Origin of the sequence: uncultured Sphingomonas sp. (genome assembly GCF_964237335.1) — a bacterium.
Lineage (GTDB): Bacteria > Pseudomonadota > Alphaproteobacteria > Sphingomonadales > Sphingomonadaceae > Sphingomonas.
Genome location: NZ_CAXSHM010000018.1, coordinates 1 through 55,837 on the forward strand (window position 1 = coordinate 1; position 55,837 = coordinate 55,837).

Consider the following 55,837-nt stretch of genomic DNA (forward strand, 5'->3'; position numbering starts at 1 on the left):
CGCCAGCACTGCGCCGGCGTTCCTGTGGCCGGGTTTGTCACCGCCCTTCACAGCTCTCAGTGGAAATCAACACTTCACTCGTCCCGGTCTCCCGCGGGCACCTTCTTTCTCGGCACACCCGGGCATGATCCCAAGCCCGAAGCTGCCCCCGCAGCTGGCGAGCCGGTCCATGTAAAAGGGGTCAACAGCGCCTTTATCGGGACCACGCTGGAACAGGATCTGCGCGACGCTGGCGCCGATACGCTGCTCGTGGTCGGCTTGACCACGAACCATTGCGTTTCGACCACGGTACGCATGGCCGGCAATCTCGGCTTTATGGTGTATCTGGTCGAGGACGCGACCGCGACGTTCGACCGGATGGGCCTGGACGGCAGGATGCGGCGCGCGGCCGAAGTGCACGCCGCCGCGCTCAGCGACCTCTCGGAGGAGTTCGCCACCATCGTCAGCACAGATGACGTGCTACGTGCCCTGGAAACACGTACGCCGCTCGTAGCGGCTTAGCGGAGTGCCGATCAGCGCTTACCTCGCCTTCGTCGCCGCGACCGTCATCCTGGTCGTGATTCCCGGCCCCAACGTGGCGCTCATCGTGGCCAACTCGCTGGCCTATGGGCGGCGTTTCGGCCTGGTGACGGTCGCTGGCACGACGGCCGCTGCGCTGCTGCCCCAAATCACGTTCATCGCGCTGGGCATGACCGGCTCGCTGATCCTGGCGGGCCGTTTCTTCGAGTGGGTGCGGTGGGCGGGTGTGGCCTACCTCGCCTTTTGGGGGTCACCGCATGGCGCGCGCCAGCGCTCGATCTGACGAGGGTCGCGCCGGAACCGCGATCGGCGCGCGTGATCTTCGCGCGAGGCGTCATCGTCTCGCTCACGAATCCCAAGTCGTTGCTTTTCTACGGCGCGTTCTTCCCGCAGTTCATCACGCCCGGCCCGCATCTCTTCGGCCAAATGCTGCTGCTCTCCGCGACGCTCCTGACCATCGCGGCCGTGCATGACTGCTGCTGGGCGCTAGCGGCCGGCTGGCTGCGCCCGCTGCTTGCTGCGCGCGGGTCGTTACGGAACCGGCTGACGGGCGGGTTTTACGTCGCCGCAGCTGTCGGGTTGGCGGGCGTACGGGCAAAGTAGCCTGCTGTGACTCTTTCGCAAAGGAACGGGCTGCTCCAGCAAACCGTTGGCAACCGGTGTGCCTACCGCCGATCTGCCGCCCCAGACGAAGGAGGGGCTGGCCGACATGATGCTGCAGGAACGACGATATTTATGCTGCAGGAACGACGATATTTGGCCAGAGCCCGCCAACGCGCCAGCTCGTACAGCCACACTTCTGCTCCCGCTCCCTACAACAACCGTCACCGCACCGATTGCAGCTGCTCCCCTCCGGACAGAGCGCCCCACCGAGGTCTCTTTGCGTGACGCCTGCAAGCTGATGCAGAAACTCCACCCACGCCCCTTTCACCTGTAACGCGCCCGGCATATACGAGATGCGACCGGACTAGATTTCGGATTTTCGACGTTTATATATAGACTTGCGGCGTCTTTGACGCTTGCCGCTTCGTTCATCAACCCTCGCGCCAAGCGTGCCGTCTGGAGCACGTGAACTCTTACGCGTGAGGCGGTCGGATGACCCCGACCAAGGTCCTTCTCGGTCAGATCGCCGTCGTGTTCGGCATCGTGACGCTTGCCCTAATGCTGGCCACCCAGTGGACCGCATCATCGCTCGGCTATCAGGCCGAACTCGGGCGTCCATGGGCCGTGCTGCACGGCGTGCCGCTTTATGAGCCCTGGCGGTTCTTCCTGTGGTGGTTCCAGTTCGACGCTTACGCGCCCGACGTTTTCCAGCGCGGTGCCTATGTCGCGGCCTCGGGCGGCGTCGCCGGCGCGCTCGCCGCAATCATCGGCTCGGTCTGGCGCGCCCGGCAGGCCAAGCTCGTCACCACCTACGGCTCGGCGCGCTGGGCGACCCCGCGTGACCTGAAGCGCTCGGGCCTGCTGAACGCGGCCGGCGTCTTCCTCGGCCGCGCCGACGAGCACTACCTGCGCCACGACGGCCCCGAGCACGTCATGGCGTTCGCGCCGACCCGCTCGGGCAAGGGCGTCGGCCTCGTCATCCCGACACTGCTGTCCTGGACCGGGTCGTCGGTCATCCATGATATCAAGGGTGAGAACTGGACGGTCACCGCCGGCTGGCGGTCGCGCTTCTCGCATTGCCTCTACCTCAATCCAACCGACCCGCACTCGGCCGCCTACAACCCGCTGCTCGAGGTCCGCCGCGGCGATCAGGAAGTGCGCGACGTCCAGAACATCGCCGACGTGCTGGTGGACCCGGAAGGCGCGCTCGAGAAGCGCAACCACTGGGAGAAGACCAGCCACTCGCTGCTGGTCGGGACCATCCTCCACGTCCTCTACGCCGGTGAGGACAAGACGCTCTGCGGCGTCGCCAACTTCCTCTCCGATCCCAAGCATCCGTTCGAGCATACGCTCAAGCTGATGATGACCACGCCGCACCTCGGTTCGCGCGGCGTGCATCCGGTGGTGGCGTCGTCGGCGCGCGAGGTGCTGAACAAATCGGAGAACGAGCGCTCGGGCGTGCTCTCGACCGCCATGTCGTTCCTCGGGCTCTACCGCGATCCGACCGTGGCGGCGGTGACGTCGCGCTGCGATTGGCGCATCGCCGACCTCGTCGCGGGCGAGCACCCGGTCTCGCTCTACCTCGTCGTTCCGCCGTCCGACATCAGCCGCACTAAGCCGCTGATCCGGCTGATCCTGAACCAGATTGGCCGGCGGCTGACCGAGAGCTTGGAGAACCAGGATGGCGCCGCGCGGAAGCATCGCGTCCTGTTCATGCTCGACGAGTTCCCGGCGCTCGGCCGGCTCGACTTTTTCGAGTCCGCGCTCGCCTTCATGGCGGGCTATGGCCTGCGCTCGTTCCTGATCGCGCAGTCGCTCAACCAGATCGAGAAGGCCTACGGGCCGAACAACTCGATCCTGGACAACTGCCACGTGCGGATTGCCTTCGCGTCCAACGACGAGCGCACCGCAAAGCGGATCTCGGACGCGCTCGGCACCGCGACCGAGCTTCGCGCGCAACGCAACTATGCCGGCCACCGGCTATCGCCGTGGCTCGGCCACCTCATGGTGTCGCGCCAGGAGACCGCGCGCCAGCTGCTCACGCCTGGCGAGGTGATGCAGCTCCCGCCCGACGACGAGGTGGTGATGGTGTCGGGCCACCCGCCGGTCCGCGCCAAGAAGCTGCGCTTCTACTCGGACGCCAACTTCAAGCCGCGGCTGCTGCCTGCGCCGGCGCTCACGGCCGGCGACTACATCGACCGGCCGGCCGCGCGAGGTGACGACTGGTCAGGCGCGTTCGACGCGGCTGCGGCCGACGCCGCCCGGCTCGCGGCCGCGGCGATGGACGAGGACGAGGGTGGCCTGCGTCGCCAGCCCGAGCTCGACATGACCATGCCGCAGGCGGCGCCGGTCGAGGACCAGCCGCAACGCGACCTCGCTTCGCTTCTCGACGACGACGATGCCGGGATGGAGGAGGAGCGCGTCCGCGCCGTGCGCGCCGGCGACCGCCAGCTCGCGCGGGCGGCGCGCAATGCGGCGCTCGATCCCGATGACGGGATCGCGCTGTGAGCCGCGCCCGCCTCAACATCTTCCTCGAGCCCGACCACGCCCGGCGCCTGGCCCAGCTGGCGGGCATGAAAGGCGTGTCCAAGTCGGCGATCATCGCCGCCGCGCTCTCGTCCTACCTGTCGCCGGACGGCGGCGACCGGCGTGAGGCGGCCATCGCCAAGCGGCTCGACAAGCTGACCCGGCAGTTCGACCGGCTCGAGCGCGACCAGACGATCCTGATCGAGACTGTCGCGCTGTTCGTCCGCTACACGCTGACCGTCAACGCACCGATCCCGGCCGCGCACCAGGACGCGGCCCGCGCGCAAGGGCGCGAGCGCTTCCAGCAGTTCGTCGACCAGCTCGCCCGTCACCTTCAGAAGGGACGCAGCCTGGTCAAGGAGGTTCACGAGGAGGTCTTCACCAGCCAGTCGAAGTTCTTCGGCTTGGACGGCGAGGAGAAAGGGGACGCGCCGCAAACCTCCCTCAACAGCGCGGGCGCGCGCGGCGATGAGGCGACGCCATGAGCGTCGTCGAGCCGATCCGTCCCGTGGCCTTGCCGGCGCCTTCCGTGGCCGCCCGGCAGATCAAGATGCTGCGCAGCGCCATGGGCGCGGCGATCGCCTCAGCGTTGGAAGACCCCGACGTCGTTGAGGTGCTGCTCAATCCCGACGGGACGCTTTGGGTTGATCGGTTGAGCAGCGGCCGTGCGCCGACCGGTCTCAAGCTCTCCCGCGAGGACGGCGACCGCATCATCCGCCTGGTCGCCGCGCACGTCCGGGTCGAGGTCAACAAGGAATGTCCGATCGTCTCGGCCGAGCTGCCCGAGAGCGGCGAACGGTTTGAGGGCCTGATCCCGCCGGTCGTGCCGGCGCCAACCTTCGCGATCCGGAAGCGCGCGAGCCTCGTCTACACGCTCGACCGCTACGTCGCCGATCGCATCCTGACGCCTGCGCAGGCCGCCTACCTCGCTCAGGCCGTCCGCGAGCGGCTCAACATCGTGATCGCGGGCGGCACCTCGACCGGTAAGACCACGCTCGCCAACGCACTGCTCGACGAGGTCGCTCGCACCGGCGACCGCGTGCTGATCCTGGAGGACACGCGCGAGCTTCAGTGCCTCGCCGACGACCAAGTCGCGCTCCGCACGAAGCCCGGCGTCGCCTCCATGTCCGAGCTCGTCCGCTCGACGCTACGGCTACGGCCCGACCGGATCGTCGTTGGCGAGGTCCGCGGCGCCGAGGCGCTCGACCTCCTCAAGGCTTGGTGCACCGGTCACCCCGGCGGGATCGCGACCGTCCACGCGGGCTCGGCTGCGGGCGCGCTCAACCGCCTCGAGCAGCTCATCCAGGAAGCGGTCGTGACCGTGCCCCGGCAGCTCATCGCCGAGGCGGTCGACGTGGTCGCGTTCATCGCCGGGCGCGGCTCGAACCGCCGCGTGCGCGAGATCGCCCGCGTCACCGGGCTCGGACCCGACGGCTACCGCCTCGACCTCCTCACCTCGACCGACCCCCACCCCCACGGAGACCCACAATGACGCCTTCACGCCTCTACGGAAACGCACGGGCCCGGCTTGCCACATCAGTGGCCATCGTCCTGTCGGGCCTGCTTTCCGCGCCCGCCTATGCGGCCGGCTCGCAGATGCCCTGGGAGGCGCCGCTTCAGAAGGTGCTCGACTCGGTCGAGGGACCGGTTGCCAAGATCATCGCGGTGATCATCATCATCACCACCGGCCTGACGCTGGCGTTCGGTGACAGCTCGGGCGGGTTCCGCAAGCTGATCCAGATCATCTTCGGCCTGTCCATCGCGTTCGCGGCCTCGTCCTTCTTCCTGTCGTTCTTCTCGTTCGGCGGCGGAGCACTGGTCTCGTGAACCGCGCCGCGCTCCCCGACGGCTACGAGGTGCCGCTGCATCGCTCGCTGACCGAGCCGATCATGATGGGCGGCGCGCCGCGCACGGTCGCGATCTCGGTGGGCACGCTCGCCGCCGCGGTCGGCATCGGCCTGCAGCTCTGGATCGCCGGGGTCGCGCTCTGGATCGTCGGCCACATGCTCGCGGTCTGGGCGGCACGGGTCGAGCCGCAGTTCCCGCAGGTGTTCGCCCGCCACATCAAGCACCGCGGCTTCCTGGACGCCTGACCCATGCTGAACCTCGCCGAGTACCGCCGCCGCTCAGCTAGCCTGTCCGACTATCTGCCCTGGGCCGGGCTCGTGGCGCCCGGCGTCGTCCTCAACAAGGATGGCTCGTTCCAGCGCACGGCCAGGTTCCGCGGCCCCGACCTCGACAGCTCGACCGAGAGCGAGCTGGTTGCGGTGACCGCCCGGCTCAACAACGCGCTGCGTCGGCTCGGCACCGGCTGGGCGCTGTTCGTCGAGGCGGACCGCCGCCAGGCCGCGCCCTATCCCGCCTCGACCTTCCCCGATGCGCTGTCGTGGCTGGTCGACCAGGAGCGCCGCGCGGCCTTCGACGAGGTCGGCGAGCTGTTCGAGAGCGCCTACCACCTCACCCTCGTCTATCTGCCGTCGCCCGAGGGCCGTGCACGCGCGGGCGCGCTCATGCTGGATGCACCCGACCGCCCAGCGGTCGACTGGCGCGAGCAGATGTCCGCCTTCGTCGAGGCGAGCGATCGCGTCAGCGCGCTGCTCGACGGGTTCCTGCCCGAGCTCGCCTGGCTCGATGACGCGGAAACGCTCACCTACCTGCACGGCACAGTCTCGACCCGCCGCCATGCGGTCGCGGTCCCGGAGACCCCTGCCTATCTCGACGCGCTGCTCGCCGACGAGCCGCTGACCGGCGGTCTGGAGCCCATGCTGGGCGCCTCGCACCTGCGCGTGCTCACCGTGCGCGGCTTCCCGGCCTCGACCTGGCCGGGGCTCCTCGACGACCTCAACCGGCTCGGCTTCCCATACCGCTGGAGCACGCGGTTCCTGTTCCTCGACAAGGCGGACGGCGAGAAGGAGCTCGGCCGCCTGCGCCGGCAATGGTTCGCCAAGCGCAAGGGCATCGTCACCCTGCTGCGCGAGACGGTGTTCCAGCAGGAGAGCCCGCTCGTCGACAGCGACGCCGCCAACAAGGCGGTAGATGCCGACGAGGCACTGCAGACGCTCGGCTCCGACCAAGTCGCGTTCGGCTACCTGACCGCCACCGTTGTCGTGTGGGACGAGGACGAGCGCGCCGCGTCGGAACGGTTGAAGGCGGTCGAGCGGGTCATCCAGGGCCGCGGCTTCACGACCAGCCCGGAGACGCTGAACGCGGTCGAGGCATGGCTCTCGTCCATTCCCGGCCACGTCTACGCCAACGTCCGCCAGCCCATCGTCTCGACGCTGAACCTCGCCCACCTCATGCCGCTCTCGGCCGTGTGGGCGGGCCCCGAGCGCAACGAGCATCTCGACGGGCCGCCGCTGCTCATCACCCGCACCGAGGGTGCGACCCCGTTCCGGCTCACCACCCATGTCGGCGACGTCGGCCACGCGCTCGTCGTCGGTCCGACCGGCGCGGGTAAGTCGGTGCTGCTCGCGACCCTGATCCTACAGTTCCGGAAATATACGGAGAGCCGGATCTACGTCTTCGACAAGGGCCGATCGATCCGCGCCGCCATGCTCGGCCTCGGCGGCCAGTTCCACGACCTCGGCCTCGAAGGTGGGCTGACGTTCCAGCCCTTGCGGACCGTCGACGACCCGGGCGCGCGCGCCTGGGCTGCCGAGTGGGTGCAGGCGCTGCTCGGGCACGAGCGCATCGAGGTCACGCCGGAAGTGAAGGATGCGGTATGGTCGGCGCTGGGCTCGCTCGGCTCCGCGCCGGTCGAAGAGCGGACGTTGTCCGGCCTCGCCACACTGCTCCAGTCCAACAAGCTGCGCCAGGCGCTCCAGCCCTACACGCTCGACGGCCCTTTCGGGCGGTTGCTCGACGCCGATCACGAGGACCTCGCGCTCGGCGACCTTCAGGCGTTCGAGATGGAGGACCTGCTCCATGCGCGCAGCGTGGTGCTGCCGGTGCTAACCTACCTGTTCCACCGGCTCGAGGCGCAGTTCGACGGCCGCCCGACGCTGCTCGTCCTCGACGAGGCTTGGGTGTTCCTCGACGATCCGGTGTTCGCGTCGCGCATCCGCGAGTGGCTGAAGACGCTGCGCAAGAAGAACGTCGGCGTGGTGTTCGCCACCCAGTCGCTCGCCGACATTCAGCGCTCGGCCATCGCGCCCGCCATCGTCGAGAGCTGCCCGACCCGCATCTTCCTACCGTCGCCCCAGGCGGTCGAGCCGCAGCTGCGGCCGATCTACGAGGGGTTCGGACTCAACGCCCGTCAGATCGAGATGGTCGCCCGCGCCACGCCCAAGCGCGACTATTACGTCCAGAGCGCGCGCGGGAACCGGCTGTTCGACCTCGGGCTCGGGCCGGTCGCGCTCGCCTTCGTCGCCGCCTCCGCCCCGCGCGACCACGCCCTGATCGACACCGCGCTCGCGGCCTGGCCGGCCGACTTCGCCGCGACCTGGCTCCGCGCACGCGGCCTCGACTGGGCGGCCGACCTTCTCACCGACTTCCACCTGCAGGGCATCAAGGAGCCATCGGCATGACCACGAAGAGGAAGGGTGCGGCGCTGGCGGTCGTGCTCGCGATCACCGCCGCGGGGGCGCTCTCGCCCGCGCCCGCCAGCGCGCAGTGGGTCGTCTACGACCCGTCCAACTTCAGCCAGAACGTGCTGACAGCAGCGCGCACGCTCCAGCAGATCAACAACCAGATCCAAAGCCTTCAGAACGAGGCCACAATGATCCTCAACCAGGGTCAGAGCCTCGTGAACCAGGGCAAGAACCTCGCGAGCCTCGCCTACTCGCCGCTCGCGATGCTGCAGCAGGACATCGCGCGCACCAACGCGCTGATCGCCCAGGCGCAGGGGCTGACCACGCAGGTCGGCCAGCTCGACCAGCAGTTCCGCCAGCAATACCCGAGCGGCGCCGGCGCCAACACTTCGCTCGACCAGACGGTCGCGGCCGCGCGCACACGTTGGAACAATTCGCTCGAGGCGCTCAGCACGACGCTCGGCATGCAGGCGCAGGTGAACGCGTCAATCACCGGCGATCAGGCGACGCTCAGCCAGGTCGTCGGCTCGAGCCAGGGCGCGGTCGGCATCCTGCAGGCGACCCAGGCGACCAATCAGCTGCTGGCGCTCATGGCCAAGCAGACCATGCAGTCGCAGCAGCTCGCGCTGGCGCAGAGCCGCGCCACCGCGACCGAGCAGGCGCGGATGCTGGAAGCCGATCAGGAGGGTCAGGCCAACCGCCAGCGCTTCCAGGGCGCGGGCGTCCGCTACACGCCCGCGCCTGTCCAGGTGTACCCGCAATGAGCGCGCTCCTCACCCGCGAGCGCATTCGCCGCTACGCCGTCCAGCTCGCGTTGGGCCTGGGCGCAGGCTTCGCGCTCGGCATGGCAGTCCACCAGGCGCACGCCGAGGACGCCCGCAGCCTCCTCGCCGACCCGAAGCGCCTCGACATAGTGCAGGCGGGCTGCAAGACGAACCAACCCTGGGCGACCGGAGCGCTGTGCCGGGAAGCGGCGCAGGCGATCCGCCTGCGGTTCCGCGGCGCAGGCGTGCGCTACACGCCGCACCGGGCCGAGCCGTATCCGAGCCGCCCGGCGGCGAAGCCGTCAACGCCTGCCGCACCGGCCTCGATGTCGCCCGGCAAGCCTAAGGCGCACCCGCGGCCGCGTCCGTCTCGCGTGCTGTGAGCCGGCGGCCGTGAACGACCTGTCGGTCATCGACCGCTTCCTCGACACCTTCTCGCGCTACATCGACAGCGGGTTCGGGCTGCTGCAGCCTGAGATCGCCTACCTATCGACGACGCTGGTCGCGATCGACATCACGCTCGCCGGCCTGTTCTGGGCGATGGGCGGCGAGGAGGTGATGCCCCGCCTCGTCAAGAAAATCCTCTACGTCGGCGCGTTCGCGTTCATCATCGGTAACTGGAACTTCCTCGCCGGCGTCATCTTCAAGTCGTTCGCTGGCCTCGGCCTGAAGGCGTCGGGCGCGTCGCTCGGCGCGGACCAGCTGCTCCAGCCCGGCCGGCTCGCCCAGGTCGGCGTCCAGGCCGCGCAACCGATGCTGACCGAGATCGGCAAGCTCGCGGGCTTCCCGTCGGTGTTCACCAACATCGACACCATCGTCGTCCTGTTCATCGCCTGGATCATCGTCATCATCAGCTTCTTCGTGCTCGCGGTGCAGCTCTTCGTCAGCGTGCTCGAGTTCAAGCTGACCACGCTCGCGGGCTTCGTGCTCGTGCCGTTCGCGCTCTGGGGCAAAACCTCGTTCCTGGCCGAGAAGGTGCTCGGCAACGTCGTCGCCTCCGGCATCAAGGTGCTGGTGCTGGCCGTCATCGTCGGCATCGGCACCGGCCTGTTCAGCCAGTTCCAGTCGGCCGGCGGCACCGATCCCGACATCTCCGAGGCGCTCGCAATCGTTCTCGGGGCGATCGCGCTCCTCGGCCTCGGCATTTTCGGCCCTGGTATCGCCAACGGCCTTGTCTCTGGCGCGCCACAGCTCGGCGCCGGCTCTGCCGTCGGCGCGGCCGCGGCCGGTGCGGGCCTGCTCGCCGCCGGCGGCATCGGTGCGGCTGCGGGTGCGCGGCTCGCTGGCGGCGCCGCGATGGGCAGCATGCGCGCCGCGACCTCGATGGCGGGCGGCGCCCGTGCCGCCTACGCCGAAGGCGCGGCCGCGTCCGGCGTCTCGGGCTTCGGTCGTGCGGGCGCCGGCATGGCGGGCATGGCCCGCGCCAGCGCTAGCGCGGCTGGTGACAGCGTCCGCTCGACCGCCCGGCGTGTCTGGACCGCGGGTTCTGCCGGGAAGGGAAGCGGAGGTGCCGGCGGCACCGATTCCGGTACGGCCGAGGCCGCGCCGCGCTGGGCTAAGGACCTTCGCCGTGGCGAGAGCGCCCGGCGCGGCGTCGACGCCGCCGCGCACGCGCTCCGCTCTGGCGACAGCGGCGGCTCGGGCACGTCACCTACTCTCCGCTCCGAAGAGGAGATCTGATCGATGCGCTTCAAGCGAGCCGGCGTCCGCTACTCCGAGACGCCCGAACCCGAGACCGCCTACCAGCGCGCCGGCCAGGTCTGGGACGAGCGCCTCGGCGCCTCGCGCGCCCAGGCCCGCAACTGGCGGCTGATGGCGTTCGGCTCGCTCGGCCTGTCGGTGCTGATGGGATCGGGCCTGCTCTGGCAGGCCGGCCACTCTTCGATCACGCCCTACGTGGTCGAGGTCGACAAGCAGGGCGACGTGCGTGCGGTCGGCGCGGCGGCGGAGAGCTACAAGCCGAGCGACGCCCACATCGCCAACCACCTCGCGCGGTTTATCAACGACGTCCGCGCGCTGCCGCTCGACCCGATCGTCGTGCGCCAGGACTGGCTCGAAGCCTACGACTACGCCACCGACCGGGGGGCGGCGGTGCTCAACGAGTACGCCCGCGTCAACGACCCGTTCGGCAAGGTCGGCAAGCAGTCAGTCGCGGTCGAGATTGTCAGCGTCGTGCGCGCCTCGCCCGGCTCGTTCCAGGTGCGCTGGATTGAGCGCCGCTACGAGAACGGGGCGCTGGCCGCGACCGACCGCTGGACCGCCATCCTGTCGATCGTGCTGCAGCCGCCCGGCAACGAGGCGCAGCTGCGCAAAAACCCGCTCGGCATTTACGTCAACGGCCTGAACTGGAGCCGGGAGCTCGGTGGGTCATGAGGAGAGCGTGCATGACCCTGATCCAGACATCCCGTGTCCTGAGCCTGACCGCATCGGTCTTAGCACTCGCCGCCTGTGCTCACGGCACGCCGCCGCCGGAGATCGGCCTCGACGAGCCAGCGGCCGCTCCGGTCGCGCTGATCGATCCGCCCAAGCCCGTCGAGATCGTTCAGGTGCCGACGCCGCTGCCGCTGCCCGGCCAGCTCAAGCCGCCGGTCGGCCGCGCCGTGAGCGCGCCCGAGCCCGCCGACCCACAGGCCCGCGTCTCCCTCGCCAACCGCGCCGCCCGCGTGCAGCCGTCGCGGTACGGCTACATCAACGCGACCCAGGTCTGGCCGTATGCGGCCGGCGCGCTCTACCAAGTCTACGCCTCGCCCGGGAAGGTGACCGACGTCGCCCTGCAGGAAGGCGAGCAGCTCGTCTCCGTCTCGGCCGGCGACACTGTGCGCTGGGTCATCGGCGACACCTCGTCGGGCACGGGGGCGTCCGCCCGGGTGCACATCCTGGTCAAACCCACCCGGCCGGACCTGCACACCAACCTCGTCGTCAACACCGACCGGCGGACCTACCTGCTCGAGCTGACCGCGACCGAGCTGACCTGGATGGCCTCGGTATCCTGGGACTACCCGCAGGATCGGCTGCTCGCTCTCCGCAATCGGAACGTCCGTGCCGAGGCGACCGCACCCGTGGCGGACGGCATCCCGCTCGAGCGGTTGCACTTCCGCTATGCCATCAGCGGCGACACTCCGCCCTGGCGGCCGGTGCGCGCGTTCGACGACGGCGAGAAGGTCTATATCCAGTTCCCGGTCGGAATTGCGCAGGGCGAGTTGCCGCCCCTGTTCGTGATCGGGCCGACAGGCGAGAGCCAGCTCGTCAACTACCGTTCTCGCGCGCCGTACTATGTGGTCGATCGGCTGTTCGGCGCGGCCGAACTGCGCCTGGGTGGCGAGAGCCAGCAGGTGGTGCGGATCGAGCGCACCGACGGCCGGCGGCGCGGGATCTTTGGATCATGAGCCCGGCTTCGCCTTCCGGCGCGCCACCGATCCCGCCGAACGTGCCGCCGCAGCCCAAGGTCGCGCCCGAGGCGCTGGCGCTCCGCGCCAAGCCGCGACCCGTAACGCGCCTGTCGCGCCGCGCACTGATCCTGCTCGGCTCCGTCTCGGCGCTAACCGTCGGCGGGCTCGCCATCTGGGCACTCGGCATCCAGCATGGCGGCGGGACGCCGCCCCAGGAACTCTACTCGACCGACCGCAAGCCGATCGCGGAAGGGCTGCGCGCTCTGCCGGGCGACTATGGCGCGTTACCCAAACCCGCGCTGCCCGCCGGCGTGCCACCGCTGGGGCCTCCGCTGCCCGGCGACCTCGGCCGGCCGTTCCTGCGCGCTCAGCAGGAGCAAGGCGCAACCGTCGCTACGCAGACCGCGCCACCTGGGCCGACGGCTGAGCAGCAGGCTGCGGCTGCCGAGCGCGAACGGTTGCGTCAGGAGGCGGAGGCGGCGCGGCACGGGGCACTGTTCGTCCAGGTGCGCCAGAAGAGTGCCGACCAGCCCTCCGCCGAGCCTACTGTCGCGGGCGCGACGACCCCGCCCAACCCATTTACGCCGCTACCCGGATCGTCTGAGAGCGCGCGACCGGACGAGGTCGCCACCCAGAACGGGCAGGACAAGAAGTCGGCGTTCCTGAACGCCGCCGTCGACACCAAGATCTACGCCTCAGGCCGGCTACAGACGCCCGCCTCGCCGTTTCAGGTCATGGCCGGGACCATCATCCCGGCCGCCATGGTGACGGGGCTGAACTCGGACCTCCCCGGCCAAGCGATCGCCACTGTCACCGAGCCTGTCTACGACACGGTGACCGGCAAGTCGCTGTTGATCCCCCAGGGCTCGCGCCTGCTCGGCACCTACGATGCCCAGGTCTCCTACGGGCAGAGCCGCGTGCTTCTGGTCTGGACGCGGCTCATCATGCCCGACGGCTCCTCGATCGTTCTCGACCGGCTGCCCGGCGCCGATACGAAGGGGTTCGCGGGGCTCGAAGACGAGACCAACAACCACTGGGGCAAGCTGCTCGCTGGCGCGGCGCTCTCGACACTTCTCGGCGTCGGGGCCGAGCTCGGCTCGCAGAATAGCGGACTCGGGGGCACGGGCCAGCAGACGGTCGTGGTGGCCACATCGCGCAGCGCCGAGGAGAGCGTCAACCAAGTCGGCCAGCAGGTCACTCGGCGCAACCTCAACGTCCAGCCGACCCTGACCGTGCGGCCCGGGTTCCCGGTCCGTGTCATCGTCAACAAGGATCTCGTGTTGCGGCCCTATGCCGGCGCGAGCGCGGTCCGTGCTGCGGGGATGAGGCCATGACGGAGAAGCTGAGATTGGGGCCGCTGCCACGATCCGAGGTAGTGCGGCTGGCGGTGGTGCTACCGGCCAGGGTTAAAGCCGACCTAGACCGCTACGCCGAGATGTTCGGTGCAGCCTATGGCGAGGCCGTCGACGCGGCCGCCCTCGTGCCGCATATGTTGGCCGCGTTCATGGACCGCGACCGAACTTTTCGGAAAGCGCGTCAGGCCGGCGGCACAAGGCTCGGCTCGACGACATCTTCGTCGGCGTCGATCAGCGCGGCAATTTCGAGCACGAGCGAGGCAGCCGGAGACAACTCCTCGGGGTGAAGCAACCACGTCACAAGTTCAGCATCGGGCTCGGCGAGCGGAACGACAGCGACAGAGGTCGCGCCGTTGACGAACGACGCGGGTACGAGCGCCAGCGCGCGGCCAGTGGAAGCGAAGCTCACGGCCGTGTTCCAGTGGCGAATGCTCACACGCTCAAGGAGGCGAACTCCGTGGCGGTCGAGCAGCACTTCAACCTGCGCAAGATAGCCGGGACATATGGTCGGGCGGGGGAGCGCGAGACTTTCAGCCGCAATCTCAGCCAATGGCACCTTGTCGCGCTCGGCAAAAGGATGGCCGAGCGAGGTTACCAGCATCAGCGGCTCCGCCCAGCCTCGCGCCTGGACCAACCCCCCACGGTTCTGGCCGTCGAGGGTCAAGGCAAGGTCCGCGCCACCATCGCGGACCAGCCTCGCCGCCTCTCCATGCAGAAGCTCGCGCACCTCGACCGCAATCGGCGGTCTGTGATGCTCCAGCTCGAACAGCAAGCGTGTGAACGGCTCGCCTGCAAGATCCTCTCCCAATGCCAGACTGACGCGTTCCGGGCAGTCTTCGCCTTCCGCGCGCAGTGAGATTGCTGCGGCATCCACTTCGCTCAATATTCGCCGGGCGTCCGCGAAGAAGCGCAGTCCCGCTCGCGTTAGCCAAGTTCGCCGCGTCGTCCTGTGAAACAGCTTGGTTCTAAGCTCAGCTTCCAGGTTGCGGATCGAATGGCTGAGAGGGGACTGCTCCATGCCAAGGCGTTCAGCGGCACGTGCGAAATGTAGTTCCTCCGCAACCGCAACGAAGTGCCTCAAGTGACGAAGCTCCATTGCCCGTTCTATTCACAAATCGACGATCGGATCGGATCGATTGGCTTGCCAACTGCGGCGCGATAAACGGGGACGTTCCAATAGAACGGCCGGAACTCGACGATGCGATCACTCCGCACGCGCACCGTTTGGCTCATCGGCAGGTCGAGCGTCTCGCCCGTCCTCCGCGAGCGGGTGACCAGGCGGCAGATGGTCACCACCGTGTCGCCGTCGACGAACGAGCGGGCATCCGCGACCTCCAGCCGGTCAACGCGACGCTCATCCGCTTGGCCCAGTCCTCATAGCCCGCATGGCCGTGGAACTCGCCGCCCCAGGGCAAGTCGGGCGATTGGTGGAGCACGACGTCAACGTCGAGCGTCGCGGCCATGTCGGCGAAGTCCGCGTGCCCGGGCGGGCTTCCTGAGTTCATGTAGGCGTGCTCGGCCGCGTAGAAGCGGTTGACGACGTCGATCGACGAAGGGCCGGTCACATCGGCCTCCCGACGGTGCGCTGCGGCTCGACCGCGGTCACCTTCTTCACGTCCGCCATGACCCGCGCGGTATCCGGCGAGGCGAGCGCGGCGTTCATCGCCGCCTCGTCGCGGAACACGGTGGGTGCGATGGCGATGAGGCCGCCGCCGCCGCCCTGGGGAAAGAACCCGGACGCGCTGACCAGTCCGTGCGGACCCCAGCACTCGCGAACCAGCGGCAGGTGGACGTTGATCCAATGGTCGCGATCGAACGGCGTGTCCGCGTCGCCTGCGTAGGTCACGTACATGGTGATCATGCCCAGCTCTCCTCGCTCGGCACGTCGAAGGCGTTGAGCGTGATCGACACCTGCGCGTACAGGCCCACCCAGAAGACGAGCTCGTTCAGCCCGCCTTGCCCGAACCGGTCGCGAGCGGCGCGGTAGGTTGCGCCGGAGAGCACACCGCCGGCGACCAACGCGCTCGCCACATCGTAGGCGGCCGCCTCATCCCGGCTGAGGTCGGTCGGGCGCTCGCCCGCCGCGATGGTCGCGACCTTGGCCGCATCCATCCCCTCGCTCGCCGCCGTCGCGGCGTGGGCGTACAGCTCATAGGCGGCCCGGTAGCGCGCGCCGACGACCAGGATCGCGACCTGCTTGGCGGGCTCGGGCAGGCATTGGAGCGCCGTCACCGCCGCGATCTGGTCGTAGTGCGCCTGACCCACCGCGGGTTCGTGCAGGAAAACGCCCCAAGGGCCGAGCAGCGCGCCGTCATCCCGAGCGGTTGTGAACGCAGTGAAGCCGTGAGCGATCTGCTCGCGGTTGCGATCATAGAGCGCCCTCTGCTCGGGCGTGAGCTGGTCGGGCGGGATGGACGGCAGGCGCACGGGCATGGCGATCTCCTTTGAAGTCAAGGATCAGGCATTGAAGTCGGTGGCGAGCGCGTCGGCCTTCCATGCGCCCATGTCCTTGCGGAACGCCTCGTACTTGCGGTCGATGGTTTCGTGGACGAGCTTGCCGAGCGGAAGGTGCAGCGGCGGGTCGGCGGCTTCGACCGCCTTCAGGATGACGGCGACGCCCTTGTCGGGATCGCCCGCCTGCTGGCCGTCGTTGGTCTCGCGATAGTGACGGCGCTTGCCGGCCGTCTCGCGGTAGGCCGCGATCTCGTTGGCTGCGGTCGCGATCGAGCGGCCAAGAAAATCGGTGCGGAACGGACCGGGTTCGACGATGACGACCCTGAGCCCAAGCGGCGCGACCTCCTGCGCCAACGCCTCCGACACGCCCTCGACCGCGAACTTGGTCGCGCAATAGAGGCCGCTGCCGGCGCCGCCCGCGATGCCCGCGCCCGACGAGAAGTTGACGGTGCGGCCCGCGCCGCTCTGTGCCGCCCGCTCGCGCAAGGCGGGCAGCGCGGCCCGCGTGGTCTCGATCAGCCCGAATACGTTGGTCTCGAACATCGGGCGGTACTCGTCGGGCGTGCCCTCCTCGACCGCGCCGACGAACCCGAACCCGGCGTTGTTGACCAGCACGTCGAGGCCGCCGAACGTGGTGCGCGCGATCTCGACCGCCGCCGCGACGTCGCCCGGCTGAGTTACGTCGAGCTTCGCGGCGCAAACGGTGTCGGGAAAGCGCGAGGCGAGCTCCGCGAGCGCGGCGGGATCGCGCGCGGTCGCGACCAGCCGGTCGCCGCGTACCGCGACCGCTTCGGCCAGCACCTTGCCGAAGCCGGTCGAGCAGCCGGTGATGAGCCAGGTTTTCATGGGGGCTTGCTCCTTCATGCCGTCAGCAGGCGGTCGGGGGTGATCGGGAGCTCGCGCACGCGCTTGGCGGTGGCGTGCCACACCGCATTGGCGATCGCGGGCGCGACGCCGCACAGCCCGAGCTCGGCCGCCCCCTTGGTCCCGAGCGGGTTCAGCAGATCGTCGCGCCCTTCCACGAACAGCGCGTCGAGTTCGTGGATGTCGGCGTTCACCGGCACGATGTATTCCGCGATGGTGCCGTTCGCGACGCGGCCGAGCGCCTCGTCCCACTCCGTCTCTTCCAGCAGCGCCATGCCGATGCCGCCGACCATGCCGCCGATCGCCTGGCTATGCGCGAGACGAGGATTAACGACGCGGCCGATGTCGTAGGCACCAATGATGCGGCGGACGTGAATGGTGCAGAGGTCGGGGTCGACGCGCACTTCCGCGAACACCGCGCCGAAGCCGTTGCTGGCGTATTTCTTCTTGTCGGCCGGATCGGGTGCGGCATCCGCCTCGGCCGAGAGGCGGTCGAGCCCCGCTCGTCGCAGCAACGCCGCGCCGTCCGACGCGCGTCCGCCGAGCTCGGCCAGCTTTGCGCCGAGCGCCGCGCACGCGGCCTGCACCGCGGGACCGACGCTCGACATGGTGGTCGAGCCGCCATGCTCCTTCGCCTTGGGGTAGGTGGAGTCGCCGAGCTGGAACCTCACCCGCCCGACCGGCAGGCCCAGCGCGTCGGCCGCGACCTGCGTCGCCGAGGTGTAGGTGCCCGGTCCCATGTCGGTCGTAGCACAGCGTACCTCGGCGTGACCGTCCGCGAACAGGGTTGCCGAGGCGGAGGTCGGGTAGCGTTCCGCTGGGTAGATCGCGGTCGCCATGCCGTAGCCGACCAGCTGGCGACCGTCGCGCATCGACCGCGGCGCGGCCGCACGCTCGCGCCAGCCAAACCGCTCCGCCCCTTGCGCGTAGCATTCGCGCAGGCGCTTGCTGGTCCAGGGCAGGTTCTTGCCGGGATCGCGATCGGCGTAGTTGCGCAGGCGCAGCTCGACGGGATCGATTCCGATCCGCTCGGCCAGCTCGTCCATCGCCATCTCCTGCCCAATCAGCCCGGTCGCCCAGCCGGGCCCGCGCATCGGACAGGGCGTGCCGATGTTCATCGGCACGAGCTTGTAGCGGGTGAGGAGGTTGGGGCAGGCGTAGGTGGTCTGCGCCGGGGTCAGCGCGGGCTCGGCGAACTCTTCGTACGTCGAGGTCTGGCCGACAATCTCATGCGTCAGCGACACGAGCTTGCCGTCGCGCTCCGCCCCGAGCGCGACATACTGCCGGCTCTCGCCCCGCGCGCCGACCTGCGTCGCCATCTGCCGCCGGGTCACCTCCAGCCGCACCGGCCGGCCACAAGCCCGCGCGGCCATTACCGCCAGCGTAACGTGCGGCCAGGTTCGCAACGCGGAGCCGAACGCGCCGCCGACGAACGGGTTGATGACGCGGATGTCGTCCGCCGGGATGCCGAACCGACGCCCGACCTCATCGCGCTCGTTGCCGACCCATTGCGTCTTGCTCCATAGGGTCAGCTTGCCGCCCCGCCATTGCGCGACCGTCGCGTGCGGCTCCATCGGATGGTGCTGCTCGCGAGCCTGCACATAGGTCGCCTCGACCTGCACCGGCGCGCGGGCGAGCGCCGCCTCCGCATCGCCGCGCCGGACCTCCGGCCCGCGACTCTTCTTCGCCGCGGCTTCAGACGTTGGCTGTGCGAGGCTGGGGTCGAAGCGCGTCCGCGCCACCAGGTCTGCCGCGTAACGCACCGCAACCAGCGACGCGCCCCACTCGGCCTGCGCCTGCGTGCGCGCGACCACCACCGCCACCGGCTGGCCGCTGAACGTGACTTCCGGCCCGTCGAGCACCCGCAGCTGTTCGCCTGATACCGGATCGACCGCCGGGCGCTCCTCCGCGGGATGGTAGGGAAGCTTCTCGGCATTGAGATGCGTGATGACCCGGATCACCCCCGGCGCGCGCTCGGCGGCGCTAGTGTCGATCGCCGCGATGTGGCCCGCGGCGATCGTACTGTCGGCGGTCGCGGCATAAAGCAGTCCGTCCGGATGGAACTCGGCCGCGTAGCGCGCTTGCCCTCGCACCTTGTCCGGCCCGTCGACACGGGTGAGCGGTTGGCCGATGACGGTCATGCCGCGCACTCCTCGATCGCGCGCGCGACGGTACGGCGGATCAGCTCGACCTTGTAGACGTTGCGCCCGTGCGTGACCGCGCCTTCGCCCGCGAGCGCGCCCGCCTCCCGCGCCACCGCCGGGCTGATAGTCCGCCCCCGCAACGCCGTCTCGACCCCCGGCAGCCGCCACGGCGTTGTCGCCACACCCGCGACCGCGACACGCGCATCGCGGACGACCCCATCCACCAAGTCGAGCGCGACCGCCGCGGAGGCCAGCGCCCATTCGAAGCTCGCCCGGTCGCGCACCTTGAGGTAATGCGAGCGCCAGCTGTCGGGCCGGGCGGGCAACAGGATCGCCGTGATCAGCTCGCCCGGCTCCAGCTGCGTCTCGATCCAGGGCGTATCGCCCGGCGGCCGGTGCAGCGCTGCGACGGGGATGCGCCGCTCGCCGCCCTCACCAGCGATCAGCAGCTCGGCGTCGAGCGCGACCAGCGCGTTGGCGAAGTCGCCCGCATAGGTCGCGATGCACTGGTCGCTGACGCCCAGCACGGCGTGGAGCCGGTTCTGCCCCGCGATCGCCGGACAGCCGCTGCCGGGCACGCGCTTGTTGCAGGGCGCGCCGGGGTCGCGGAAATAGCCGCAGCGGGTGCGCTGGAGCAGGTTGCCGCCGACCGTGGCGAGGTTGCGCACCTGCGCCGACGCGCTGGCGAGCAGCGCCTCGGACGCGGCCGCATACCGCTCGCGCACGATAGGATGCGCGGCGGCGTCGCTCATCCGGACCAGCGCGCCGATCCGCAGCCCCGCCTCGCCCGCCTCGATGCGGTCGAGCCCGGGCAGCGCGGTGATGTCCAGCACCTCGCCCGGCGTGCGCAAATGCTCGCGCATCAGCTGCACCATGTCGGTGCCGCCGGCGAAGAAGTCCGCGCCGGGCTCGCGCTGGCCGTCCGACCGGTGCCGCGCGCCGCTGGCGACCGCGGCGGCGAGCGTCGACGGGCGGGCATAGGCGAATGGACTCATGCCTTCGCTCCCGCTGCCTCGCGCACAGCCGCGACGATGTTGGAATAGGCACCGCAGCGGCACAGGTTGCCGCTCATCCACTCACGGATTTCATCGTCCGACCCGGTGTGCCCCTCACGGATGCAGGCGACGCCGCTCATGATCTGGCCGGGTGTGCAATAACCGCATTGGAACCCGTCATGCTCGACGAACGCGGCCTGTATGGGGTGCAGCTCGCCATCGGGAGCGAGCCCCTCAATGGTGGCGATCTCAGCGCCCTGCGCCATCACCGCCAAGACAAGGCAGGAGTTGACCCGCCGCCCGTCGAGATGAACCGTGCATGCCCCGCACTGCCCCAGGCCGCAGCCCTTCTTGGTGCCCGTGAGCTGGAGATGGTCGCGGAGCGCGTCCAGCAGGCTGGTGTGCGCGTCGAGGTCGGCAAGCCGGTGCTCCCGCCCGTTGATCTTCAGCATCACGTCGAAGCTGCGCCGTGCGACGGGCGCAGCCATCGCCGCCGCGGCCCCGAGCATCGCGTCACCCGCCATCACGCTTCCTCCCGCCACAGCCGACAAGGCGATCACCTCGCGTCGGGTCCAATCCGGCCCCGTCAAGCGCCGTTCCTCTCACCCGCGAGCCGATCGAGCCACGCCAGCACGGGAGCGAGCGCCGCGTCCGAGTTCTTCTCATAGATCAGCCCGTGGCCGTTTCCCTTGATGCCGAGTGCGGGCAGGTCAATCTGCTCGGCCACCGCACCGCCTGCCTGCAATAATGCGACGATCGGCGGGCTCGCCGGCGCAAAGGCGGAGGTCTCGCCGGTTACCACCGCGATCGGCAGGCCCGCGAGGTTGGGCAACCTAAGGGTAGTCGGGTCGGCCCTCTTGACCTCCTCGGGCGTGCCGCGTGGCGGATCGAAGGTGAGCGGCGTCGCGGTAAGCCCCCAGGCAAGTTCGCCAACGTTGGGAATGGTCGCGAACGGCGGCCCCATCGGCTCGACCGCGACGATCGCCTTGACGAGCCCAGGCCGCCGGTCTGCGACCAGCCACCCGACCGGACCGGACGCCGAGTGCGTCAGGAGGATCGCGGGGCCAATCAGGTCGAGCAGCCGGGCGAGCCGGTCCGCCTCCATATCCTCGGAGAAGGCGAGGTCGGCGGGCAGCGGCCCGTAGCCGGCGATGAAGGCGTCCATCGCGGCCTCATCGTCATCGGCGAAGGGCCATTGCGTGTGGCGGGGCTGCTGGTCCGGCGGGAAGTAAATCTTACGCCCGTTCTCGTATGAGAATGGGGGTCCCATCGCGCCGGTCGTCTCCGGGTGGAAGGGCGAGCGGCCTTGGCCCGGCCGGTCGACGACGACGGCGGCATAGCCGGCCTCGACCAGTCGCTGCGCCCAGCCGGGACGACCGTCGGGCGTGGTCAGCCACTCGGTCCCCTGGTAACCGCCGCCGTGGACCAGCACGATCGGCCACAGCTGGGTCACCGACTCCGGCGCTTCCCATTGCGCGAACAGCGGACCGCGCTGGTAGGTCTCGTCATCTACCCTCACGCGCTCGCCGGGAACCCAGAACTGCCCCTGACGAATGGTGCGTACGGCGGCGGCAGCCCAGAACTGGCTTGAGGCTTGATCTGACATGCTCCGGCAACACATCCAGTCCGAGGTTGTTGCGTCGCCGCAAGAATGCCGAATCCTAACGCAAGATATCCCTCAAGCGCGTGCCGCCTCGCGCCACCCCTTTGGCGTCGTGCCGAACCTGCGTGAGAAGGCGGAGGTCAGCTCGGCGCTCCGCGAGTAACCGCTCAGGGCCGCGATCGTGCCGATGTCGAGGTCGGTGGCGGCGAGCATCGACTGCGCGGCCTTGAGCCTCAACTGGAGCAGGAAGGCGTGCGGCGTCCGTCCTACCTTCTCTCGGAATAATCGGACGAAGTGGAACTTGCTGACTCCGGCTTCGGCCGCAAGCTCGTCCAAGGTTGGCGGGTTCGACAGCCTCGAGCTCATCATCTCGAGCACCCGGGCGATGCGGCGATCGCTGATCACGCCGGCGTCGAGCGTCAGCCGCTCCGCGTCCGCGCGGCCCGAATGGAAGCAGACGAGATGCGCTGCCAGCCAGCGCGCGGTCGCCGCCGCGTAAAGGTCGGCGGCACCGCTCGCCATCGCCTCCACCAGCCTTTTCGCCGTGTGGCAGATCAGCGGATCGTGAAAGGCCAGGGCGTTGAGGTTGACGTCGCCCGAACGTTGGCCAGCCCGTCGATACTCGTCGACGGCCTCATCAAGCAACAAGTGCGGAAGGTAGAGGTTGGCCTTGTCGAAGCGGCCGGAGTTTCTGTTTACGCAGCGGCGCAGGCGATCCGTCCTGTCGCCTGGCGTCGTGCCGACGGTCCCAGGCTCGTAGACCGTCCTACGCCAGAGGCCGTCGGCGAACGCCTCGATGTGCTGCTCGCCCTTCAGCATGACCACGATCGTCTGGTCGGGCGTGGAAGCGGTCTCGAACTCTCCCTCCGACGGTTGCACGCGGTGATGGTCGACCAAGATCGAGGTCCACCCGACCGACCGACTGCTGCCGACGAGCGTACCGCTCAAGGCCGAGCTGCACTGAAGGCTCTGGGAAGCGATCATCCTCCCACGATGGCGGCTTGAAAGGCGGGCACGATACAGAGGGGGCGGAAGGCGGCGATCCGCTCGTCGCGCACGTGCACGAGGTGCGCAATGGACAGGTCCAGTGTCTCGCCGTCCGCGCCTAAGTACGCGCCCTCCGCCGCGTCGAAGGGGGCGAACACCGCCTTTAGGTTATTCACAGGACTACCTCGCCGCCGTCGGGATCGGCGCGGAACACCGCCTCGCCGCCGACACGGAACGAGTCCGCAGTCGCGAACGTGTCCTCCATGAACTGCATGTGCGTCACCCGCCCGTCGGTCACCCGCGCGAGGATCGCGAACGGCGAGGTCACGATTTTGCCGAGGGATTTCGATCGATAGGTGAAGCGGCCGAACACGGCCGCCCGGTCGCCCGTCTCCAACTCGTCTTCGACCGTTAATTCTTCGTTCGACCAGTAGCGGCCGACCTGCTCGTAGGTGGCGACCACCGCCCGCCCGCCATCGTGGCTGGTGCCGGCCCAGGGCATCAACCGCTTCAATGAAGGATTGTCGTGGTTCAGCGACACATAGGTCGCGTCTGGGGCAACCAGCTTCTCGACCGAGGCTAGGTCCGTGGGCTTGTCCAGGATCGCACGAATGACCTCCAGAGGCGTTTTCGTCATGCCAATTTTCCTGCAGCTGATTTATGGAACGGTCTATCTACAAGAGAGTTCCCTGTCTATGCGAAACGCGGACCACGGGCGAAGCCCGGCGAAGGTGGCGATCACCGGAGCGGACACTGACGGAGTGCGCTGGGGAGCGTGGCGCTGATGGTGCGGACCGGTCGGCCTCGCGAGTTCGACAGGGATCAGGCGCTCGCCGCAGCGACCGAGCTATTCTGGAGACATGGCTTCGAGGGCACATCGCTGGCGCAGTTGCGCGAGGCGATGGGGGGCATTTCGTCGGCGAGCTTCTATGCCGCGTTCAAGTCGAAGGAGGCATTGTACCGCGAGGTGCTCGCGGCGTATCTCGCCGGCCACGGAACTGTGGTCGCTCCCCTGACCGACGAGCGCTTACGCCCACGCGATCGCATTGAGCAGGCTCTGCGAAGGTCGGCGCGGATGCAGACGGACCCTGCGCACGCGCCGGGCTGCTTTGTCGTCCTGTCAGCGACGATCGGCTCCCCCGAGACGGCTGAACTGAGGGCGATCACCGCCGAGGTCAGGGCGGGGAACCGCCGCGCCATTGCCGCTTGCGTCCAGGCTGGGGTGGATGCGGGCGATCTGCCTTCGGACGCGGATACGGCGGCGCTCACCGCACTGTTCGACACGCTGCTCGTCGGTCTCGCGCTTCAGGCGATCGACGGCACGCCCGCGGGCGCGCTGGACGCGGCGATGGCAAACGCGCTGGTCGCCTGGGATTATGCTCGGACAGCGCAAGTGCACGGTCAGCCGAGAGGCATGAAAACCGTCTGAGCGCGAGCAGCGACGCCATCCGACTGCCGGAATGCCTTCATCGCAGAGTGATAGTGGCAATCAGAGCGCGGTGACGTAGGAGTAATACGCCCGGTGTCATGCAGTGACCTGTGCCCATGCTCGCGTGCCGATGGCGGTGATACGGTCTGGCTGCTGGACGAGCCAGGCCCAGGCATCGCAGCAGGCGTCGACGATGGCGTCGACGATGGCGAACACGCGGTTGCTGAGCTTGTTGCCGCGCAGAAAGGCCCAGACGTTCTCGACCGGGTTCAGTTCGGGGCTGTAGGGCGGCAGGTGCAGCAGGGTGATGTTGTCCGGCACGCGCAGGTTGCCGCCGGTCTGGTGCCAGCCCGCGCCATCGACGATCAGCACGGCATGCGCGCCGGAGCTGATCGCGGTGCTGATCTCAAGCAGGTGCAGGTTCATGGCGCTGGTGTTGGCATGGGGCAGCACCAGGGCAGCGCCCGTGCCCCGGGCCGGGCAGATGGCGCCGAACAGGTAGCACCACGCGTAGCGCTGGTCGCGCGGTGCCGCCGGGCGTGAGCCGCGCTCCGCCCAGATGCGGGTCAACGTGCCCTGCTGGCCGATCCTGCGCTGTTGCTGCAGTCGGTGTTCACCTTCCCGCGATCCAATCAGTTAGCCGGAATGATCCCACAAGCAAGGTAAACCGCCCCGGGTTTGTCGGAGGCTCCAACTTCTGAGAAGGTGGAGCAAGCACGCCGAACGACGCTCCTCAGGAGCATTGGCGCAAGCCGTTCAGCCGGCTTCGTATCGGCTTAGCTCCAGACCCGATCCGACGGGCAGCAGGACGCTCGACATGCCGGGTTTGGCTCGGATGGCGGCGGCGTATTGGTGGACATCAGCGCCCCCGGGATAAATCATGTTATCGGCGACGATGAGCGCGCCATCGGCCAGCTTGGGGTAGAACGCCTCCAGGCACGGGACGTATAGGTCCTTCCAGAGATCGACCAGGACGAAATGGATTCGATCGCGAAGCTCGTCGATGAGTTGGACCGCGTCGCCGGTCCGGAACTCGATGAAGGAGGCGAGCCCCGCCTCCGTCGCCATGCGGCTCGCGATCTCGGCCTTGTGCGGGTGCAGCTCCATCGAGATCACCCGGCCGCCTGCAGCCCTTGCCGCGTCTGCGAGCCAGATGCCGGAGTAGCCGAATGACGTCCCGAGCTCGAGAACCAGCGGCTTGTCGAGGCTTCGGACGAGGAGGTACAGCAGCTGCCCGGTCTCGGGTCCGACGGCCAGCAACGGCTCGTGGCGACCGCCCGGGACGAGCGGCTCGCGACGCTGCATGCTGTCGTGGTATCGCGCGAGAACTGCGCTTACCGCATGATCCATCGTTGTTGTCCTTAAAGGTGGGACGACGGTCCTGGCGACCAGACGCTGCCAAATAGGCGACGGTCGAGCGACAGCGCGCCGCCCCCGCGAACCAGAAGGTATGCCGCCACGGCGGCCATCAGCAGCGGATACTCCATGCCGCCTTCCGCCCAGTCCCACTTGGGGAAGTGCACGCCGAAGGCGGCCACGAGGAGATCGACGATCACGGCGACGGCGGCGAGCCTCGTCGCCATTCCTACGGCCAGCGCGGCGGCGCCAACGGTTTCGACCAAGGTCACCAGCATGGCCAATGCGCCGGACAGCGGCAGGTGCATCCTGCCGCCGATGATCTGGACGAGCGCCGCGTAGCTGTCGGGAGCGCCGCTATGAGGCAAGTGGAGCAGCTTGGGCACTCCATGCGTCATCAGCGTCAGCGCCAGCCAGATGCGCAGACCAAGGTACGCGATCGGCTCGGCTCGGATTGAGGTCGGATCGGGCGCGGCGAGCAGCGCCCGCAGTCCTCGCGATGCGGTCCCGGCTGTCACCGGCGCACCGGCGCGACGCCGAGCGGCAACGCGTACACCGTTACCGGCGGACGCACCGCGTCCTTGCCCCCGTTCATGCCCGCTGTGCGGTCCAGCTGCGAGGCAGCCATGAGTAGCTCGCCCCGATCGCTGATCCACATCGCGTCGGGCCAGGCCAGCCGCTGATCGGCGATCAACGTCGCGATCCTGCCCTCGGGGCTGACGGTCAGGATGCGCGAGCGATCGGTGTCGCTGAAGTACATCGTCCCGTCTCCGGCGATGGCGGTGCCGCCCGTGGTCGGCGTCGCCGCGAAACGCTGGACGTGGCGCGAGAGCTCACCCCCGTTGCCAGGGTCGTCGAGGAGCCTGGTCTCGATCCGAGACAGGCCGCCGTCGCACGGCTGGAAGTAAAGCCAGCGCCCGTCCGGTGACACTTCAAGCTGGTCGGCGTGGACGAACACCGGCCGCCCATTCGCTCCGCGCAGCTCGCGACCCTCCGCGCGGATCGGACGCCTAGCGGTCGTGCTCGGGTCGCCGTCGAGCACGCGCCGGGCGTGCCCGGTCGCGAGGTCAAGCACGATCAGACCCGGCTCGCGCGCGTCGGTGAAATAGGCGTGGCCGCCGTTGAATCGGACATCGTCGACGAAGGTCCGCGGCTTCGCCGCTGCTGCCAGGTCGTAGACGCGGCTGACCTTGTTGGTGGCGAGGTCGACGCGGATCAGCCGCGCAGCGCCGGGCACGGCCGGGTCCGCGATGCTCGGGCTGCCGCCGTCCACTACCCAGAGCGCGCCGTCCGGGCCGACGCGGATCGCGTTGACGTTGACGAAGTGCCCGTCGGGCGGTCCGCTCGCGTTCCAGTCCGCGTTGGGATACGGCACGGGCCTGCCGTCCAGCACCTCTATCAGGTGCGGCTCGCCGGGCTTGCGGGGCTGGACCGGCAGGAACAGCCTGCCCGAAGCGCTCTGCGTCACCCCGTTTACGACGAGGTCGGAGGAGAAGATCGGGCGCAACGCGCCGGGTGAGGTCGCGGCGCTCGCGCCGGTCAACAGCGTCAGCGCCATCGCTGCCGTCACCAATATTCGTCCCTTGCGGGCGCGAGCGTCTGTCATCGACACCTCCTCACATCAGCTTGTCGAGCGTGATTGGCAGTTCCCTGATCCGCTTTCCGCACGCGTGGTGGATCGCGTTGGCGACCGCCGCCGCCACGCCCGTGATGCCGATCTCGCCCACGCCGCGCGCGCCCATCGGCGCGTGCGGGTCGGGGATGTCGGTCCAGATCACGTCGATCTCGGGCACGTCCATGTGAACGGGGACGTGGTATTCGGCGAGGCTGGGGTTGAGGATGCGCCCGTTGCGCTCGTCGACCTGCGTCTCCTCCATGAGCGCCTGGCCCAGCCCCATGATCATGCCGCCGCGCAGCTGGCTCGCCGCGGTCTTGGCGTTCAGGATCCGACCGCAATCGTAGGAGCCGAGGAGACGTCGCACGCGCGGCTCGCCCGTGACCGCGTTGACGGCCACCTCGCAGAAGACCGCTCCGTAGGAGTGCATCGACCAATGGAGGAGTTCGAGCGGCGGCGGTGCGGAGGCTTCAACGCACACCTCGTCGCGTCGCGCGCGCGCGAGAATGGAGCCGTAGCTCTCCTGGCGGGCCGGCTCGTCCAGGTTGGCCAGCCCCCCGTCGCGCCCACTCACCTCCTCAGGTTTCAGCCCGGCGAGTGGAGAGTCGTTGCCGGCGAGCTTCAGCAGCTCCGTCACCAGCGCCCGGTGCGTTGCGATCACCGCTGCGCCGATCGAGGCGGTCTGCTGAGACCCGCCCGCGACCACGACGCCGGGCAGCGAAGAATCGCCGTAGCGGAAGGTGACCTGGTCGAGCTCGAGGCCGAGCCGCTCGGCGCAGACCTGCGTCTGCACAGTAGCGGTGCCCATACCCATCTCGTGCGCAGCGAGCTCGACCACGGCATGGCCGTCGCGGCGAAGCGTGATCCGCGCGGCACCGCCTGCCATGCGCTGGTATGGGTAGGCCGCGGCGGCGCAGCCTAGCCCGACCAGCCACTCGCCGTCGCGCGTCAGGCCCGGCCCAGGCGTGCGGGCGCGCCAGCCGAACCGATCCGCTCCCGCGCGCCATGCTTGCGCCGACCGGCGCGACGAGAAACAGAAACCCGAGAGCGGATCCTTCTCCGGCTCGTTCAGCAGCCTGAGCTCAACCGGGTCGATGCCGAGCCGCTCCGCCAGTTCGTCCACCGCGCATTCGAGCGCGAAGCCGCCTACCGACTCGCCGGGCGCGCGCATGAACGTATTGGCGATCGTGTCCATGTTCGCCGCGCGCACGCCCAGGTGTATGGCATCGGCGCGATAGGTGACCTTGGCGGGGTTGGTGAACGGCTCGGGCAGCGCGCCGTGCGTGGTCGTGGAGGACGCGCCCGTGTGGATCAGCGCGACGAACCGGCCGTCCCCGGTCGCGCCGATCGCGACGCGCTGCTCGGTCTGGGCGCGCCCGCCTACGACGCGATACACGCCCTCGCGCGACAGCGTCATCCGAACCGGCCGGTCCGCCAGCCTGCTCGCCGCCGCAGCCAGAATCTGGTGTTGCCATAACGTCTTGCCCCCGAACCCGCCGCCCACATAGGGCGAGCTGACGCGGACCTGCTCCTCCTTCAGCCCGAACACCTGCGCCACCGACCAGGCTACGTTGGACACGAGCTGCGTCGTGTCATGAAGGTGCAGCCGGTCGCCGTCCCACGCCAGCGTCACCGCATGCGGCTCAATCGCATTGTGGTTGTGCCTCGGCGTCCGGAACACCGCGTCAACGCTGAACGGCGCGGCGGCGAGCGCGGCTTCGGCGTCGCCGACGCGCTGCTCGGGCGCCTCGCCGACCACGCTGTCGGGCTTGCGTTCTTGCGCGATCGCGCGGTCGAATGCGGTCGTCGCGGGCGCCTCGTCATACGTCGCCGTGATCAGCGACTTGGCGTGGTCGGCCTGTTCCTGCGTCTCGGCCAGCACGATCGCGATCGGCTGCCCGTTCCAGTGCACGCGGTCGTCCTGCATAACGGGCAGGTCGTCTCCACAAGCCGCCTTTTCGCTCGTGAGAAACTTGGGCGGTGCCTTCATCTTCGGCGCGTTCCGGTGCGTCATCACCAGCACGACGCCTGGTGCAGTCTCCGCCGCGGCCGTGTCGATCGCCACGATCCGACCCTTAGCCACCGTGCTGTAGGCGAGCGCGGCGTAGCACATGCGGTCAAGCGACACCTCTGCCGCGAAGGTCGCCCGGCCAGCCACTTTGAGCGGTCCATCGATCCGCGACACGGGCTTGCCGAGATGGCCATGCTGGTGCCGGATCAGCGGGTCGGGCGTGCCGCCCGGCACCAAACCGTCCGGGGCCAGCGCGACCGCTTCTTTGACCAGCGACTGCGCGGCCTCGCTGAACATGCTCATGGCTGGCTCCTCCGCTCGCGCGCGCTCATCGCTTCAGCCTCGGGAACAGGTCACGTGCGTTGTCGAAGAGGATGCGCTGACGGAGCGCGTCGTCGAACAGGTCGGCTCCATCGATCGCGTCGGCCAGCTTGACCGCGTTGTCCCCGGGCGTGAACGGCCAGTCGCTACCATAGTGGATGCGCCCGGGATCGGCGATGTCGAGCAGCGCGCGGGCAAGCGTCGGGATCGGCGACCCGGCGAGGTCGTAATGGAGTGCCCGCAGCGTCCCGAACACGTCCTCGCGGGTCAGCGGGGGGTCGATATCGAGGTTGTGCGCCTGATCGGCGATGCGCTGCGCCACCACGGGCAGCGCGGCCCCCGCGTGCGGGACGATGACCCGAATGCCCGGGAAACGCTCCAGCGTCCGGTGGTAGATCATGTCGGTGATTGCGCGCGTCGTCTCGAAGATGAACTCGATGATTGGACGCGGCTGGCCGAAGGCGAGTCCGAGACATCCGCCGCACCCGGGCGAGGTCGGGTGGACGAACACGACCGCCCGCCGCCGGTCGAGCACCTGCATGAGCGGGTCGAGCGCGGGGTCGCCGAGATAAAGGCCACCGTGGTTGGTTTCGATCGTCACCCCGTCGGCCCCAAGCTCGTCGAGAGCGTGGATTGCCTCGCTGATCGATCCCGCGATGTCCGGCAGCGGTAGCGCGGCGAACAGGCCGAACCTGCCCCGATGCTTGCGGACCAGCTCACAGCCTTGCCGATTGCACGATCGCGCCAGCTCGCGCGCGGCCCGGTCGTCGCCGTAATGCACCCCCGGCGATGAGATCGACAGCATCGCGGTGCGGATCGACAACTTGTCCATCAGCGCGAGCGCCGCGGCTTCGCTCCACTCGGGCAGGGCGGGCATGCCATCGGGATGCTGCTCGCCTGCAGCGAGCGCCGCGCTGCGGTAGTCGTCGGGCAGGTAATGCGCGTGGACGTCGATCCGCGACGGTCTGGTTCGGCCACCGGTCATGCCGCGGCCCTCTGCGCGAAGGCGCCGGGATGCATGCCGGCGAGCAGCCTGTCGACCCTGAACGGCAGGTCGGTCAGGCGGACCCCGGTCGCATGGAAGATGGCGTTGCCGATCGCGGCCTGCCCACCGATCGAGCCCACCTCGCCCATGCCCTTGATGCCGAGCGGGTGCGCGCGGGTGTCGTCCTCTTCAATGATAAGTGCCTCGATCCCGGCAATGTCGGCGTTGACCGGAACCAGCGCTTCCCCGAGGCTGCGGTTCATCCACATGCCCGTGCGCGGGTCCATGACGGTCTCCTCTATCAGCGCCTGGCCCAGGCCCCAGACCATGCCCCCGATCAGCTGGCTACGAACGAGCAGGGGGTTGATCGCCCGGCCGCCCGCGAACGCGCCGATGTAGTTCACCACCTGGACGTGCGCGGTCTCAGGATCGACCAGCACCTTCGCGAACTGCGCGCCGAAGCTGAACCGGGCATATTTGCTGTGGCCCATGGTGCGCCCGGTGACCGCCTCATGTTCGATCTTGCCGTCGGGATGGCGCGTCATCAGCGCCGCGACCGTCTCCGACGCACCGTCCGTGGCGAGGATCACGCCGTCAGCGATCGTCAGCTCTGCGGACTTGAGCTTGTGAAGCGGCGAACCCTGGTCGGCGACCGCGCGCTTCAGCAACGCCTCGCGCACTCCGGTCGCCGCCTCATGAATCGCCGCGCCGTTGGTCAGCGTCGTCATCGAGCCGACGGTCATGCCGCCATAGGGCAGGCGCGTGTCGCCATATTCGAGCGTGACCTGCTCTACCGGCAGCCCCAGCGCCTCAGCGCCGATCTGGGTCAGCGCCGTGATCATCCCCTGCCCGATCTCGTGCGCGGCGGTCTGCACCACCGCACGGCCGTCTCCGCCGACGATGCAGCGCGCGACCGCGGGCATGTGCTGCACGGGGTACATGGTCGTCGCGACGCCGAAACCGACGAGATGTCTGCCGTCGCGCATCGAGCCGACCACCGGATTCCGGTCGAACCAGCCGATCCGCTCCCCCGCCGCCTGATAGCAGGCCTTGAGCGACTTGGACGACCATTCGTGGCCGCTGTCCGGCTCGACGTCGGCGTGATTGCGCAGGCGCAGCTCCAGCGGATCGATGCCGATCCTATGCGCGAGCACGTCGATCGCGGTCTCGACCCCTGTCGCGTCCGCGCCCGCGCCGGGCCCGCGCATCCAGCCGGGCGCGCCGGTGTCGAGCCGCGCGGATTGGGTGTGGATGTGGATGTTGGGGCAGGCGTACAATTTGCCAGCGACCTCGCCGACGGGTTCGATGTAGCTGCCCTTCGCGCCCTGCGCGACGACAGCGTCGCGGATCAGCGCGGTCAGTTTGCCCTCCGCGTCGGCGCCGAGCCGTACGCGTTGCGTCAACTCGCCGCGGAACGGCATCATTGTGAAGACGCTGGCCCGGTCGAGCACGAGCTTGACCGGCGCGCCGGCCAGCTTAGCCGCCATCGCCACCAGGAGGAGGTGGCCGTTGGCGTTCTTGCCCCCGAACGCGCCGCCTGCCGGCGGTGCGACCACCCGGACCTTGTTGTTGAACTCGAACTTGCCCAACACCTGCGCGATCATGCGCGGCAGTCGCTCCTTGAGCGGGAAGCCGAACGCCTCGCCCAAGATCACCGCGTCGTTGTAGCTGAATTGGGTCGGCACGTGGACGGTCAGCCCGCCATCGGCATCCCAGACTGCTGCCGCCGCGCCCGGCTCCATGGCGTTGTGATGGTGCGGCGAGGTCGTGATGGTCAGGTCCACCTGATGCGCTGCCGCCGCGAACCCGTCCTCCGCGTGGCCGACCACGACCTGCCCGGGCGTGCCCGCGCCGACCGCCTTGGCGTCCTCCGCGCGACCGCCGCCCTGCGCGAGCGTGAACGCCTTATCCGGCTCCGGCGCGGAGTAGTGGACCTCGACCAGGTTTGCCGCCTCGATGGCGTGCTGCAACGTGTCCGCGACGAGGATCCCGACGCACTGACCGCCGTAGCGGATCACGTCTTCCTGAAGCGGGAGCAGCTCGGCGATCTCCGCCCCGACCATCGACATGACCTTGTTCAGCCGGGGGGCGTTGCGATGCGTCAGGAGCAGCCTGACGCCCGGCGCGGCGAGCGCGGCCGTGTCGTCGAAGCTGGTGATGCGGCCGCTCGCCTGCGACGCGGTGATCGGCACCGCATGCAGCATCGCCTCCCTCTCAACGCCGAGCATCGGGCCGTCGGTGTCGCCCGCGTAGCGCAGCCGGCCGGTCACCTTGTCGCGCGCTTCCACGCGACGCGGCGCGCGGGCGATTGTCTCGGGGGAGAGCGGGGCAGCGAGGGTATCGGTCATGTCAGGCGATCCGCTTGTCGGACTGGATCTGCGGTGTGCCGTGTGCGGCCTGTGTGCAGGCGCGGGCGATGACGCGCGGCGCGAGCGCGAGCTTGAAGTCGTTCGCACCCTGCCCCCGCGCGCCGGCCAGCAGCGCGTCCGCGACGTCGCCGAAGTCGCCGTCGACCGGCTTGCCTGCGAATAGCGCGTCAGCCTCGGCCACCCGCCACGGCTTGTGCGCGACGCTGCCCAGCGCGATCCTGCCCTCGCGCACGATGCCGTCTTCGACCCGCATCACCACCGCGGCGGACACCAGCGCGAAAGCGTAGGACTGCCGATCGCGCAGTTTGAGGTAAGTGTGGTTGGTCGCGAAGCCCTGCGCCGGCAGATCGATCGCGGTGACGATCTCGCCGGGTCGCAGGTTGTTGTCACGCCACGGCTCGTCGCCAGGCAACCGATGGTAATCGCCGATCTCGATGACCCGGTCTCCCTCGGGCCCGGTCACGCACACCTTCGCCTCGAGCACCGCTAATGCGGTGCACATGTCGGACGGGAAGGTCGCGATGCACTGGTCGCTCGCGCCTAAGATGGCGTGGATGCGGTTGAACCCGCCGACCGCGCCGCAGCCCGTTCCGGGCGCGCGCTTGTTGCAGGGCGTGGCGACGTCGTAATAATAGTAGCAGCGGGTGCGCTGGTTGAGGTTGCCACCATTGGTGGCTGCGTTGCGGAGCTGCGCGCTGGCACCCGCCAGGATGGCCGAGGTCAGCACCGGGTAGCGCGTTTGGACGCGCAGGTCGTAGGCAGTGTCGGCATTGGTCGCTAGCGCGCCGAGCCGCAATCCACCATCCTCGCGTTCCTCTATAGCGCGCAGCGGCAGCGCGTTCAGGTCGATTACCTCCGACGGTCGCGCGACCTGATACTTCATCAGGTCGACGAGGTTTGTGCCGCCGGCGACAAAGGCGGTAGCTGATGCGCCGCCCCGCGCAATCGCGTCCGCCAGGCTCGTCGCGCGCACGTAAGCGAACGGCGTCATGCCCCCGTCTCCCGCCCGATCTGCTCCATGATCGCGTCCGCGATGTTGGGGTAGGCGCCGCAACGGCACAGATTGCCGCTCATCAGCTCGGTCACCTCCTCGCGCGTGCGGGCGTGCCCTTCGCTGAGCAGGCCCACGGCCGAACAGATCTGCCCCGGCGTGCAATAGCCGCACTGAAAGGCGTCGTGCTCGACGAACGCCTGCTGCATCGGGTGGAGCGTGTCCCCGTCCGTCAGCCCCTCAATCGTGACCACCTTCGCGCCCGGGCGCGTCACGGCGAGCGCCAGGCAGGAGTTGATCCGCTTGCCGTCGACTAGCACGGTGCAGGCCCCGCACTGGCCGTGGTCGCAGCCCTTCTTGGTGCCGGTCAGGTCCAGATGCTCGCGCAACAGGTCGAGCAGGGTCGTCCAGGGGGCGATCTCCAACACCCGCCGTTCGCCATTGATGGTCAGCTCAAGCCCCTCGACCACGGCATCCGTCCTCGTCGCCATCAGCCCTCTCCCCTCCCATCCGCACGCGCCACCGAGGCGTTCGCCGAAGGTGCCCGATGCGCGGCGACGCGCACTTTCAGCCATGTCGTGGCGTTCTCGCCCGCGAGCATGCCTAGCAGCCCGACCAGCGCCACCAGCGGCGGTGCCGGCGGCACCACACGCAGCAGCGCGTAGATGGCACCGACCGCAATCCCCAGCAGGAGCGAGACGGCGTAGCTCACCGGCTGACTTCCGGTGACGGATGCAGCAGTTCCGCGAAGCCGATCCGGTGCAGGAACTGCTCACGGACGCGGTCCACGACCGGGAAGGTGACCTTGGAGCCATCGTTGGCGGGGTCGATGACGGTCCGGAAGGGTCGTCGCCCGACCGGCGACCGCGCGATCTTCGCCACCACGCGGCCGATCTCGGAGGGGTCGGAGTCGGGCGGGTCCGTCGCGGCGAGCGCCTTCTGCATGCGACCGGCGAACCCGTCCGGCCACGCTGCCGTGAAGGCGTCCGCCCGCTTCTTGTCCTCGGGTTCACCCGCATGGGCGAAATGGTTGGTGCCTTTGGTGTAGGCACCGGGAACGACGATCGCCGTCTCGATCCCAAAGGGTGCCAGCTCGCGCGCGTAGGAGACGGCGAGCTGGTCCATCCCCGCCTTGGCGGCGAAATATGGGCCAAGCAGCGGCGGGACGCCGCCCATGACGCTGCTGCTGGAGATCCAGACCAGGAGGCCGGCCCTCGCCTCGCGCATATGGGGCAGCGCCGCCCGGTGGACCCGCTGCGTGCCGAGCACGTTCACATCGTAGAGCTGGGCGAGCTGGTCGGGCGTGAACGCCTCCAGCGGTCCCCACACCATATGCCCGGCGTTATGGACCAGCACGTCGAGCCGTCCATGCTCCCGGATGATGTCGGCAATCGCGGCATTTGCGGAGTTCTCGTCCTGGACGTCGAGTTCGATCGTACGAAGGTCGACACCCTTCTCCCGTGCCTCGCCCGCGATCTCCGCGACGGTCCCGGCGTTCTTGCCGCTGATCTCGCGCATCGAGGCGTAAGCAGTCAGCCCGGCGGCGGCGAGTTCGCCCGCGATCATGCGGCCAAAGCCGCTCGACGCTCCGGTGACCAAGGCGATCTGTGCCATGATCGTTCTCCCTATATAATGCCGCCGTTGACCCGGAGCACCTGTCCGTTGATCCAGCCGCCATCCTCCGACGCGAGAAGAGAGACGGCGCCCGCGATGTCGTCAGGCTCGCCCAGCCGACCTAGCGGCGTCCGGGCGACGATGGGCTTGATCTCATCGTCGCTCTTGCCGTCGAGGAAGAGCTTGGTCGCGACCGGACCTGGGGCAATCACGTTGACCGTAATTTTCTTCGGGCCGAGCTCCTTCGACAGAATGTGGCTCATCGCCTCGATGCCGGCCTTGGTAGCGGCGTAGGCGGCGTAAGTCGGCTGATACAGGCCGACCACGCTGGACGAGAAGCTGACGATCCGGCCACCCTCGCGAAGGCGCTTGGCAGCCTCGCGCAGACCATTGAACACACCCTTCAGATTGATGGCGATCGTCTGGTCGAACAGCTCGTCCGTCGTCTCGGCCATGGGCGCAAGCTTCATGATGCCGGCATTGTTGACCAGCACGTCAACCCCGCCGAACGCTTTGGCGGCGTCGTCGAAGAGTTGCGCCACTGCGGCGGGGTCGCTCACGTCGGCGCGCACCGCGATCGCGCGGCCGCCGGCACGCTCGATCTTCTCAACCAGTGCCTCGGCCGGCTCGGATTTGCTGGAGTAGTTGATGACAACCGCCAGGCCGTCCGCGGCAAGCCGCTCCGCGACGGCCGCACCGATCCCCTGCGACGATCCGGTGACGATCGCCGCGCGCGTTTGAGTAGCCATTACTCGTCCTTTCGGAGATGTGATCTTGCCCGGTCGAGCGGCGATCAGCTCGGTCCGGACTTAGCCTGCATCCGCTTCATGGCGGCGAGATCGAACACCTCGTCGGCGCGACCGAAGCCGCCATCGACGACCTCATCGACCAGTACCATCGTGTAGGGCCGGACGCCCTCGCCGAAGTAGGAAGCGAAGAGATCGGTGGTGCGATGGATGATCTCCGCCTTCTGTTCCGCGGTGATCATGCCCTGAGGAATCTTGTAATTGGCGAACGGCATTGGAAATCTCCTTCGGGGTAAAGTTGTCAATCTGAGGTGGTAACTAGAAGGCGGTTACGCGGCTCCGATCTGCTGGCGCCAACCCGCCCAGTCTTCGAGATGCCAGGTGTGGGTAATGCGCCCGTCTTCGATGTGGTGCATCTCGTGCATGTCGATCTCGAAGCGCTTGTTCGTGGCCGGAACCCCCATCCAGTCCCCAACGTGTCGCCCGCTCAGCGTCAGCCGCACCGCCGCGCGCCCGCGCGACCCGACCACCTCCTGCGGCGTAATACTCAGGTCCGCGAACGCGGCGAGAAATGCTGTCACCATCGGCTTCATGCCCGCCAGGCCGGGTTGCTGCCCGGGCGCCATCGGCGTGTCGTGCCAATCGTCGGCCAGAGCGTCGTTCAGCAACTCGGGATCGCCAGAGTTGAAGGCGCGATAGAGCGTCTCAATCGTTTGGCGGTCGTTCTCGCTGAGCTCGTGAGTATCTGCTGAGGCAATGTTGAGCATGCGACCCTCCACTTCTCGAGAGACAATACTCTCGATCTGAGTTATGGTCCTCATCGATTATTGGTATGTGAGCATATCAGCGCTGTGGATTTGCATGGAATTGATCTGAACCTGCTGGTCGCCTTCGACGCGCTTATGGCCGAGCGCAGCGTCACCAAGGCGGGCAGGCGCATCGGCCGGACGCAACCGGCCATGAGCGCCGCATTGTCGCGCCTTCGCAGGCTGTGGGACGACCAGTTGTTCGTTCGCGGTCAGGATGGCTTGCAACCCACCCCACGCGCGCTCGAACTGTCTGAGTCGCTCGGCCCGGCGCTTGACACCATCGGACGAACGCTGGGCTTCGCGCAGGAGTTCGAGCCCGCAATGTCGCGCGTCACCCTCAACGTCGCGCTTCAAGAACACGGCGCGTTCAAGCTCCTCCCGAAGCTTGTCCGGCGTCTTCACGAAAAGGCGCCAGCGACGAAGCTGGCGGTGCGCGCCTACACGGCGAGGGATGAGGCCATCGCGCTGCTGGATGCGGGTGAGGCGGACGTCGCCGTTGGCGTGCCGCCGTCCAGCGCACCGGGTCGCATCTTCGTGCGACCGCTGTTCGAAGAGCCCTACGTGTGCGTCGTCCGTATCGGACACCCGGCGGCAGACGGCCCGCTGACACTGAATCGCTTCCTCGCGCTCGAGCATCTGCTCGTGTCTCCGGAGGGTGATCGCTTCGGCCACACCGATACGGTGCTCGCCGAGCGCGGGCTGAAACGCTCGCTCGCGATCACGCTCACTCAGATGTACGCGGCTCCCGCGCTTGTCGCCGGCTCGGACTTGATCGCCACACTAATGCTCGGCGTGGTGGACATCTCCGGCTACGCGGACCGGCTGGTCACATTGGAACCACCGCTTCCACTCGCGCCCTGCCCTTATGTCATGTGCTGGCATCGCAGAAACGACGCCCATCCGGCGCAACGATGGCTGCGCGACTGCATCGTTTCGGTCGGCTGACACGACGACTGAACAAGGCGATCCGGGCTTACCGCCGCGCCTCACCGTGGCGTTAGCCGGTTTGTGCCGAGCGGATCGCGTCGGCCAATTGATCAGCAGCCGCGAGCGGCGAGAGGTGGCCCGGGCCGGGCATCACAACGAACTCCGTGCCGGGTGTGACCTTGCCGAAGGCGTCGCGGAGCGAGTCCTCAGGCTCTCCCTTATCAGCCGATCCGACGATGACCCAAACGGGAACGGCGATCAGGACCCGCATCCGCAGCCCCGCGCCGGAGACGCGCGCCGCCACGCCGGTCGCGCTTACCCGCTTCGGCTTGGCGGGCGGGACCGACCGTCCGATCACGCGCGGCCCAGCCACCTCGCCGCGGCGTCCGCGGTATCGTTCGGCTCGGTATTGAACGCGATCGGAGTGCCCGGTGCGGCCTTGCAGATCGCGTTGACCACTCTCTCGAAGAGTCGGAGGTTCGCGGCCGGGACCCGGACGCCGCCGCCGATCACGACGCAGTCCCAGGGCTCCGCTAATGCCTCGATGATCGCGGCCTCCGCGCCGTCGGCCAGGATTGGGCAGAAGCCCGGCTCCCAATCCCGCGACCGCATGTCGGACATGGTCGCCTCGATGCCGGCCGCGATCTTCTCACGAGTTGTGCCAGGGGGAAGATCAGGATCAAAGGTATCGACTGCTCTGGGCTCGATGCCAATCAGCAGAACGCGTGTCATTGCCTCACTCCTTCAAGTTCCCGTCCAGGGCCGGTCCCGCAGTCGGTCCCGCATCCACAGAACCTTGTCGGTGGACCAATGTCGGCGGCCTCTCAATGATCGTCGTCGAGGAACGACAGCACCTCGCCGGCCGCCGTCCCGGCGCTCTCGTTCGCCATCATGTGGCCCTCGCCGGAGAAGACCACCTCCTTGGAGCGCGGAAGCTTCCTGGCCATGTCGTGTTGCCTGTTTTGAGGCACCACCTTGTCCTCCTCGCCGCAGACGACGAGCGTCGGCGGGGCGACATCCTTCAGCCGATCGTCGATAGAGAAGTGCGGGTTCTGCCTCTTCTGCTCGCGATGCACTTCGGTGTCGACGAGCGCCACCGCGTCGACTGTAACGTCAAGCATTGCGCCTGGCGGCCGCACGAACATCGGGCGAAAAGTCTCGCGCAGGGCGTCGCGGTTGTGGCCGTGCTCGATCAGGAAGTCGAGCGTGTCGACCGGGTCTTTCCGGTGGTCCGCGGGTCCGGGCGACAGCAGGCAAAGCGCCCGGAACGCGCCGGGATGTCGGATCTCGGCGAGCAGTCCGATGACGGCGCCGAAGGAGTGGCCGACGAAGACGGGCGCGTCCAGCTTCAGCGCGCGGCAGAACGCGACGACGTCGTCGGCGAGTTGGTCGAAGGTCCATCCCTCTACGGAGTCGGAAGAGGCGCCGTGCCCGCGGAGATCGAGCGCGTGAACGACGTGCTGGCGCGACAGCAGCCCCAGCAGTTCCTCGTAGGGGCCCGCCATGGAGCGCATTGCCAGCCCGTGCACGAACACGATCGGCCGGCCCTCCGACGCGCCGCCTTGGACGGAGTAGCCGAGCGACGCGCCCTCGACCTCGATGCGCATGATGCCCTCGTCCATTATCGACAATCCTCCACTGTGCAGAAACTCGCGCCTCGCCGGCTCAGCAGAACGGCACCAGCAGGGACGACGGGCGGTCGCCGCCGGCGTAGATCCGGTGGCGCCCCTCATTTACCGTTTCGTCGTGGCCGAAGCGCGCGAACTGCAGGATGTCGCGACCGCTCACGAGCAGGCGCATCGACTCGCCGGCATCGAAGCTGGTGCTCGAAGGTAGAATCTCGATTCGCACCTCCACCACCTCGCCCGGAGCCAGCTTCTCGGTTCGGTCGCGCGTCAGGTAGGGCCGCCACGGCGCTGACTCCGGGTCGACATGCCGCTGCGAGGCGCGCAGCCAGCCCAGGCTGACCATGCCTTGGCGGAAGCCGTCCCTCGCCATGAACTGAATCTGGCGTCCCTCGCGATCGTACTTGCGCACTGCGACAAAGAGGTCGAGGTCGTCGGCGTCGAGCGCGGACACCCATAGCGTGAGAACCATCGGCCCGGTGATCTCGGTCGGGCGCTCGAACGGCATGTTTACCTGCAGCGTCTCGTTGGTCTCGGAATCGTAGTCGCGATGCTGATTGGCGTCCGGGGGCGCGAAGGTGAGGCGGTTCCGTCCGAAGTCGACGTAGCGCCGCTCCCAGGACACGCGGTCGATCGGCCATGTCCGCTCGGCGCGGACTTCGTGCTCCGTCTTGGTCCGGCGGACCTCGAGCCGGATGGGCGGGCGCCGGTCGAAGCCGTTGTCCTCGCGCTTGAGGAAGTGGTCGAGGCCTTCTGCCACTCGACCGCGTCGGCGCTGTAGTAGCGGTCCCACTCGCAGCCGCCATGCGTGTACAGCCACTTCCGCTTCGAGGAAATGCGCATAAAACCTTCGAACGCACCGCGGCTGTGCAGCCCCTGCAGCGACCAGGAGCCGCAGACCAGCGCCGGCACCTCGATCGTCTCGAGCGGAAAAGGATGGCGCGCCGACGCCTCGATCAGCTTTTGCCCGCGCTCGGCCACCGCCTCGCCGGCGCCGCGCGCTAGCGACCCGGAGTAGTAGCCCGGCAGGAACCGCGTCTCGGGGATGCCGCCGTGCTCGACAATGTCGCGGAGCAGGTCGGAGGCGCCTTCCCAAAGCACGATAGCTTTCAGATGTGCGGGCTTCGTCGTCGAAGCGCACATCCACTGGCTGATCGCTAGGTAGGAGACGCCGCTGAGGCCGACCGCGCCCGTGCTCCACGGCTGCACGCCCGCCCACCCGATCAGGTCCTCATAGTCCTCCGGGTCCTTCTCCGAGTAGATCCCGGCTTCGCCCTCCGACCGATAGTAGCCGCGCGCGTCGGCGACCAAGACGACGTAGCCGTTCGGAACCCAGAAGCCCGGGTCCGGCGCCTCCCAGGGCGTCACGTCGCTTATGCGCAGGGTGCCGACCGCGTTGCCCGAGTTCCTGATCTTCGGCAGCGTCGAGTAGTCGTTCGGACACCGGTCCTTGCCGTAGACCGTCACGCACATGATGACGGGGTAGCGGCCCTCGACCTCCGGCCTGAACACGGTAGCGTTCAGGCGGACCCCGTCGCGCATTTGGACCCAGATGTCGCGCTCGACCAGAACGCCCCCGGGCAGCGGATAAGTCACCGCACCCCGGTCCTCGTCGCTGTCGGCCTCAACCTGGTTACGAAATGTCGACAAAGACCAGCCCTCCTGTCCCGACCCGGCCTGCGTCAAAGCCAGCCACAGAGATCACCTTCCCTAGACCACCGTTCCGCCGACGCTCTGTCCCCTTCCGGGGAGGACAACGGATTGCCCGCTGGCCCGGCGGATGCCCGCCCCTTCTCGAAAGTAGGTAGCTTCCGCCCTTGACGCAGCCGGGTGCGTGCCGCGTTTCCGCACGCGGCCGGAAGCGACGATGAGCAGGGAGGGACCGCTGGCGAAGATGGTTGACGACGACGGCGTCAGGGCCGCGCTGCCGCGCCGGCTGATCGACGTCGCGTCGCGTTGCGTCCCCGTCATCGGGACCGACGGGTTCGTAGAGTTATTCCAAGAGCTGATCGGGGCGACCGGCGCCGCCCAGGTCATCGCGTTTGCCTACGCGCCGGGCGAAGCGCTCTGCCTGCTCAGCCGCAACTTCGGACCCGGCGGCGGCAGGACGCTTGTAGCCGACTACGCCAACGGCTGGTTCAGGGAGGACCCGCTAGTTGGCCGCGTGCTGGCAATGGGCGACGGCGACTGCGGGGTCGAGCGACTCGAGAGCATCGCGAGCGAGCTCAGCCCGGCATACCTTGCCAAGTTCTTCGGCCAGCCCAGGTTCGGCTCGAAGGTCGCCGTCCTGGTCGCGCAGGACTCGCTCAGGATGGTACTCAGCTTCTACTGCGACGAACCCGCAGAGGCCGGCGCCTTCGGTGCTTTTGACGCGATTGAGGAGAGCGTGTTCCTGCTGGTCGGTAGACTGCTGGCAACGCACTTCGCCAAACCCACCGCCTCCGACACGCCCGCGCCGCTGGCGATCCTCTCCGAGCGGGAGCGGCAGGTATGCCTCAGCATGCTCGCCGGCAGGAAGGCCGACGCGATCGCCAATGACATCGGCGTGAAACCCAGCAGCATCGTCACCTACCGCCGCCGGGCTTACGACAAGCTCGGAATATCGTCGCGAAGCCAGCTCCTGTCGATCTGCAGGCCGCGTAGGAGATAGCGGTTGCGATAGGGTGCGGAAGCGGATTTTGCATCCGGCGCGTCTACCAATTCCACTACGCCCACATTCAGCCGCTTGGCCCAATCCTGCAACAAACTCTCGCTTTTCGAGGTACCCGGGCGCAGCTATCGCGCCCCGGTGTGATCTTCAGCCCTGATTGGCGAGTGCGACCTGCTCCTTGGTCGCGAAATAGCGGAACAGCGTGCGGCGCGGCACGCCGGCAACTCACCCGCGCCTTCTTGCCCATGTTCCGCGAACAGAAGACGCGGCACAGCCTGTTCACGTCGTCGCTGGCGGGAAGAGTCGCCGATTGTGGTTATTCGATCTACCCCGCGACCAAGTTGGGCTCGCAGGCGTGTCGGAGTCACTTAGGGTCAGGACTCGTTGATCACAGCCAGAAGATGACGGTGGCGGCGAGGGCGACGGCGGAGAAGAAGACGGTTGGGCAGCGATCGTAACGGGTGGCGACGCGCCGCCAGTCTTTCAGCCGACCGAACATGATCTCGATGCGGCTACGGTGCCGGTAGCGGCGCTTGTCGTATCTGACGGGCTGGTTGCGCGATCTGCGGCCCGGGATGCAGGGCTGGATGCCCTTGGCCTGCAGAGCGTCCCTGAACCAATCGGCGTCGTAGCCGCGGTCTCCAAGCAGCCACTGTGCCTTGGGCAAATCGTCCAGCAGCGCTGCCGCGCCGGTGTAGTCGCTGACCTGGCCGGCGGTCATGAAGAAGCTCAAGGGGCGGCCGTTCGCATCGGCGACGGCATGGAGCTTGGTGTTCAGGCCGCCTTTGGTGCGGCCGATCAGGCGACCAAGGCCCCCCTTTTTACCCGCAGGCTGGACGCCGTGCGGTGCGCTTTCAGATAGGTCGCATCGATCATCACCGTCTTCGGCTCGGCACCTGCGGCTGCCAATCCCTCCATCATCCGGACGAACACGCCGCGCTCGCCCCACCGCTTCCACCGATTGTACAGCGTCTTGTGGGGACCATAGGCGCTGGGCGCATCACGCCGGCGCAGCCCATTGCGGTTGACGAACACGATGCCGCTTAACACCCGTCGGTCATCAACCCGTGGCTTGCCGTGGCTCTTGGTAAAGAACGGCCGCAAGCGCTCCACCTGCTCATCAGTCAACCAAAACAGGTCGCTCATCCGCAGTCTCCTCGCGGAGCCTGAATCAGATCGCGCACCTCACATCAATGGGTCCTGACCCTAGGAGGTTAGTCAAGGCCTCGCGACAACAAGCCGCCATATACGCCGCCGAAGCGATAGACGTAGCACTCTTCCGCCGCAACGCCGGGCGTATGCTGCCCGGCAATGCTACCGAAGCCACTCAAGTCGTCACTGTCAGGCATGTGCAGTAATGAGCGGTGGTATTCGCCGCAATCTGCTCGGTCGTCACGCCCCGGAGCCATCTCAACCAACTCGAAACGCGAGTGATGGCTTGGTCGGCGAAACACCGCGAGATCAGTGACGATCATGTCGACCACGTTCTTGCCCGTCAGCGGCAGGGTGCAGGCGGGGATGAACTTGGGGCTGCCGTCCTTGGCGGTGTGGTCCATGACGACGATGATCTTCTTGACCCCGGCGACGAGGTCCATCGCCCCGCCCATACCCTTTATCATCTTGCCGGGGATCATCCAGTTGGCGATGTCGCCCCCCTCGCTCACCTCCATCGCGCCCAGCACGGTCAGGTCGATATGGCCGCCGCGGATCATCGCGAAGCTGTCGGCGCTGGAGAAATAGGCGGTCTGCGGCAGTTCGCTGATCGTCTGCTTGCCGGCGTTGATGAGGTCGGGGTCGATCTCGTCGTCATAGGGGAACGGGCCGATGCCGAGCATGCCGTTCTCGGACTGGAGGGTAACGGTCATGCCGGCGGGGATGTTGTTGGCGACCAACGTGGGGATGCCGATACCAAGGTTGACGTAGTAGCCGTCGCGCAGTTCCTTGGCCGCACGCGTCGCCATCTCGTCGCGTGTCCAGGGCATCAGACTTCACTCCCCGCCGCCGCGCCAGCTGTTTCGCGCGCCCGCGTCATCCGGAACTCAATCTTCTTGTCGTAGGGCGCGCTGACGATCATCCGGTTCACATAGATGCCGGGCAGGTGGATGTGATCGGGTTCGAGGCTGCCGGTCGGCACCACCTCCTCTACCTCCGCGACGCAGATGCGCCCCGCCGTCGCCATCGGCTGGTTGAAGTTGCGCGCCGTCTTGCGGAACACCAGGTTGCCGCTCTCGTCCGCCTTCCAACCCTTGATGATCGCGAGATCGGCGCGGATGCCGCGTTCCAAGATGTATTCCTCGCCGTCGAACTCCTTCACTTCCTTGCCCTCGGCGACCTGGGTACCGACGCCCGTCTTCGTATAGAAGCCCGGAATGCCGGCACCACCGGCACGGCAGCGCTCGGCGAGCGTTCCCTGCGGACAGAACTCCACTTCCAGCTCGCCGGCCAAATACTGCCGCTCAAACTCCTTGTTCTCGCCGACATAGCTGGAGATCATCTTGGCGATCTGGCGGGACCGCAGCAGCTTGCCGAGCCCCTCATTGTCGATGCCGGCATTGTTGCTGGCGACCGTCAGTGCGGTGACGCCGGATGCCTGGATCGCGTTGATCAGCCGCTCGGGAATGCCGCACAGGCCGAAGCCGCCGGCGCAGATCGTCATGCCGTCGTGGAGCAGCCCGTTAAGCGCGGCAGCGGCGTCCTGATGGAGTTTGTTCATGTCAAAGACTCTTCAACGGAATGGATGCGTCTGCGAGAAGATCAGGCGAAATCGCTGCGGCGTCTTTCACGAGCCGCTTGCCCTGAACGTAATCCCGCATCGCGTTCACGCAGTCGAGCGCGACAACCCGACCACGTCTCAGATAGATAATCGAAAAACTTCGTTTAGCCGGATCGCCGCGCACGACGGCACGGTCGTGTCCGCCTGCTAATCCCACCGTTTGGAGCCTCAGGTCGTACTGTGAAGACCAGAACCAAGGCACCTCCTGATACCGATCCTCGATTCCACAGAGAGTCTTGGCCACGACAGCCGCCTGATCGTTGGCGTTCTGTACCGATTCAAGTCGGATCCAAGCGCCGTCGGCATAAGCATTCGAGTGAAGTGCGCAGTCGCCGATCGCAAAAATGTCCGGGAGGCTGGTGTGACATTGCTGGTCGACCGCAACTCCATTCGTGCCAGCAGCTCCCACCGCGAGCAGCGGTTCAACCGACGGCATGATGCCGACGCCGACAACGATCATCTCGCAGTCCAGCACTTCGCCGCCAGCAAGGCGAACGCCTGACACACGCCCGTTATGCTCCTCAATGCATTCGACGCACGCGCCTAGCCGCACATCGACCCCGTTCGCCCGGTGTTCGGCCTCGAAGAACCGCGAGAGGGGTTCCCCGGCCACTCTAGCCAGCACGCGGTCGAGGGCCTCTACCAGCGTGACGTTCTTGCCCGCCTTGACGAGCACTGCTGCCGCCTCAAGGCCGATGTAGCCGCCACCGATCACCACGATCCGGGTGGCCTCTTCCAGTTCCACCCGCATCCGGTCCACATCCGAACGGGTGCGTACGGTGTGGACACCAATGAGGTCATGACCGGAGCAGACCAGGCGCCGCGGCGTGCCGCCGGCAGCCCAGACGAGCCGACGGTAGGCGACCGCAAACCCGTCCGCGCACAACACCTCGTGCGCCTCAGGATCCACGCTCGTGACCCTTCGACCAGTCAGGACCTCGATGTCTCGGTCTCGCCAGAAACTGGCAGGCCGGATCAGCAGCCGCTCAAAGGGCTTCTCGCCGGACAAGTACTCCTTCGACAGCGGGGGGCGCTCATAAGGAAGTTCCGGTTCGTCTCCGAGCAGCGCGATCGATCCATCGAACTTTGCCATGCGAAGAGCGATTGCCGCTTGGGCACCGGCGTGACCGGCACCCACGATCAGCACGTCGCGTGCCGAGGCATTCTCCCTGGCGGCGTCGGACATCGCCTTCAGTCCTCCGGCGCGATGACAACGCGCAGCCCGTCGACTGAGGTGGAGAAGGGAAGCTGGCATGATAGCCTGGACGATGGACGACGGTGACTCGAACTCTCAAGCAGGTCGTCTTCGTCATCGCTTGGCGGCGGTAGGTCGTTCGCGACGTCTCCGGAGACGTACACGTGGCAGGTTGCGCAGCTGCAGCACCCGCCGCACAGGGCGAGAAGTTCATCGACGCCTCCGTCCCTGATGACCTCCATGACAGTCAGCCCGTCGGCGCCCTGAAGGCGCTTCTCCTCTCCCTCCCGCGTCGTGAGAATTAGCTCTGGCATGTCATTCAAGCCTTTCTAGTCGAAGTGACGGCGGTTTTCAGCAGATCTACTTGACCGCGAGAGGGTCTTCCGTCGTTGTCAGGGCCGTCAACTGCAGCCTGCCGGTACCGCTGGAGAGCCGACCCCGGCGGCATTTGCGGAAACGACATCCACCCGCCCGAGTTCATCGGCCATGGTCATGACGGCGCCGATGTCGTGAAGTGGGACGCAACCTGGCTCCGTAGCGAGGGCTCATCCCGTCGCATCTGTGCCGAGTTCGTCTCCGAGGAGGATGCGGGGTCTGAGGCGGAGCCCTGGGAGCCCAAGCCGGCTGCATTCTGAAGTGCGTCCGTACTCCAACGTGCCCCCCGCCAGGCGACATGCTGGTCGGGTCGAACGAGGGTTAGGGTCGACGGGTAGAGGTGCAGGGGATCGCTATCCTGGAGCCGGACGACGACGAAAGGCATATCGAGGCTCCGAGCATCCGAAGTGGCCTGCTCGATCTCCTCGGAACGTGCTTCCGGCCGGCAGACCAGCGCAAAACCCATCCCGAAGCAATCATAGAGGGACAAGTCGCCACCACACCAGAAGTGCGGTGCCAAGCAGCCTGGCCGGCTGGTCGGCCGGTGTACCAACGCATCTCTCGTCGGAACCGGCGAGCCATCGTCCTCGATGATCGGCGAGGAAGTGTAGCAATCCCCCAGCACGATGCCGAGGGTGTGAAACTCGCGTTCCTTGGCCGCAACGATCCGGAGGCCCGCCGCCTCGCGGGCCGCCTCGCCGACTGCGTCGTCCCGCTCGAGATTGGGATGCCATAGATCGTTGGAGAGCACCGAATGGTTGGCCGACGCCTCGGCGATGATGGACTCGTGTATAGGCCGCCGCTCCCGCTCATAGCTGTCAAGCAAGCCTGCGCCGCCCCAACCTCGGCTGACCGCTGCGATCTTCCAGCCGAGATCGACGCCATCCGCGATGCCCATGTTCATCCCATAGCCGCCGAAGGGCGGATGCAGGTGGCAGGCGTCGCCGATTAGGAACGCCCTCCGATCCCTGTACCTATCGGCCAGAAGACTGCTGGCGACCCATTCGTCGCTACTCATGATCTCGTAGGGCAGATCGATGCCCGTCGACTGCCTGATGAGCGCAGCAGCGGAGTCCTGCGTGATCTTGAAGTCTTCTGGAAGCCTCGTCGGCATAAAGAACCATATGTCGCCCTCGTCCATCGGCCCGATCAAGCCGGGGGCGACGGGATTGACCTGCCAGTACATGCTGCCCGGACCGTGCGCGTGAGCGTCGGCCAGACCAGGCGCGCGGAATACGATGTTGTAGTTGCGCGAGAGACCATAGGTTCCGGACATCGTCGCTCCAACGTAGCTCCGAACAGCGCTTCGCGCACCGTCCGCTCCGACGAGAGTGTTCGCCACTACTTCGCTCTTGATGCCTGACGCCCGATCACGCAGGGTGATCATTACCTTCTCTTCGTCCTGGTCGGCGGCGACGAACTCCGTGCCGAACCGGAACGCCACTGAAGGCAAAGTGCCCGCCTTCTCCCTTAGAACCTGTTCAAGCTTGTACTGAGGAACCCACTGCCCGTGTTCGGGATAGTCTTGGGACTTGACGGGCGCGCAATTCGATGCGTTCTCGATGACCGCGAGGGACGCCCCGCGAAGACTGGTGACGAAATGCACATTGGAGGGATAGTCGACGCCGAAGGGCGACACCTCTGCCAGACGTTCCGCGATGCCCCAGCGCCTGAAATGAGTGCGCGTGCGGACGTTGGTCGTTTTCGCGCGTGGTGCATACCCCACGCGCTCGTTTTGTTCGACGACCAGACAGCGAATGCCTCGCTGGCCAAGCTCGATCGATAAAGCCAGGCCACTCGGGCCTGCACCCACGACTACGACCTCAGTCCGCGGTCGACCGGAGTCGGCCTCCATGTCCATTTTGGATCCCTCCCGGATAAGCCCGGCGCCTCGCATCTCGTTGCGTCGCCGACCCCGCGGCACATGGACTAGTGGACAACCGTGACGCCCGCAGGATGTCGAATCTCAGAAAGTGTTATCTCAGCGGGATCGCCACTGCGATACACCTGCACTGAAACTCGTCCGCACGAGCAGTTCCGCATCGCGCCGTCACGAAGCGTTAGCGCGACCCTATCACTTCGGAAATTCTGGTATCGTGTCAGCTCTTCATCGATAGCCTACCACAGCGTCAAAGGCTGGCCCGAGCTGACGAAGGTCAGGGACGCGGCCTGAGCAAGGAGGGTGCCAACGTCCGCGTGCGTCCGATCAAAGCTGTTACCGAGGAACAGCTTCGAAATTTCCAGGACGCCGCCCAATCGAGCCTGACCATGTCAAATCTGATCCACACACCTTTCGGATCAAGCAGCGCCCGAGCACGCGCAAGGAGCACACTATGAAGGATCCCGTCCACGTAATCCAGCAGATCGCTGGGGCGTTCGAACAGCACCCGAGCGACGAGTTCTCGCTGATCGAGAACGGCGCGATCGCGGGTCAATACTTGGCTAGATTCTGGCAGCCCGTCGCGCTCGCGCGCGACCTCAAGCCAGGGTCAGCAAAGCGGATCAAGATCCTCGGCGGTTACCATACACTCTACCGAGCAGAGGATGGCGAGTTCAAGCTGGTTCAGGATCGCTGCCCGCACCGCGGAACGAGCTTAGCCTACGGCTGGGTGGAAGGCAGTTCGATCCGCTGCCGTTATCATGGCTGGAAGTTCTCCGGCGATGGCCAGGGCGAGGACTTCCCCGCTGAGACCGCTACCTATGCCCGGAGCATCTGCCTCAAGACATATCCCGCTCGCGAATATCTCGGCGTCATCTTCGGCTACTTCGGCGCAGGCGAACCACCTGAGTTCCTGCGGTTCCCGGAGCTTGAGGACGAGTCGGCTGGCGAGCTGCTCTCGGTGGCGACGGTCCTGCCCTACAACTACTTTCAGCGGGTGGAGAACGACATCGACGAGGTGCACGTCCATTTCACGCACGGCGAATTCGCAGGTAGCTTCGGCATCTCCGATATCCCGCTCATCGCAGCAACCGAAACCGACTACGGTCTTGTAAACGTGGCTACACGGCCCGACGGCAGCAAGCTATTCACCCACGCTTTCATGCCCAACGTAATGCTGCGAGAAGTGGTCACCCAGCAGGATCGCAGCCAGCTTACCGTTCACGCGGCTTGGCGCGTGCCGATCGACGACACGTCAACACTCAGCCTGTTCATCGACCGGGTCGCGAACCCAGACAAGTCGATGCACGAGAAACTCAAGACGATGATCGATCCCAATGAACTCGCCGCCAAGATCATGTCGTGCGAGATGACGCTGGACGACGTCGACGAGTTGCACCCCCTACTCCCCGTCATCCAGGACACGGTCTGCATGGCAGGGCAAGGCGTGGTGGCGGATCGCAAGGCGGAGAACTTGGGACGCTCGGACCGTGCGATTGGCCTTTTGCGTCGACTTTGGCTTCGCGAGCTTCGTGCCCTGCGTGCAGAAGAGCCGCTGAAGAACTGGCGCCGAACGACAGAGGAGAAGCTGCAAATGGTAGAACTAGCGAACGCCGCGTGAGGCCAAGGCCCCTGCTTGCGCATCAGGCGGCAGGGGTCGACGCCCTTTCACTATCGCCGTCCAGGCCCGCGACGTTTGGACGCAACGCAGTTTGAGAGAGCTCCGGAGCGTATCTTCAAAAATGAAGAGGCTCGTTCCGGTTCAGCGCAGCCCTGCGGAAGAGGTCGGCCAGATGCTGAGCTGCGGGCGTCAGCGGCAACGCGGTTCGGCTGACGATGCAGACGGGCGGTGCCTCAAACACCTCATCGAGCGGCACCAGCTTCAACAGCGATGCCCTCTCGGCAAAGTCGAGACACTGCTGGGGGAGCATCGCCAGTAGGTCGGACGAGGCGGCCGCCATGATTGCGGCCATCGCACCGTGCGCCTCGACGACGATCTTCGGTTGAGGTAATCCATAGCGATCGAAAAACGGGTTCAGCTCCGCGGCGTTGATCGCGGTGACGGACGTGACCACCCACCGCGCGTTGACAAGGTCCTTGATCGAGCGCGCCTTGGCGAGGGAATGGCCGGGTCTCGCGGCCACGACCCTGCGATTGTCGAATAAGTTTTCCACGGAGAACTCCTTCGGCATCTCGCTCTCTCCCGGAGGCCCGACGTAGAAGTCGATCGCCCCCTGCCGAACCTCGTTCTCCATGACGGGAAACAGGCCCTCGCTGATCCTGAGCAGCACGTCGGGATAGCGACTTTCAAATGGTCTGAGCACGCGTGGCAGCATGGCGATCTGCGAAGACGTCGACATGCCCACCGAAACCGTCCCGGTGGCGGAACCGCGCAGTTGCTGCACCTCGTCGAAGGCGCGCTGAACCTCCAGCTGGATGGCTGTGCTTCGCTTGAGGAAGGCTTGGCCGATAGGGGTCAACGTCATCCCGGTGGTAGTCCGCTCAAACAACGGTGCGCCGAGCTCGTGTTCGAGTTCCCGTATGCTTTTCGAGAGCGCTGGCTGCGCGAGCCCAAGGTGTCTCGCGGCCCGTCTCAAACCGCCTCGCTCGGCGATGCTGATGAGATCGCGCAGCTGGGTGAACTTCATAGGGCCCTCTCGTAATCGGAACGGCTGAAACCGACGGATCCAACGTGTTAGTGCTCTAGCATCGCCTTGGCGAGAAAAGCATCGCCAAGCCTTGCTTTCGCGGCGCTAGTGGCATGTGCCGCAAATCGTCACGTCGCACCTGCGAACAAAGCGGAACGAAGGGAGAGAGCGATGGCGACCAGCCTGCGGCAGACGATGGACTCCGCGCCGATCAGCCCTCTGCAGTGGCGCGTCGCGACCATGCTGACGTGCGTGTTCCTGCTCGAAGGCATGGATTTCCAAAGCGCCGCCTATTCCGCGCCTATCCTGATGACGATGTGGCACCTCGGCAAGCTGCAGTTCTCGCCGCTGCTGGCGGCGGCCGCAATCGGAATGGCGATCGGAACGATCGGCGGCAGCTGGGCCGCCGACCGGTACGGCCGAAAGCCGACGCTGACGGCGAGCGTCGCGTTCTTCGGCCTCCTCACGATCGTGTGCGCCGGAGCGAATGGACCGAACACCTTCATGCTCGTCCGGTTCGTCAGCGGGCTGGGCTTTGGCGCGGCGTTCCCGACCGCCATTGCGATGATGGGCGAGTGGATGCCCCGTCGTGCCGCGCCGAAGGCGGTGAGCGTCATGACGATCGGCATACCGGGCGGGATCATCCTAGGCGCGATTGTCGCGGGATGGTTCCTGCCGAATTTTGGCTGGCGCTGGTTCTTCGTGGCGGTCGGATCGGCATGCGTGCTGTTTTCGCTCCTACTCCTCACGGCGCTGCCCGAATCGCCGAGCTACCTCGTATTGCGTGGACGCCAGGCCGAGCTGCGCGGGCTGCTTGGCCGAGCATGGGGTAGCGCGATCACGTTGTCGCACGGTCCATTCGAACTGGCGCGTCTCGAACAGCGATCAAACGGGCTGCTGAAGCCGAAGCAGCGGCGGACCAGCATCGGCCTGTGGGTGGCATCGCTCGCCGCCAACCTCGGCACCTACACGATGGGAGCGTGGCTCACCGTGGTGCTGACCGGCTTCAAACTTCCTCTGGTCACCGCCTTGCGAGGACCTATCACCTACAGTTCGTTCGCCATCTTGGGTGGGTTGTCGGTGGGTTGGGTGATCAGCCGCCTGGGAACCCGCGCAGCGATGCTGAGCCTCGTTGCGATCGGCTTTGCAGGCGCCGCGTTCGTCAGCTTGGCGATCGCTATGGTGCCAATGGGCTCGTCGCTGCTGATCGCCCTGTTCGGAGGATTGGCCGTGATCGGCCTGTCGATCGGCGCGCTTCTTCCCGCAGCCTATGTCGTCGCGGCCAGCGCATACGAGACGGAGGTTCGATCCCGCGGGGTGGGCGTTATGTCCGCGATCGGGCGCGTGGGGTCCATCCTTAGCGGCTTCCTGGGCGGGGCTATCTTGGCATCAGCCCCGCCAAGTGCATTTTTCGCCCTCATCGCGGGCCTTATCGCAGTGATCGGAATTGGCGTCCTCGTCATCAACCACCATGTTGCACGATTGGGTTACGTCGATCGCGCGAAACCAATTTCACCCTGACAAAAGGTGAAGTGCGGCAGGCAGATGCCCCGGTTTTGTGCAGCGGCGGGATTACCAAGCCGTCCGTTCGTCGGGCCGAGGATCCCCTTCGACGCGGGCGGGAACATCGAAATACATCGCCGACCGCGTCGCCTCGTCATAGGGAGGCCAGGTGGGCAGCAGGGCATTGCTCGGATCGCCCGACCTGGCGAATGCCGCCCACGACGCGGTCATCTGCCGTGAGACCGTGAATCGCGAGAGGTTCGCGCCGAGTATCGGATGCTCGGGATGAGCGAACGCCAGCGGCAGATCCAGAATGTGGGGGGTCCCGTATCGTCCTTCGAACACGTCCGTCTCGAACGCGAGCACGTACATGTAGGTCGGAGCCGAAGCGCTCCGCGCGCGTCTTTCGGCCATGTGGATGGCTTTCCGCCTGAAGACGAAGTCTCCGAACACCGCCGTGAGAAGCTGTGCCGGCGTGCAGTCGGGTCGGTTACGTCGATAGACGTCAGCGATCTCTGCTTTGTCGCCCAGCATCCCGGCAAGCATGCCACCACCTGCTCGCGCTTGAGGCTAGCGAAATCAGGCATGGCGGAAAGGAAGAACGTGGCCTCCGTTGCGCATGTGCCGATCAGCAACGACACGTCGGCCTTCCTAGAGCGTTCTTCGGGATCGAGGCAACCATCAGGCAGAAGTGAGCCATCAAATACCGGCTCAAACTCGTGTCGCGGAAGAGTCGGCCTCGTCACGAGGCTTGGAGCGAGATTGATCTGTGCCTTCACGAGCCGCTCCGCCGAGGTAGCCAGCAGCCCCTCCACGTCGTCCGGATCGAGACCAAGCTCGCCCATCAACGCGAGCGCAGCGGCTGTCCCCTGCGCTCGGTTCTGGGCGTCGAGTTGGGCGCCGCTCTGGATGATTGCCTTGTGGAAGAGTCCTTTCGCCGCCGACATCGCGAGAAGGACGGACACCTTAAGCCCTCCTCCCGACTCCCCGAAGATCGTGACGTTGCCCGGATCACCGCCGAATGCAGCGATATTGTCCCTCACCCACGCAAGCGCATCGACGATGTCGAGCATTCCCACATTGCCCGAGCTTCCGTAGGTCTCGCCTCCGGGTAGGTCGGCGAGGTGGAGGAAGCCAAGCACTCCGACGCGGTGCCGAACGGTCACGACGACCACGTCTTCACGGCGGGCGAGGCTCTCACCGTCGAACCACCACACCGGCGGCGTTTCACCGAAATACTTGCCGCCATGGCACCAGAACAAGACTGGACGCCAGGAGGCGTCGAGAGGCTCGGGAGCCCAGACGTTGACCGTGAGGCATTCCTCTTCCTGCACGCGCCAACTCTCGTCCGCTGGTCCGCCCAACACCATGAGATCCTCGATCTCTTGGCTGGTCACGTTCATCTCGCGTGATTCGGGCTGGATGGCACGCGGGCCGTAATCAAGCGCGTCTCGCACACCCTGCCACGGCGATACCCGCGCCGCTCGCCGCCAGCGGCGGCTGCCGCCGACGTCATTCCCATACGGGATGCCCCTGAATGTCGCGACGCCATCCGCCGCACGACCACGAAGACGGCCATGCGAGGTGGAGACGATCACCGCATCATCCACGTGTCACCGTCCCGTCCACATAAGCGGCATTCCCGCCGCTCCCCTGGTCCGCAGTGCGCCAAATTTGTCCTCGAGCGCATCGGCCCAATCTAGAACTTGGCGCCGAGCCTGACGCCGTACGTGCGCGGCGGCGAGGTAATGACAGCGTCCAGGCTGCCGATCGAGACGTTGGAGGCAAAGGTCGGCGTCCGATCGCCCTCGATGTTTCGGACAAAGCCGGAAATCGTCCAACGGTCACGCGCATCGCCGAAGCTAATCGTCGCGTTCGTGCGCGAGTTATAAGGCGCCAGCTGCGCAGGGCGGTACTCGAACCCGATGTACTGACTGGACCGAAGCTGCGTATCGGCACCGAAGACGACCTTGTAGTCGCCGATGGGCACGGTCTTCTGAGCGGCCAGGTTTAGCGTCCATTTCGGCGAGTTGTAAGCGGGCTTCCCTGAGCAGTCGACGTTGTAGAAGACGCCGCCGGTCGTCGGCGAGACCGCGCACGTGGTGTAAGGCGGAGCCGTGCCAACTGGCGCCAAATAGGTGAAACTATCATACTTCGTGCTGAGGTACTGAAGATCGGCGCTGAGTTCCGTCGTCGGCGTGACCAGCAGCCGCACCTCCGCTTCGCCGCCCTTGATCGATGACGTACCGATGTTCTGCGTGAAGTTGCCTTGTTGGCCTGTGTTGTCGATCCCGACATGGGAAATCTGCTGATTGCGGTACTTCCAGTAGAAGCCCTCAAAATTCAGCTGGAGCCGATTGTCGAAGAAGCGGTTCTTCGACCCGGCGGTGTACGCGGTGATGTACTCGGGCTGATAGGTCTCATATCCACTCGCAAGGCTGAAGCCGCCCGAGCGATAACCGGTCTCCACGCTCGCATACAGCAGCGAGCGTGGCGCCAGGTCGAACTCCACGGCTCCCCGGTAGGTGCCCTTGCCGATGCTCTGGCTGGCGTTGACCACCACGTCGCCCCTAGTGATCCGCGTCCCTGCCACGGGCCCGACACCGGAAGCGACGCCGAAGGCTGGCAGCGCGAACGGGATGTCCGCGAACGTGTTGAAGAAGGGAAAGAGCGGTGCCGTTGGGCAGTTGCCAGCCGTGCAGACGATCGTGACCCTGTTCGACTGCCCGTTGAATCGTTTGTCGTCGTGCGTATAGCGCGCACCTCCGACCAGCCGCAATCGCTGTCCGATATGCACGGTGAGCCGTCCAAACCCCGCGTAGGATTCCGTCCCGGTCGTGTAATTCTGCTGCACGGCAAGTGCCTCCTGGTTCACCGCCAGGTGGTCCTTGATGGATTCGTCGAAGTAATAAATTCCGACATTGTAGTCGAAGATGCCCACTCCCGTCTTGCCCAGCCGCACTTCGACGCTCGTCTGCTCCGCAGTTTCCTTGTCGAGGACCGAGGCCAGCGTGCCGCCAAGGTCATTGAGCTTGGAGTAGCGATAGGCCGGAACGACCGTCAGCGTACCCAAGCCGGTCTGATAGTCGATCTGCGCGTTGGCGCCGTAGAAGTTGTTGGCCTGATAAGGAAAAGCAGGAAGGGCGTTGAGGTTGCGGCCCGACGGACCGGCGCGCTGGGCCTGCAGATAGGCTTGTGATGCTGGCGAGAACACCCCTTGACTTGGGTCGATACCGGACGGCGTAACGTCAAACCGCTGTCCAAGAGGCAGACTGGAGAGGGTC

At 67.1% G+C, this 55,837-nt stretch carries 56 protein-coding genes and 6 pseudogenes (1 of these 62 cut by a window edge); 20 read left to right on the forward strand and 42 right to left on the reverse strand.

Annotation, left to right across the window (positions count from 1 at the left end; genetic code table 11):
* The 15 genes and pseudogenes from ACFE65_RS10405 to ACFE65_RS10475 all read left to right on the forward strand — a co-directional run.
* Positions 1-501, forward strand: a 501-nt coding sequence (locus tag ACFE65_RS10405; protein WP_375382298.1) for an isochorismatase family protein, incomplete at its 5' end; no start/stop codon positions are given.
* 85 nt (positions 502-586) lie between these two features.
* Positions 587-1,122 (forward strand): annotated as a pseudogene (locus tag ACFE65_RS10410) (LysE family translocator).
* Positions 1,123-1,614: 492 nt separating this feature from the next.
* Complete coding sequence (locus tag ACFE65_RS10415; protein WP_375382299.1) at positions 1,615-3,630, forward strand: conjugal transfer protein TraG; 2,016 nt, start codon at positions 1,615-1,617, stop codon at positions 3,628-3,630.
* The gene (locus ACFE65_RS10420; RefSeq protein WP_375382300.1) at positions 3,627-4,133 is read left to right on the forward strand and encodes a CopG family transcriptional regulator; all 507 of its coding nucleotides are present in this window, start codon (positions 3,627-3,629) and stop codon (positions 4,131-4,133) included. Before ACFE65_RS10415 ends, ACFE65_RS10420 begins: the two co-directional genes overlap by 4 nt.
* A complete protein-coding gene (trbB, locus tag ACFE65_RS10425; RefSeq protein ID WP_375382301.1) occupies positions 4,130-5,140 on the forward strand; it encodes a P-type conjugative transfer ATPase TrbB in 1,011 nt (336 codons plus the stop codon). Before ACFE65_RS10420 ends, trbB begins: the two co-directional genes overlap by 4 nt.
* The gene (locus ACFE65_RS10430; protein ID WP_375382302.1) at positions 5,137-5,475 is read left to right on the forward strand and encodes a TrbC/VirB2 family protein; all 339 of its coding nucleotides are present in this window, start codon (positions 5,137-5,139) and stop codon (positions 5,473-5,475) included. The genes trbB and ACFE65_RS10430 overlap by 4 nt, the downstream gene beginning before the upstream one ends.
* Positions 5,472-5,741, forward strand: a complete 270-nt coding sequence (locus tag ACFE65_RS10435) for a VirB3 family type IV secretion system protein (RefSeq protein WP_375382303.1) — start codon at positions 5,472-5,474, stop codon at positions 5,739-5,741. Before ACFE65_RS10430 ends, ACFE65_RS10435 begins: the two co-directional genes overlap by 4 nt.
* A 3-nt stretch (positions 5,742-5,744) precedes the next feature.
* Positions 5,745-8,174, forward strand: a complete 2,430-nt coding sequence (trbE, locus tag ACFE65_RS10440; protein WP_375382304.1) for a conjugal transfer protein TrbE — start codon at positions 5,745-5,747, stop codon at positions 8,172-8,174.
* Entirely contained in the window at positions 8,171-8,941 is a 771-nt protein-coding gene (trbJ, locus tag ACFE65_RS10445; RefSeq protein ID WP_375382305.1) for a P-type conjugative transfer protein TrbJ, read from the forward strand. The genes trbE and trbJ overlap by 4 nt, the downstream gene beginning before the upstream one ends.
* On the forward strand, positions 8,938-9,324 hold the full coding sequence (locus ACFE65_RS10450) for a hypothetical protein (RefSeq protein WP_375382306.1): 387 nt from the start codon (positions 8,938-8,940) through the stop codon (positions 9,322-9,324). The genes trbJ and ACFE65_RS10450 overlap by 4 nt, the downstream gene beginning before the upstream one ends.
* Positions 9,325-9,334: 10 nt before the next feature.
* Complete coding sequence (gene trbL, locus ACFE65_RS10455) at positions 9,335-10,621, forward strand: P-type conjugative transfer protein TrbL (RefSeq protein ID WP_375382307.1); 1,287 nt, start codon at positions 9,335-9,337, stop codon at positions 10,619-10,621.
* A gap of 3 nt (positions 10,622-10,624) precedes the next feature.
* Positions 10,625-11,314: a conjugal transfer protein TrbF gene (gene trbF, locus ACFE65_RS10460; protein WP_375382308.1), complete on the forward strand. Its 690-nt coding sequence runs from the start codon at positions 10,625-10,627 to the stop codon at positions 11,312-11,314.
* Between the two features lie 11 nt (positions 11,315-11,325).
* The gene (gene trbG, locus ACFE65_RS10465) at positions 11,326-12,327 is read left to right on the forward strand and encodes a P-type conjugative transfer protein TrbG (protein WP_375382309.1); all 1,002 of its coding nucleotides are present in this window, start codon (positions 11,326-11,328) and stop codon (positions 12,325-12,327) included.
* Positions 12,324-13,664 carry a TrbI/VirB10 family protein gene (locus tag ACFE65_RS10470; RefSeq protein ID WP_375382310.1) on the forward strand — a complete coding sequence of 447 codons (1,341 nt, stop codon included), beginning with the start codon at positions 12,324-12,326 and terminating at the stop codon, positions 13,662-13,664. Before trbG ends, ACFE65_RS10470 begins: the two co-directional genes overlap by 4 nt.
* A pseudogene (locus ACFE65_RS10475) lies at positions 13,661-13,861 on the forward strand (DUF2274 domain-containing protein); the annotation flags it as partial. The gene ACFE65_RS10470 and the pseudogene ACFE65_RS10475, both read left to right, overlap by 4 nt.
* 5 nt (positions 13,862-13,866) lie before the next feature.
* On the opposite strand, the gene ACFE65_RS10480 reads toward ACFE65_RS10475, so the two are convergent.
* From ACFE65_RS10480 to ACFE65_RS10540, 13 genes are all read right to left on the reverse strand, one after another.
* Positions 13,867-14,766 (reverse strand): LysR family transcriptional regulator, encoded by a 900-nt coding sequence (locus ACFE65_RS10480; RefSeq protein ID WP_375382311.1) that lies wholly within the window; start codon positions 14,764-14,766, stop codon positions 13,867-13,869.
* A gap of 23 nt (positions 14,767-14,789) precedes the next feature.
* A complete protein-coding gene (locus ACFE65_RS10485; protein WP_375382312.1) occupies positions 14,790-14,981 on the reverse strand; it encodes a hypothetical protein in 192 nt (63 codons plus the stop codon).
* A complete protein-coding gene (locus tag ACFE65_RS10490) occupies positions 14,975-15,250 on the reverse strand; it encodes a hypothetical protein (protein ID WP_375382313.1) in 276 nt (91 codons plus the stop codon). The genes ACFE65_RS10485 and ACFE65_RS10490 overlap by 7 nt, the downstream gene beginning before the upstream one ends.
* Complete coding sequence (locus tag ACFE65_RS10495; protein ID WP_375382314.1) at positions 15,247-15,546, reverse strand: EthD family reductase; 300 nt, start codon at positions 15,544-15,546, stop codon at positions 15,247-15,249. The genes ACFE65_RS10490 and ACFE65_RS10495 overlap by 4 nt, the downstream gene beginning before the upstream one ends.
* Positions 15,543-16,118, reverse strand: a complete 576-nt coding sequence (locus tag ACFE65_RS10500) for a carboxymuconolactone decarboxylase family protein (protein WP_375382315.1) — start codon at positions 16,116-16,118, stop codon at positions 15,543-15,545. Before ACFE65_RS10500 ends, ACFE65_RS10495 begins: the two co-directional genes overlap by 4 nt.
* 24 nt (positions 16,119-16,142) lie before the next feature.
* Positions 16,143-16,985 (reverse strand): oxidoreductase, encoded by an 843-nt coding sequence (locus ACFE65_RS10505; protein ID WP_375382316.1) that lies wholly within the window; start codon positions 16,983-16,985, stop codon positions 16,143-16,145.
* A 14-nt stretch (positions 16,986-16,999) separates the two neighbouring features.
* Positions 17,000-19,144, reverse strand: coding sequence for a xanthine dehydrogenase family protein molybdopterin-binding subunit (locus ACFE65_RS10510; protein ID WP_375382317.1), 2,145 nt, complete (start codon positions 19,142-19,144; stop codon positions 17,000-17,002).
* Entirely contained in the window at positions 19,141-20,142 is a 1,002-nt protein-coding gene (locus tag ACFE65_RS10515) for an FAD binding domain-containing protein (RefSeq protein WP_375382318.1), read from the reverse strand. Before ACFE65_RS10515 ends, ACFE65_RS10510 begins: the two co-directional genes overlap by 4 nt.
* Complete coding sequence (locus ACFE65_RS10520; RefSeq protein WP_375382319.1) at positions 20,139-20,732, reverse strand: (2Fe-2S)-binding protein; 594 nt, start codon at positions 20,730-20,732, stop codon at positions 20,139-20,141. Before ACFE65_RS10520 ends, ACFE65_RS10515 begins: the two co-directional genes overlap by 4 nt.
* Positions 20,729-21,748 (reverse strand): alpha/beta fold hydrolase, encoded by a 1,020-nt coding sequence (locus tag ACFE65_RS10525; protein ID WP_375382320.1) that lies wholly within the window; start codon positions 21,746-21,748, stop codon positions 20,729-20,731. Before ACFE65_RS10525 ends, ACFE65_RS10520 begins: the two co-directional genes overlap by 4 nt.
* 72 nt (positions 21,749-21,820) lie before the next feature.
* Positions 21,821-22,693 carry a helix-turn-helix domain-containing protein gene (locus ACFE65_RS10530; RefSeq protein ID WP_375382321.1) on the reverse strand — a complete coding sequence of 291 codons (873 nt, stop codon included), beginning with the start codon at positions 22,691-22,693 and terminating at the stop codon, positions 21,821-21,823.
* A gap of 32 nt (positions 22,694-22,725) precedes the next feature.
* Positions 22,726-22,908: a hypothetical protein gene (locus tag ACFE65_RS10535; RefSeq protein WP_375382322.1), complete on the reverse strand. Its 183-nt coding sequence runs from the start codon at positions 22,906-22,908 to the stop codon at positions 22,726-22,728.
* On the reverse strand, positions 22,905-23,369 hold the full coding sequence (locus ACFE65_RS10540) for a nuclear transport factor 2 family protein (RefSeq protein ID WP_375382323.1): 465 nt from the start codon (positions 23,367-23,369) through the stop codon (positions 22,905-22,907). The genes ACFE65_RS10535 and ACFE65_RS10540 overlap by 4 nt, the downstream gene beginning before the upstream one ends.
* A gap of 147 nt (positions 23,370-23,516) precedes the next feature.
* Here ACFE65_RS10540 and ACFE65_RS10545 point away from each other — a divergent pair, with 147 nt between their 5' ends.
* Positions 23,517-24,161 (forward strand): TetR/AcrR family transcriptional regulator, encoded by a 645-nt coding sequence (locus ACFE65_RS10545; RefSeq protein WP_375382324.1) that lies wholly within the window; start codon positions 23,517-23,519, stop codon positions 24,159-24,161.
* Positions 24,162-24,257: 96 nt separating this feature from the next.
* Here ACFE65_RS10545 and ACFE65_RS10550 read toward each other — a convergent pair.
* The 14 genes and pseudogenes from ACFE65_RS10550 to ACFE65_RS10615 form a co-directional block, all read right to left on the reverse strand.
* Positions 24,258-24,758, reverse strand: a pseudogene (locus tag ACFE65_RS10550) (IS630 family transposase); the annotation flags it as partial.
* 159 nt (positions 24,759-24,917) lie between these two features.
* On the reverse strand, positions 24,918-25,511 hold the full coding sequence (locus ACFE65_RS10555) for an O-methyltransferase (protein WP_375382325.1): 594 nt from the start codon (positions 25,509-25,511) through the stop codon (positions 24,918-24,920).
* 11 nt (positions 25,512-25,522) lie between these two features.
* Entirely contained in the window at positions 25,523-26,035 is a 513-nt protein-coding gene (locus tag ACFE65_RS10560) for a DoxX family protein (protein WP_375382326.1), read from the reverse strand.
* Positions 26,032-27,123, reverse strand: coding sequence for an SMP-30/gluconolactonase/LRE family protein (locus ACFE65_RS10565; protein WP_375382327.1), 1,092 nt, complete (start codon positions 27,121-27,123; stop codon positions 26,032-26,034). The genes ACFE65_RS10560 and ACFE65_RS10565 overlap by 4 nt, the downstream gene beginning before the upstream one ends.
* Before the next feature lie 10 nt (positions 27,124-27,133).
* Complete coding sequence (locus tag ACFE65_RS10570) at positions 27,134-29,446, reverse strand: xanthine dehydrogenase family protein molybdopterin-binding subunit (protein ID WP_375382328.1); 2,313 nt, start codon at positions 29,444-29,446, stop codon at positions 27,134-27,136.
* 25 nt (positions 29,447-29,471) lie between these two features.
* Positions 29,472-30,449 carry an amidohydrolase family protein gene (locus tag ACFE65_RS10575; protein ID WP_375382329.1) on the reverse strand — a complete coding sequence of 326 codons (978 nt, stop codon included), beginning with the start codon at positions 30,447-30,449 and terminating at the stop codon, positions 29,472-29,474.
* Positions 30,446-32,797 (reverse strand): xanthine dehydrogenase family protein molybdopterin-binding subunit, encoded by a 2,352-nt coding sequence (locus ACFE65_RS10580; protein WP_375382330.1) that lies wholly within the window; start codon positions 32,795-32,797, stop codon positions 30,446-30,448. Before ACFE65_RS10580 ends, ACFE65_RS10575 begins: the two co-directional genes overlap by 4 nt.
* A gap of 1 nt (position 32,798) precedes the next feature.
* Positions 32,799-33,809 carry an FAD binding domain-containing protein gene (locus tag ACFE65_RS10585; protein WP_375382331.1) on the reverse strand — a complete coding sequence of 337 codons (1,011 nt, stop codon included), beginning with the start codon at positions 33,807-33,809 and terminating at the stop codon, positions 32,799-32,801.
* Positions 33,806-34,300, reverse strand: a complete 495-nt coding sequence (locus tag ACFE65_RS10590; protein ID WP_375382332.1) for a (2Fe-2S)-binding protein — start codon at positions 34,298-34,300, stop codon at positions 33,806-33,808. The genes ACFE65_RS10585 and ACFE65_RS10590 overlap by 4 nt, the downstream gene beginning before the upstream one ends.
* Complete coding sequence (locus ACFE65_RS10595) at positions 34,300-34,521, reverse strand: DUF1427 family protein (RefSeq protein ID WP_375382333.1); 222 nt, start codon at positions 34,519-34,521, stop codon at positions 34,300-34,302. The genes ACFE65_RS10590 and ACFE65_RS10595 overlap by 1 nt, the downstream gene beginning before the upstream one ends.
* Positions 34,518-35,423: an SDR family oxidoreductase gene (locus ACFE65_RS10600; RefSeq protein WP_375382334.1), complete on the reverse strand. Its 906-nt coding sequence runs from the start codon at positions 35,421-35,423 to the stop codon at positions 34,518-34,520. The genes ACFE65_RS10595 and ACFE65_RS10600 overlap by 4 nt, the downstream gene beginning before the upstream one ends.
* A gap of 11 nt (positions 35,424-35,434) precedes the next feature.
* Positions 35,435-36,172, reverse strand: coding sequence for an SDR family oxidoreductase (locus ACFE65_RS10605; RefSeq protein WP_375382335.1), 738 nt, complete (start codon positions 36,170-36,172; stop codon positions 35,435-35,437).
* A gap of 44 nt (positions 36,173-36,216) precedes the next feature.
* Positions 36,217-36,444 carry a 4-oxalocrotonate tautomerase family protein gene (locus ACFE65_RS10610; protein ID WP_375382336.1) on the reverse strand — a complete coding sequence of 76 codons (228 nt, stop codon included), beginning with the start codon at positions 36,442-36,444 and terminating at the stop codon, positions 36,217-36,219.
* A 54-nt stretch (positions 36,445-36,498) separates the two neighbouring features.
* Positions 36,499-36,936, reverse strand: coding sequence for an ester cyclase (locus ACFE65_RS10615; RefSeq protein WP_375382337.1), 438 nt, complete (start codon positions 36,934-36,936; stop codon positions 36,499-36,501).
* 84 nt (positions 36,937-37,020) lie between these two features.
* On the opposite strand from ACFE65_RS10615, the gene ACFE65_RS10620 reads away from it, so the two are divergent.
* Positions 37,021-37,923 carry a LysR family transcriptional regulator gene (locus tag ACFE65_RS10620; RefSeq protein ID WP_375382338.1) on the forward strand — a complete coding sequence of 301 codons (903 nt, stop codon included), beginning with the start codon at positions 37,021-37,023 and terminating at the stop codon, positions 37,921-37,923.
* Positions 37,924-37,975: 52 nt separating this feature from the next.
* On the opposite strand, the gene ACFE65_RS10625 is transcribed toward ACFE65_RS10620, so the two are convergent.
* From ACFE65_RS10625 to ACFE65_RS10645, 5 genes and pseudogenes are all read right to left on the reverse strand, one after another.
* On the reverse strand, positions 37,976-38,209 hold the full coding sequence (locus tag ACFE65_RS10625; RefSeq protein WP_375382339.1) for a hypothetical protein: 234 nt from the start codon (positions 38,207-38,209) through the stop codon (positions 37,976-37,978).
* A 50-nt stretch (positions 38,210-38,259) separates the two neighbouring features.
* Positions 38,260-38,637, reverse strand: coding sequence for a hypothetical protein (locus ACFE65_RS10630; protein ID WP_375382340.1), 378 nt, complete (start codon positions 38,635-38,637; stop codon positions 38,260-38,262).
* 92 nt (positions 38,638-38,729) lie between these two features.
* Positions 38,730-39,527: an alpha/beta fold hydrolase gene (locus tag ACFE65_RS10635; RefSeq protein ID WP_375382341.1), complete on the reverse strand. Its 798-nt coding sequence runs from the start codon at positions 39,525-39,527 to the stop codon at positions 38,730-38,732.
* A gap of 43 nt (positions 39,528-39,570) precedes the next feature.
* Positions 39,571-40,671, reverse strand: coding sequence for a CocE/NonD family hydrolase C-terminal non-catalytic domain-containing protein (locus tag ACFE65_RS10640; protein WP_375382342.1), 1,101 nt, complete (start codon positions 40,669-40,671; stop codon positions 39,571-39,573).
* A pseudogene (locus tag ACFE65_RS10645) lies at positions 40,554-41,072 on the reverse strand (CocE/NonD family hydrolase); the annotation flags it as partial. The pseudogene ACFE65_RS10645 and the gene ACFE65_RS10640, both read right to left, overlap by 118 nt.
* 292 nt (positions 41,073-41,364) lie before the next feature.
* On the opposite strand from ACFE65_RS10645, the gene ACFE65_RS10650 reads away from it, so the two are divergent.
* Positions 41,365-42,180 (forward strand): helix-turn-helix transcriptional regulator, encoded by an 816-nt coding sequence (locus ACFE65_RS10650; protein ID WP_375382343.1) that lies wholly within the window; start codon positions 41,365-41,367, stop codon positions 42,178-42,180.
* Between the two features lie 388 nt (positions 42,181-42,568).
* Here the strand turns inward: ACFE65_RS10650 and ACFE65_RS10655 are convergent.
* The 6 genes and pseudogenes from ACFE65_RS10655 to ACFE65_RS10680 form a co-directional block, all read right to left on the reverse strand.
* A protein-coding gene (locus ACFE65_RS10655) for an IS5 family transposase (RefSeq protein ID WP_375382344.1) occupies positions 42,569-43,326 on the reverse strand; the annotation gives its coding sequence in 2 pieces (ribosomal slippage) (positions 42,569-43,005 and positions 43,005-43,326; 759 coding nt in all).
* 181 nt (positions 43,327-43,507) lie between these two features.
* Positions 43,508-44,162: pseudogene (locus tag ACFE65_RS10660) on the reverse strand (3-oxoacid CoA-transferase subunit B).
* Entirely contained in the window at positions 44,162-44,893 is a 732-nt protein-coding gene (locus ACFE65_RS10665; RefSeq protein ID WP_375382345.1) for a CoA transferase subunit A, read from the reverse strand. Before ACFE65_RS10665 ends, ACFE65_RS10660 begins: the two are co-directional and overlap by 1 nt.
* Position 44,894: 1 nt before the next feature.
* Positions 44,895-46,139, reverse strand: a complete 1,245-nt coding sequence (locus ACFE65_RS10670) for an NAD(P)/FAD-dependent oxidoreductase (protein WP_375382346.1) — start codon at positions 46,137-46,139, stop codon at positions 44,895-44,897.
* 5 nt (positions 46,140-46,144) lie between these two features.
* Positions 46,145-46,462: a 2Fe-2S iron-sulfur cluster-binding protein gene (locus tag ACFE65_RS10675; protein WP_375382347.1), complete on the reverse strand. Its 318-nt coding sequence runs from the start codon at positions 46,460-46,462 to the stop codon at positions 46,145-46,147.
* Between the two features lie 176 nt (positions 46,463-46,638).
* Positions 46,639-48,384: an FAD-dependent monooxygenase gene (locus tag ACFE65_RS10680; protein WP_375382348.1), complete on the reverse strand. Its 1,746-nt coding sequence runs from the start codon at positions 48,382-48,384 to the stop codon at positions 46,639-46,641.
* 472 nt (positions 48,385-48,856) lie between these two features.
* On the opposite strand from ACFE65_RS10680, the gene ACFE65_RS10685 reads away from it, so the two are divergent.
* Positions 48,857-50,023 carry a Rieske 2Fe-2S domain-containing protein gene (locus ACFE65_RS10685; protein WP_375382349.1) on the forward strand — a complete coding sequence of 389 codons (1,167 nt, stop codon included), beginning with the start codon at positions 48,857-48,859 and terminating at the stop codon, positions 50,021-50,023.
* A 115-nt stretch (positions 50,024-50,138) separates the two neighbouring features.
* On the opposite strand, the gene ACFE65_RS10690 is transcribed toward ACFE65_RS10685, so the two are convergent.
* Complete coding sequence (locus ACFE65_RS10690) at positions 50,139-51,050, reverse strand: LysR substrate-binding domain-containing protein (RefSeq protein WP_375382350.1); 912 nt, start codon at positions 51,048-51,050, stop codon at positions 50,139-50,141.
* Positions 51,051-51,221: 171 nt separating this feature from the next.
* Here ACFE65_RS10690 and ACFE65_RS10695 point away from each other — a divergent pair, with 171 nt between their 5' ends.
* Positions 51,222-52,571 carry an MFS transporter gene (locus tag ACFE65_RS10695; RefSeq protein ID WP_375382351.1) on the forward strand — a complete coding sequence of 450 codons (1,350 nt, stop codon included), beginning with the start codon at positions 51,222-51,224 and terminating at the stop codon, positions 52,569-52,571.
* A gap of 51 nt (positions 52,572-52,622) precedes the next feature.
* On the opposite strand, the gene ACFE65_RS10700 is transcribed toward ACFE65_RS10695, so the two are convergent.
* From ACFE65_RS10700 to ACFE65_RS10710, 3 genes and pseudogenes are all read right to left on the reverse strand, one after another.
* Positions 52,623-53,099, reverse strand: coding sequence for a carboxylesterase family protein (locus ACFE65_RS10700; RefSeq protein WP_375382362.1), 477 nt, complete (start codon positions 53,097-53,099; stop codon positions 52,623-52,625).
* Between the two features lie 38 nt (positions 53,100-53,137).
* Positions 53,138-54,163: pseudogene (locus ACFE65_RS10705) on the reverse strand (carboxylesterase family protein); the annotation flags it as partial.
* A gap of 89 nt (positions 54,164-54,252) precedes the next feature.
* A protein-coding gene (locus tag ACFE65_RS10710) for a TonB-dependent receptor (protein WP_375382352.1) crosses the window boundary here: on the reverse strand, positions 54,253-55,837 show its 3' portion. 908 nt of this gene lie beyond the right edge of the window; 1,585 of the gene's 2,493 nt are visible here — the last part of the coding sequence; its start codon lies beyond the right edge, outside the window; the stop codon is at positions 54,253-54,255.

Excerpts from the sequence above, each read along its gene's own strand:
- ACFE65_RS10415 (WP_375382299.1), top strand. The coding sequence starts at position 1,615 with ATGACCCCGACCAAGGTCCTTCTCGGTCAGATCGCCGTCGTGTTCGGC.
- trbB (WP_375382301.1), top strand. The coding sequence starts at position 4,130 with ATGAGCGTCGTCGAGCCGATCCGTCCCGTGGCCTTGCCGGCGCCTTCC.
- ACFE65_RS10430 (WP_375382302.1), top strand. The coding sequence starts at position 5,137 with ATGACGCCTTCACGCCTCTACGGAAACGCACGGGCCCGGCTTGCCACA.
- trbE (WP_375382304.1), top strand. The coding sequence starts at position 5,745 with ATGCTGAACCTCGCCGAGTACCGCCGCCGCTCAGCTAGCCTGTCCGAC.
- trbJ (WP_375382305.1), top strand. The coding sequence starts at position 8,171 with ATGACCACGAAGAGGAAGGGTGCGGCGCTGGCGGTCGTGCTCGCGATC.
- ACFE65_RS10450 (WP_375382306.1), top strand. The coding sequence starts at position 8,938 with ATGAGCGCGCTCCTCACCCGCGAGCGCATTCGCCGCTACGCCGTCCAG.
- trbF (WP_375382308.1), top strand. The coding sequence starts at position 10,625 with ATGCGCTTCAAGCGAGCCGGCGTCCGCTACTCCGAGACGCCCGAACCC.
- trbG (WP_375382309.1), top strand. The coding sequence starts at position 11,326 with ATGACCCTGATCCAGACATCCCGTGTCCTGAGCCTGACCGCATCGGTC.
- ACFE65_RS10470 (WP_375382310.1), top strand. The coding sequence starts at position 12,324 with ATGAGCCCGGCTTCGCCTTCCGGCGCGCCACCGATCCCGCCGAACGTG.
- ACFE65_RS10495 (WP_375382314.1), bottom strand. The coding sequence starts at position 15,546 with ATGATCACCATGTACGTGACCTACGCAGGCGACGCGGACACGCCGTTC.
- ACFE65_RS10500 (WP_375382315.1), bottom strand. The coding sequence starts at position 16,118 with ATGCCCGTGCGCCTGCCGTCCATCCCGCCCGACCAGCTCACGCCCGAG.
- ACFE65_RS10505 (WP_375382316.1), bottom strand. The coding sequence starts at position 16,985 with ATGAAAACCTGGCTCATCACCGGCTGCTCGACCGGCTTCGGCAAGGTG.
- ACFE65_RS10510 (WP_375382317.1), bottom strand. The coding sequence starts at position 19,144 with ATGACCGTCATCGGCCAACCGCTCACCCGTGTCGACGGGCCGGACAAG.
- ACFE65_RS10515 (WP_375382318.1), bottom strand. The coding sequence starts at position 20,142 with ATGAGTCCATTCGCCTATGCCCGCCCGTCGACGCTCGCCGCCGCGGTC.
- ACFE65_RS10525 (WP_375382320.1), bottom strand. The coding sequence starts at position 21,748 with ATGTCAGATCAAGCCTCAAGCCAGTTCTGGGCTGCCGCCGCCGTACGC.
- ACFE65_RS10540 (WP_375382323.1), bottom strand. The coding sequence starts at position 23,369 with ATGACGAAAACGCCTCTGGAGGTCATTCGTGCGATCCTGGACAAGCCC.
- ACFE65_RS10545 (WP_375382324.1), top strand. The coding sequence starts at position 23,517 with ATGGTGCGGACCGGTCGGCCTCGCGAGTTCGACAGGGATCAGGCGCTC.
- ACFE65_RS10555 (WP_375382325.1), bottom strand. The coding sequence starts at position 25,511 with ATGGATCATGCGGTAAGCGCAGTTCTCGCGCGATACCACGACAGCATG.
- ACFE65_RS10565 (WP_375382327.1), bottom strand. The coding sequence starts at position 27,123 with ATGACAGACGCTCGCGCCCGCAAGGGACGAATATTGGTGACGGCAGCG.
- ACFE65_RS10570 (WP_375382328.1), bottom strand. The coding sequence starts at position 29,446 with ATGAGCATGTTCAGCGAGGCCGCGCAGTCGCTGGTCAAAGAAGCGGTC.
- ACFE65_RS10575 (WP_375382329.1), bottom strand. The coding sequence starts at position 30,449 with ATGACCGGTGGCCGAACCAGACCGTCGCGGATCGACGTCCACGCGCAT.
- ACFE65_RS10580 (WP_375382330.1), bottom strand. The coding sequence starts at position 32,797 with ATGACCGATACCCTCGCTGCCCCGCTCTCCCCCGAGACAATCGCCCGC.
- ACFE65_RS10585 (WP_375382331.1), bottom strand. The coding sequence starts at position 33,809 with ATGACGCCGTTCGCTTACGTGCGCGCGACGAGCCTGGCGGACGCGATT.
- ACFE65_RS10590 (WP_375382332.1), bottom strand. The coding sequence starts at position 34,300 with ATGGCGACGAGGACGGATGCCGTGGTCGAGGGGCTTGAGCTGACCATC.
- ACFE65_RS10600 (WP_375382334.1), bottom strand. The coding sequence starts at position 35,423 with ATGGCACAGATCGCCTTGGTCACCGGAGCGTCGAGCGGCTTTGGCCGC.
- ACFE65_RS10605 (WP_375382335.1), bottom strand. The coding sequence starts at position 36,172 with ATGGCTACTCAAACGCGCGCGGCGATCGTCACCGGATCGTCGCAGGGG.
- ACFE65_RS10610 (WP_375382336.1), bottom strand. The coding sequence starts at position 36,444 with ATGCCGTTCGCCAATTACAAGATTCCTCAGGGCATGATCACCGCGGAA.
- ACFE65_RS10615 (WP_375382337.1), bottom strand. The coding sequence starts at position 36,936 with ATGCTCAACATTGCCTCAGCAGATACTCACGAGCTCAGCGAGAACGAC.
- ACFE65_RS10630 (WP_375382340.1), bottom strand. The coding sequence starts at position 38,637 with ATGACACGCGTTCTGCTGATTGGCATCGAGCCCAGAGCAGTCGATACC.
- ACFE65_RS10635 (WP_375382341.1), bottom strand. The coding sequence starts at position 39,527 with ATGGACGAGGGCATCATGCGCATCGAGGTCGAGGGCGCGTCGCTCGGC.
- ACFE65_RS10665 (WP_375382345.1), bottom strand. The coding sequence starts at position 44,893 with ATGAACAAACTCCATCAGGACGCCGCTGCCGCGCTTAACGGGCTGCTC.
- ACFE65_RS10670 (WP_375382346.1), bottom strand. The coding sequence starts at position 46,139 with ATGTCCGACGCCGCCAGGGAGAATGCCTCGGCACGCGACGTGCTGATC.
- ACFE65_RS10675 (WP_375382347.1), bottom strand. The coding sequence starts at position 46,462 with ATGCCAGAGCTAATTCTCACGACGCGGGAGGGAGAGGAGAAGCGCCTT.
- ACFE65_RS10680 (WP_375382348.1), bottom strand. The coding sequence starts at position 48,384 with ATGGACATGGAGGCCGACTCCGGTCGACCGCGGACTGAGGTCGTAGTC.
- ACFE65_RS10685 (WP_375382349.1), top strand. The coding sequence starts at position 48,857 with ATGAAGGATCCCGTCCACGTAATCCAGCAGATCGCTGGGGCGTTCGAA.
- ACFE65_RS10690 (WP_375382350.1), bottom strand. The coding sequence starts at position 51,050 with ATGAAGTTCACCCAGCTGCGCGATCTCATCAGCATCGCCGAGCGAGGC.
- ACFE65_RS10695 (WP_375382351.1), top strand. The coding sequence starts at position 51,222 with ATGGCGACCAGCCTGCGGCAGACGATGGACTCCGCGCCGATCAGCCCT.
- ACFE65_RS10700 (WP_375382362.1), bottom strand. The coding sequence starts at position 53,099 with ATGCTTGCCGGGATGCTGGGCGACAAAGCAGAGATCGCTGACGTCTAT.